Annotated in this window: 45 protein-coding genes (1 of these 45 running past the window's edge); 28 read left to right on the plus strand and 17 right to left on the minus strand. The window is 67.9% G+C overall.

Translation table 11 applies throughout. The annotated features are described in order from the left end of the window. Positions 1–14: 14 nt before the first annotated feature. On the plus strand, positions 15–167 hold the full coding sequence (locus tag AB0F44_RS11140) for a hypothetical protein (RefSeq protein WP_357355336.1): 153 nt from the start codon (positions 15–17) through the stop codon (positions 165–167). Here the strand turns inward: AB0F44_RS11140 and AB0F44_RS11145 are convergent. Then, positions 115–1,464, minus strand: a complete 1,350-nt coding sequence (locus tag AB0F44_RS11145; protein WP_357355338.1) for an FAD-dependent oxidoreductase — start codon at positions 1,462–1,464, stop codon at positions 115–117. The genes AB0F44_RS11140 and AB0F44_RS11145 overlap by 53 nt on opposite strands. A gap of 849 nt (positions 1,465–2,313) precedes the next feature. Continuing rightward, positions 2,314–3,588: a DUF222 domain-containing protein gene (locus tag AB0F44_RS11150; protein WP_357355340.1), complete on the minus strand. Its 1,275-nt coding sequence runs from the start codon at positions 3,586–3,588 to the stop codon at positions 2,314–2,316. 527 nt (positions 3,589–4,115) lie between these two features. Between AB0F44_RS11150 and AB0F44_RS11155 the strand changes: the two genes are divergently transcribed. Next, a complete protein-coding gene (locus AB0F44_RS11155) occupies positions 4,116–6,011 on the plus strand; it encodes a glycosyltransferase family 39 protein (protein WP_357355342.1) in 1,896 nt (631 codons plus the stop codon). Next, positions 6,008–7,207 (plus strand): glycosyltransferase, encoded by a 1,200-nt coding sequence (locus AB0F44_RS11160; RefSeq protein WP_357355344.1) that lies wholly within the window; start codon positions 6,008–6,010, stop codon positions 7,205–7,207. The genes AB0F44_RS11155 and AB0F44_RS11160 overlap by 4 nt, the downstream gene beginning before the upstream one ends. Here the strand turns inward: AB0F44_RS11160 and AB0F44_RS11165 are convergent. Next, positions 7,179–8,033 carry a helix-turn-helix transcriptional regulator gene (locus tag AB0F44_RS11165; protein ID WP_357355346.1) on the minus strand — a complete coding sequence of 285 codons (855 nt, stop codon included), beginning with the start codon at positions 8,031–8,033 and terminating at the stop codon, positions 7,179–7,181. The genes AB0F44_RS11160 and AB0F44_RS11165 overlap by 29 nt on opposite strands. A gap of 102 nt (positions 8,034–8,135) precedes the next feature. Between AB0F44_RS11165 and AB0F44_RS11170 the strand changes: the two genes are divergently transcribed. The 5 genes from AB0F44_RS11170 to AB0F44_RS11190 all read left to right on the plus strand — a co-directional run bounded on the left by AB0F44_RS11170 (position 8,136) and on the right by AB0F44_RS11190 (position 13,682). Continuing rightward, on the plus strand, positions 8,136–9,137 hold the full coding sequence (locus AB0F44_RS11170) for an aldo/keto reductase (protein WP_357355348.1): 1,002 nt from the start codon (positions 8,136–8,138) through the stop codon (positions 9,135–9,137). A gap of 212 nt (positions 9,138–9,349) precedes the next feature. Further along, positions 9,350–10,879, plus strand: a complete 1,530-nt coding sequence (locus tag AB0F44_RS11175; RefSeq protein WP_357355350.1) for a Re/Si-specific NAD(P)(+) transhydrogenase subunit alpha — start codon at positions 9,350–9,352, stop codon at positions 10,877–10,879. A 2-nt stretch (positions 10,880–10,881) separates the two neighbouring features. Next, a complete protein-coding gene (pntB, locus tag AB0F44_RS11180; RefSeq protein WP_357355352.1) occupies positions 10,882–12,294 on the plus strand; it encodes a Re/Si-specific NAD(P)(+) transhydrogenase subunit beta in 1,413 nt (470 codons plus the stop codon). A gap of 95 nt (positions 12,295–12,389) precedes the next feature. Next, positions 12,390–13,025, plus strand: coding sequence for a YitT family protein (locus AB0F44_RS11185; protein WP_357355354.1), 636 nt, complete (start codon positions 12,390–12,392; stop codon positions 13,023–13,025). Positions 13,026–13,067: 42 nt separating this feature from the next. After that, a complete protein-coding gene (locus AB0F44_RS11190; protein ID WP_357355356.1) occupies positions 13,068–13,682 on the plus strand; it encodes a nitroreductase family protein in 615 nt (204 codons plus the stop codon). A gap of 2,163 nt (positions 13,683–15,845) precedes the next feature. Here AB0F44_RS11190 and ppgK read toward each other — a convergent pair. Continuing rightward, a complete protein-coding gene (gene ppgK / locus AB0F44_RS11195; protein ID WP_357355358.1) occupies positions 15,846–16,601 on the minus strand; it encodes a polyphosphate--glucose phosphotransferase in 756 nt (251 codons plus the stop codon). Positions 16,602–16,689: 88 nt separating this feature from the next. Between ppgK and AB0F44_RS11200 the strand changes: the two genes are divergently transcribed. Continuing rightward, positions 16,690–18,111, plus strand: a complete 1,422-nt coding sequence (locus AB0F44_RS11200) for a fatty acid desaturase (RefSeq protein ID WP_357355360.1) — start codon at positions 16,690–16,692, stop codon at positions 18,109–18,111. Positions 18,112–18,135: 24 nt separating this feature from the next. Here AB0F44_RS11200 and AB0F44_RS11205 read toward each other — a convergent pair whose 3' ends face one another. Together AB0F44_RS11205 and AB0F44_RS11210 are read right to left on the minus strand one after the other, a co-directional pair. Further along, on the minus strand, positions 18,136–20,475 hold the full coding sequence (locus AB0F44_RS11205; protein WP_357355362.1) for an MMPL family transporter: 2,340 nt from the start codon (positions 20,473–20,475) through the stop codon (positions 18,136–18,138). A 26-nt stretch (positions 20,476–20,501) separates the two neighbouring features. Then, positions 20,502–21,068 carry a TetR family transcriptional regulator gene (locus tag AB0F44_RS11210; protein WP_357355364.1) on the minus strand — a complete coding sequence of 189 codons (567 nt, stop codon included), beginning with the start codon at positions 21,066–21,068 and terminating at the stop codon, positions 20,502–20,504. A gap of 122 nt (positions 21,069–21,190) precedes the next feature. On the opposite strand from AB0F44_RS11210, the gene AB0F44_RS11215 reads away from it, so the two are divergent. The 6 genes from AB0F44_RS11215 (at position 21,191) to AB0F44_RS11240 (ending at position 31,037) form a co-directional block, all read left to right on the plus strand. Beyond that, positions 21,191–21,763 carry a TetR family transcriptional regulator gene (locus tag AB0F44_RS11215; RefSeq protein WP_350662779.1) on the plus strand — a complete coding sequence of 191 codons (573 nt, stop codon included), beginning with the start codon at positions 21,191–21,193 and terminating at the stop codon, positions 21,761–21,763. A gap of 61 nt (positions 21,764–21,824) precedes the next feature. Then, entirely contained in the window at positions 21,825–23,045 is a 1,221-nt protein-coding gene (locus tag AB0F44_RS11220; RefSeq protein ID WP_357355366.1) for a M15 family metallopeptidase, read from the plus strand. Between the two features lie 50 nt (positions 23,046–23,095). Further along, positions 23,096–25,048 (plus strand): M13-type metalloendopeptidase, encoded by a 1,953-nt coding sequence (locus tag AB0F44_RS11225; protein ID WP_357355368.1) that lies wholly within the window; start codon positions 23,096–23,098, stop codon positions 25,046–25,048. 163 nt (positions 25,049–25,211) lie between these two features. Further along, entirely contained in the window at positions 25,212–26,897 is a 1,686-nt protein-coding gene (locus AB0F44_RS11230; RefSeq protein ID WP_357355369.1) for a M4 family metallopeptidase, read from the plus strand. Positions 26,898–27,298: 401 nt separating this feature from the next. Further along, positions 27,299–28,942: an ABC-F family ATP-binding cassette domain-containing protein gene (locus tag AB0F44_RS11235; RefSeq protein ID WP_357355371.1), complete on the plus strand. Its 1,644-nt coding sequence runs from the start codon at positions 27,299–27,301 to the stop codon at positions 28,940–28,942. A 13-nt stretch (positions 28,943–28,955) separates the two neighbouring features. Next, positions 28,956–31,037, plus strand: coding sequence for a DEAD/DEAH box helicase (locus AB0F44_RS11240; RefSeq protein ID WP_357355373.1), 2,082 nt, complete (start codon positions 28,956–28,958; stop codon positions 31,035–31,037). Between the two features lie 6 nt (positions 31,038–31,043). On the opposite strand, the gene AB0F44_RS11245 is transcribed toward AB0F44_RS11240, so the two are convergent. Both AB0F44_RS11245 and AB0F44_RS11250 read right to left on the minus strand, forming a co-directional pair. Then, positions 31,044–31,736 (minus strand): response regulator transcription factor, encoded by a 693-nt coding sequence (locus AB0F44_RS11245; protein WP_357355375.1) that lies wholly within the window; start codon positions 31,734–31,736, stop codon positions 31,044–31,046. Next, a complete protein-coding gene (locus AB0F44_RS11250) occupies positions 31,733–32,935 on the minus strand; it encodes a histidine kinase (protein WP_357355377.1) in 1,203 nt (400 codons plus the stop codon). The genes AB0F44_RS11245 and AB0F44_RS11250 overlap by 4 nt, the downstream gene beginning before the upstream one ends. A gap of 165 nt (positions 32,936–33,100) precedes the next feature. Between AB0F44_RS11250 and AB0F44_RS11255 the strand changes: the two genes are divergently transcribed. The 3 genes from AB0F44_RS11255 to AB0F44_RS11265 all read left to right on the plus strand — a co-directional run bounded on the left by AB0F44_RS11255 (position 33,101) and on the right by AB0F44_RS11265 (position 35,131). Next, positions 33,101–33,406: a hypothetical protein gene (locus tag AB0F44_RS11255; RefSeq protein ID WP_357355379.1), complete on the plus strand. Its 306-nt coding sequence runs from the start codon at positions 33,101–33,103 to the stop codon at positions 33,404–33,406. After that, complete coding sequence (locus AB0F44_RS11260) at positions 33,393–34,682, plus strand: cytochrome P450 (RefSeq protein WP_357355381.1); 1,290 nt, start codon at positions 33,393–33,395, stop codon at positions 34,680–34,682. The genes AB0F44_RS11255 and AB0F44_RS11260 overlap by 14 nt, the downstream gene beginning before the upstream one ends. A 68-nt stretch (positions 34,683–34,750) precedes the next feature. Beyond that, on the plus strand, positions 34,751–35,131 hold the full coding sequence (locus AB0F44_RS11265) for a hypothetical protein (RefSeq protein ID WP_357355383.1): 381 nt from the start codon (positions 34,751–34,753) through the stop codon (positions 35,129–35,131). Between the two features lie 15 nt (positions 35,132–35,146). Here the strand turns inward: AB0F44_RS11265 and AB0F44_RS11270 are convergent, their stop codons facing one another. Continuing rightward, the gene (locus tag AB0F44_RS11270) at positions 35,147–35,512 is read right to left on the minus strand and encodes a hypothetical protein (RefSeq protein ID WP_357355385.1); all 366 of its coding nucleotides are present in this window, start codon (positions 35,510–35,512) and stop codon (positions 35,147–35,149) included. Positions 35,513–35,892: 380 nt separating this feature from the next. Here AB0F44_RS11270 and AB0F44_RS11275 point away from each other — a divergent pair, with 380 nt between their 5' ends. Next, on the plus strand, positions 35,893–37,239 hold the full coding sequence (locus AB0F44_RS11275; protein WP_357355387.1) for a hypothetical protein: 1,347 nt from the start codon (positions 35,893–35,895) through the stop codon (positions 37,237–37,239). 743 nt (positions 37,240–37,982) lie between these two features. On the opposite strand, the gene AB0F44_RS11280 is transcribed toward AB0F44_RS11275, so the two are convergent. The 8 genes from AB0F44_RS11280 to AB0F44_RS11315 form a co-directional block, all read right to left on the minus strand. Next, positions 37,983–38,684, minus strand: a complete 702-nt coding sequence (locus tag AB0F44_RS11280; protein ID WP_357355389.1) for a hypothetical protein — start codon at positions 38,682–38,684, stop codon at positions 37,983–37,985. A gap of 53 nt (positions 38,685–38,737) precedes the next feature. Next, entirely contained in the window at positions 38,738–39,058 is a 321-nt protein-coding gene (locus AB0F44_RS11285; RefSeq protein WP_357355391.1) for a hypothetical protein, read from the minus strand. Between the two features lie 11 nt (positions 39,059–39,069). Beyond that, on the minus strand, positions 39,070–39,801 hold the full coding sequence (locus AB0F44_RS11290) for a hypothetical protein (RefSeq protein WP_357355393.1): 732 nt from the start codon (positions 39,799–39,801) through the stop codon (positions 39,070–39,072). 141 nt (positions 39,802–39,942) lie between these two features. Then, positions 39,943–40,584 (minus strand): hypothetical protein, encoded by a 642-nt coding sequence (locus AB0F44_RS11295; protein ID WP_357355395.1) that lies wholly within the window; start codon positions 40,582–40,584, stop codon positions 39,943–39,945. 6 nt (positions 40,585–40,590) lie between these two features. Next, positions 40,591–41,157, minus strand: coding sequence for a DUF4333 domain-containing protein (locus tag AB0F44_RS11300; RefSeq protein WP_357355397.1), 567 nt, complete (start codon positions 41,155–41,157; stop codon positions 40,591–40,593). A 4-nt stretch (positions 41,158–41,161) separates the two neighbouring features. Continuing rightward, on the minus strand, positions 41,162–41,986 hold the full coding sequence (locus AB0F44_RS11305) for an endo alpha-1,4 polygalactosaminidase (protein ID WP_357355399.1): 825 nt from the start codon (positions 41,984–41,986) through the stop codon (positions 41,162–41,164). A gap of 62 nt (positions 41,987–42,048) precedes the next feature. After that, positions 42,049–43,656, minus strand: coding sequence for a DHA2 family efflux MFS transporter permease subunit (locus AB0F44_RS11310; protein ID WP_357355401.1), 1,608 nt, complete (start codon positions 43,654–43,656; stop codon positions 42,049–42,051). Between the two features lie 55 nt (positions 43,657–43,711). Next, a complete protein-coding gene (locus AB0F44_RS11315) occupies positions 43,712–44,419 on the minus strand; it encodes a molybdopterin-dependent oxidoreductase (protein ID WP_357355403.1) in 708 nt (235 codons plus the stop codon). Between the two features lie 108 nt (positions 44,420–44,527). On the opposite strand from AB0F44_RS11315, the gene AB0F44_RS11320 reads away from it, so the two are divergent. The 9 genes from AB0F44_RS11320 to AB0F44_RS11360 all read left to right on the plus strand — a co-directional run. After that, positions 44,528–47,227 (plus strand): DEAD/DEAH box helicase, encoded by a 2,700-nt coding sequence (locus tag AB0F44_RS11320; RefSeq protein WP_357355404.1) that lies wholly within the window; start codon positions 44,528–44,530, stop codon positions 47,225–47,227. Next, positions 47,224–47,910, plus strand: coding sequence for a hypothetical protein (locus AB0F44_RS11325; protein ID WP_357355406.1), 687 nt, complete (start codon positions 47,224–47,226; stop codon positions 47,908–47,910). Before AB0F44_RS11320 ends, AB0F44_RS11325 begins: the two co-directional genes overlap by 4 nt. Positions 47,911–47,944: 34 nt before the next feature. Beyond that, complete coding sequence (locus AB0F44_RS11330) at positions 47,945–48,508, plus strand: TetR/AcrR family transcriptional regulator (RefSeq protein ID WP_357355408.1); 564 nt, start codon at positions 47,945–47,947, stop codon at positions 48,506–48,508. A 77-nt stretch (positions 48,509–48,585) separates the two neighbouring features. Continuing rightward, on the plus strand, positions 48,586–50,115 hold the full coding sequence (locus tag AB0F44_RS11335; protein WP_357355410.1) for a carboxyl transferase domain-containing protein: 1,530 nt from the start codon (positions 48,586–48,588) through the stop codon (positions 50,113–50,115). A gap of 35 nt (positions 50,116–50,150) precedes the next feature. Next, a complete protein-coding gene (locus tag AB0F44_RS11340) occupies positions 50,151–52,016 on the plus strand; it encodes a biotin carboxylase N-terminal domain-containing protein (protein WP_357355412.1) in 1,866 nt (621 codons plus the stop codon). A 106-nt stretch (positions 52,017–52,122) separates the two neighbouring features. Further along, positions 52,123–54,561, plus strand: a complete 2,439-nt coding sequence (locus tag AB0F44_RS11345; RefSeq protein WP_357355414.1) for a carboxypeptidase regulatory-like domain-containing protein — start codon at positions 52,123–52,125, stop codon at positions 54,559–54,561. Between the two features lie 71 nt (positions 54,562–54,632). Continuing rightward, positions 54,633–55,571 carry a hydroxymethylglutaryl-CoA lyase gene (locus tag AB0F44_RS11350; RefSeq protein ID WP_357355416.1) on the plus strand — a complete coding sequence of 313 codons (939 nt, stop codon included), beginning with the start codon at positions 54,633–54,635 and terminating at the stop codon, positions 55,569–55,571. A gap of 100 nt (positions 55,572–55,671) precedes the next feature. Then, positions 55,672–56,781 carry a hypothetical protein gene (locus AB0F44_RS11355; protein WP_357355418.1) on the plus strand — a complete coding sequence of 370 codons (1,110 nt, stop codon included), beginning with the start codon at positions 55,672–55,674 and terminating at the stop codon, positions 56,779–56,781. Next, positions 56,781–57,671: the 5' portion of a hypothetical protein gene (locus AB0F44_RS11360; protein WP_357355420.1), read on the plus strand. It continues 237 nt past the right edge of the window; the window shows 891 of its 1,128 coding nt (coding positions 1–891); its start codon is at positions 56,781–56,783; its stop codon lies beyond the right edge, outside the window. Before AB0F44_RS11355 ends, AB0F44_RS11360 begins: the two co-directional genes overlap by 1 nt.

Genomic DNA, 57,671 nt, shown 5'->3' on the forward strand with positions numbered 1-57,671 from the left:
CATAAGGTGGCCACGTGAAGATCCTCGTCGTCGGCACCGGTGGTCGTGAGCACGCGCTCGCTCTGAAGCTCTCCCAGGACCTCGTGGTGGCCGGCCCTCTGTGTACGGCGTGTGTCAGTGGCAGTGGTTGGAGATCTGGATCATCTCGTCGCGCGGGACGACCTTGATCCGCTCGCGGCCCTGGGCCTCGCCGAGCGAGCGCTCGTGGTTGTCGAGCCGCTCCCAGCCCTCGATGGTGGTGAACTCGACGCCCTTGCCGGACAGGTGCTCGAGGACCGCCGCCGGCGAGCCGTGCTCGGCGGGCTTGAGCTTGTCGAGGTCGTGGAGGAGGTTGTCGATGGTCTCCTTGGCGTCGGACTTGGTGTGGCCGATGAGGCCGACCGGTCCGCGCTTGACCCACCCGGTGACGTACGTCCCGCCGAGGTGCTCGCCGTTGAGGTCGAGGACCCGGCCGCCGGCGTTGGGGATGACGCCGTTCTCGCTGTCGAAGGGCACGTCGGGGAGCGCCTCGGAGAGGTAGCCGACGGCGCGGTAGACGGCCTGGACCGGGGTGTCGGTGAACTCGCCGGTGCCGGTGACGGTGCCGTCGCCGTTGTATTCGGTCTTCTCGCTGCGCAGCGCGACCACCTGACCGTCCTCGCCGAGGATCTCGACGGGGTTCTGCATCATGTGGATGACGATCTTGTGAGGCTTGTCGCCGGCGGGCGCCTCCATGTACTTCAGGAGGATGTCGGCCACCAGCTTGGTCGCCTTGTGGCTCTGGATCGCCTTCTCGCCGGCTTCGTCGATCTCGAAGCCCTCCTCCTCGACGACGACGTCGACCGAGGGGGAGTGGGAGAGCTCGCGCAGCTCCATCGGGCTGAACTTGATGTGCGCCGGGCCGCGGCGGGCGTAGACGTGGACCGTCTTGGCCGGGTTCTTCTTCAGACCCTGGTAGACGTTGTCAGAGATCTCGGTGACCAGCTGCTCGTCGGCGGGCTTGGCCAGCATGCGGGCGACGTCGAGCGCGACGTTACCGGCGCCCAGGACGGCGACCTCCTCGGCGTCGAGGGGCCACTCGCGGGAGACGTCGGGGTGGCCGGCGTACCAGCTGACGAAGTCGGCCGCGCCGAAGGACTGCGGCAGGTCGATCCCCGGGATGTCGAGCTCACGGTCGGCCATCGCGCCGGTGGCGAAGATGACGGCGTCGTAGAACCGGTGCAGGTCGTCGAGCTTGAGGTCGGTGCCGAAGTCGACGTTGCCGATGAAGCGGATGCTGTCCTGGTTCAGGACGCGCTTGAGCGCCTTGATGATCTCCTTGATTCGCGGGTGGTCAGGAGCCACGCCGTAGCGAACCAGGCCATAGGGAGCAGGCAGACGCTCGATGACGTCGACGCGCGCACCAGGGTGCTCCTTCGTGAGGATGTCGGCAGCGTAGATGCCGGCCGGGCCGGCACCGACGATCGCAACGCGGATGTCACGCATAAGGGAGTTCAACCTTCCGTGGATGTACTAAGGCAAGCCTAAAGGGGGTCGTGTAACCCTCCGAATCCGTTCCACCAGGTGGTTACGCGGTCGTGCGTGGGTTTCACGCTCAATCCTAGAACGCGTTCTTGTTTTGGGTGTGTCTGGGAACGTGATCTCGGACACGTACGGCGTGTCGGGGCGTGCTTCTTCGGGTGCTGGCTTCGGTGGGTCGAGCCTTGTCGAGTCCTGGGTTGGTCTCGGGAGGGCGCGCTGAAGGAGCCGTGGTTTCGTTTCGGCGTTCGCCGCCGACCCTTGGTTCGATTGTTTCTCGATCAGGCACCGCGTCAAGGACGGCCTTCGGCCGCCGGCTTCGCCGGTCGCCTCCGGCGATCCTTGACCCGGCGCCCGATCGAGAAAGATTTGGCCTGTATCGGGTCGGCGGCGAGGGTGTGGCGCAGCGGATTCAGTTGGGTACGGGCTTGGGATCCGTGGCTGTTCGTGCGCGGGCGGCCCGGTGCCTCGTCGGTGCCTACGGCAGTGGGCGGGACCTTGTGAACCGTTCACAAGCGAGCCGTCGCTTTGGCCGGGTCGAGCTCGGTGGTGGCAGGGTCACGAGTTCCCCACTGATCCGGAGAGTTCCCCATGTGCGCGGAGGTTCCCCATCCTCCGGAGCGTGGGGAACCCCCACGGGAGTGGGGAAGTGTCTCTGTCAGTGGGGAAACGGCGTGTGTGGAGTCGAGAGTTGGCCGGCACGCTCATTTGGGCGCCGGGACGGACGGCTTCAGCGAGAGCTGAGAACGATCGACGATTGGAATCGTCAGGCCTGGCGGGCAGGTCCTGGTGGAGTGGATTTCCTCACCCGGCCGGTTAGGGGCGGCGGGTGAATCGGATGGTGCCGTCGGGTAGTCGCTCATGAACGTACGCCGGGTTGTGCGCCAGACGGTGATGATGCGGGCACAACAACGCCCCGTCCTTCAGGTTGGTCTTCCCGCCGGCAGCCCACGGTTCGAGGTGGTGGGCGTCGCACCATTCGGGCGGCATGTCACAGCCTTCGGCTTGGCAGCACTTCTGCTGGAGCCGGAGTGCTCTGCGTTGAATCGGCTGGAAGAACCGGCTGCCCCGGCCGGCGTCGAGGACCTCGCTGTCGCCGCCGAGGACCCAGGGGATGATGGTGGCGTTGCAGGCCATCCGCCGGGCCTCGGCCGCTGAGATGGTGGCGCCGTTGGTCTCGTCGTAGCCCAGGATGGCGATGCCGAGGTCTTTGCGGAGCTCCTCGAGGCTGATCACCACATTGATGGTGGTCGCGTCGCCACCGTGGCGGGGCAGGGCGGCGGGGTCGATGGTCTCCAGGAGGCGGGCGAAACCCTGACCCATCAACCGCTCCCACGGCGGCAGCGGCGCACCCTTGGCGACGAGCTGTTGTTTGCGGGGCTGGGCGTATGCCTCGACGAGCCGCTTGAACCTCATCCCGATCGAGGTCGGCAGGACGCCGTCGAACCCGATGGTGCCGTCGTGGTTGTCCCACACCCGTAGCGCGGTCTTCTGCTGGGCACGCTCCTCCTGAGCCAGCAGTGCTTTGGCCTCAGCGTCCTCGAACCGGACCGGATCGACCTCGCGCAGGATCCGCTTGCCGACGATCCGCAACTCGCTCGCGGTCATGCGGGTGGCGTAGTCGACCAGCAGCTTCTCGGCCAGGATCAGATCCTCGGCACTGGCGACCGGGTTGGTCTCGATCTTGTCGAGTGCCCGGGCGATCACCCGGGCCTTGTCCTGGGACACGACCCCCTCAGCCAAGCCGGCGGCGACGAGGTCGTACTTCGCGACACTGGTCGCGAGTTTGATCTGCGACCGGGCGATGCCTTTGTCGACGAGTAGTTCGGCACGCATCCATGCGGAGACGTCCTTGGCGCCGGTCTCTTCGGCGATATCGCCGGCAGACGCCAGCACCCTCAACTTCAACGCGGCTTGTTGGGCCTGGAGCTTCTCCAACCGCTCCAACAGGTCCTTCTTCTGGCCGGTGCGCCAGTAGGCCGGGTCGGTGGCCAGCAACTCTTGAATGGCGGTCTCGATGGCAGTCAGGGCAGCGTCGATCGCGTCGCCGGGGTTGGTGCCCCAGTGGTCGATGTCGCGGCCGAGACTCATCGCCATCCTGCCCTTCAGAGGTGTGTCGTGATGGGTCTGATTCTACGCCCTCCGCTACCCTCTGGCCATCTATTTTCCCAGGTCAAACCCAATTTTCGCGGTGAGCGAACGACCTCGCATCTGTGGATGGTAAGTGGCCCGAAGGGCCACCCTTCCGCCTCATCAACGTCACCCGTCCCAAGTAAGATTCCGCTGCGCCACACCCGGGCCGCCGCCCCGATAGCCAGCCAGTCTTTTCTCGATCTGGTCCGGAGTCCAGGACCGCGAAGCGGCCGGCGAAGCCGGCGCCCGAAGGGCGTCCTTGACGCCGGTCCGGATCGAGAAGACCCTCCAAGAAAGGGTCGGCGGCCCACATCAACCACGAAGAATCACAGCCCATAGCCCCCTCACAGCCGCCCAAAACGACCACCACAGCCCCACCCCGAAGCGTGGTCGCCATGACCCAACTCCTCGACCCACCAACGGCAATTTCGCCGACGAAGACAAGAAGCTGGCGCCCAACCCCCGAGCGCGCGACGCTCGCCATCTTGCTGACCCTGACAGCAGCGGCGTACCTCTGGACGCTCTCGGAGTCCGGATACGCCAATCAGTACTACTCCGCCGCCGCACAAGCCGGCGGCGTGAGCTGGAAGGCGTGGTTCTTCGGGGCGCTCGACGCGAGCAGCTCGATCACGGTCGACAAGCCGCCGGCTTCGCTGTGGGTGATGGGCCTGTCCGTACGCCTCTTCGGGCTGTCCTCGTGGAGCATCCTGGTTCCGCAGGCGCTGATGGGGGTCGGGACGGTCGGGCTCGTCTTCGCCATGGTGAAGAAGGTCGCGCCGTGGCAGGCGGGGATCGCGGCGGGGGCGTTGACCGCGCTGACCCCGGCGGCGGCGCTGATGTTCCGGTTCAACAACCCGGACGCGCTGCTGCTCCTGCTGCTGATCGGTGCCGGGTTCTCGACGCTGAAGGCGATCGAGACGGGCAAGGGCAGGTGGATGGTGTTGGCCGGAGCGCTGCTCGGCTTCGGGTTCCTGACCAAGATGCTGCAGGCGTTCCTGATCATCCCGGCGATCGCGGTGGTCTACCTGATCGCGGGCAAGGGCTCGTTCGGCAGGAGGATGACCCACGGCATCGCCTGCTTCGTCGCCATGGTCGTGAGCGCGGGCTGGTACATCGCGATCGTCGAGCTCATCCCGGAGTCGTGGCGTCCCTACATCGACGGCTCGACCAGCAACTCGCTCCTCGAGCTGACGCTCGGCTACAACGGCGTCGGCCGGCTCAACGGTGGCGACTACGGCGGCCTCGGCAACGCCGGCTTCTCCAGCGCGGCCGGGATCCTGCGCCTCTTCCAGGGCGTCTCCGGCGGCATGGTCTCCTGGCTGCTCCCCGCGGCGCTGCTCCTCCTCGTCACCGGGCTCGTCGCGCTGCGCAAGGCGCCACGCACCGACCTGACCCGCGCCGCACTGATGCTCAGTGGCGCCTCGATGCTCGTCACCGGGGTGGTCTTCTCCTTCATGGAGGGCATCTACCACGACTACTACGTGGTCGCGCTGGCTCCGTGGATCGCGATCACGGCTGTCGTCGGCGCTGTGATCACGTGGCGCGACCGCGACAACCTCTTCGCCCGGATCACCCTCGCCGTCGCGATGGCCGGCAGCGCCGTGTGGGGCTGGGTGCTCCTCGGACAGTCGGGCGAGCAGCCGTACGACGCGCTGCGCTGGCCTGTCCTGATCATCGGTCTCGGGGTCGCCGCCGCGTTCGTCTTCGCGGACAGGCTCACCCGCCGCGCCGCGGCGGCGGTCCTCGCGACGGCAGCTGTGACCGTGGGCCTCGGGCCCGCGGCGTACGCGATCCAGACGATCGGCACCGCCCACACCGGCTCGATCGTGACGGCCGGGCCGTACGAGGGCGGCGGCATGGGCGGGATGCGCGGTGGTCGCCCAGGTGGTGCCGCCGGTGGCCCCGGTGCTCCGACTCAGAACGGGACCCCACCGACTGGCCAGCCCCAGCAGATGCCCGGCGGCAATCCCGGCGGGATGCGCGGCGGCGGAATGATGGGCGGCGGCACGGTCGACGAGGAGCTCGCCGAGGCGGTGAGCACCAACGCCGGCCACTACACCTGGGTGGCCGCGACGATCGGCTCCCAGACCGCGGCCGGCCTCCAGCTCGAGACCGGCGAGGCCGTGATGGCGATCGGCGGCTTCAACGGCACCTCGAACAGCATCACGCTCGAGCGGTTCCAGGAGTACGTCGCCAACGGCGAGATCCACTACTTCATCGCCGGCGGCGGGATGGGTGGGATGGGCGGGATGGGCGCCAGAGGAGACAACAGCGACGAGACCTCCAGCGCCTCCGAGATCAGCGCCTGGGTGACGGAGAACTTCACCGAGACCACGATCGGCAGCTCGACGGTCTACGACCTGACCGAGGGGGCCGAATGACCGCGGACACGACACTCTCGAGCGGCCTCCGGGTCGTCGACGAGAAGCGACTGCTGACGACGATCGACCTGGTGATCCCAGTCCACAACGAGGAGAACGGCCTGGAGGAGTCCGTACGCCACCTCGACGGCTACCTGCGCACCCTGCCCTACTCCACGACGATCACGATCGCCGACAACGCCAGCACCGACGGCACCTGGCAGATCGCGGAACGGCTCGCGACCGAGATCACCCGGGTCCGCGCGATCCACCTCGAGGAGAAGGGCCGCGGACGCGCGCTCAAGGCGGCCTGGTCCACCTCGAGGGCCGAGGTGGTCGGCTACATGGATGTCGACCTCTCCACCGACCTGCGGGCGCTGCCACCCCTGCTCGCCCCGCTCCTCTCGGGCCATTCCGACGTCGCGATCGGGTCCCGCCTGGCCCGCGGCAGCCGGATCGAGCGTGGCCCGAAACGCGACTTCCTGTCCAAGGGCTACAACCTGCTGCTGCGCGGGATCCTGTCCGCGGAGTTCACCGACGCCCAGTGCGGCTTCAAGGCGATCCGCCGCGACGTCGCCGAGAAGCTGCTCCCACTGATCGAGGACGACAGCTGGTTCTTCGATACCGAGCTCCTCGTCCTCGCCTCCGAGGCCGGGCTGCGCGTGCACGAGGTGCCGGTGGACTGGGTCGACGACCCCGACTCGCGCGTGGACATCACCAAGACGGTCAAGGAGGACCTCGACGGGATCCGCCGTCTGCTGTTCGGCCTGGTCAGCGGCCGGATCGACCTCAGCGGCGTACGTCCTCCCGGGCCCGTCCGCAGCCCGAGCCTGGCGGCTCAGGTGATCCGGTTCGGCGCCATCGGGGTGTTGAGCACACTGGCGTACCTGCTCCTCTACGTCCTCCTCCGCACCGTCGTCGGAGCGCAGGCGGCGAATCTGATCGCGCTTCTGGTGACCGCGGTCGCCAACACCGCGGCCAACCGCCGGCTGACCTTCGGGATCACCGCGCGGCAGGGCGCGGTGAAGCATCACGTCGCCGGACTGGCCGCCTTCGGAGTCGGGCTGACCCTGACCTCCGGATCGCTCGCGCTCCTCCACCTGGCCGCGCCGACACCCGCGCGAGCGTTCGAGATCGTCGTGCTCGTGGCCGCCAACGCCGCCGCCACGCTGATCCGCTTCATCGCCCTCAGGTGGGTGATGAGTCCGCGCTCGTGAGCCGCTGGGTGCCGATGACGCGGAGCAGCTCGAGCTTCTCCGCGGCATCGGTGCCCTCGGCCGGGAAGTAGGCGAGCAGCTTCACATCGGCCTCCTCGGTGAGCAGGACCTCGCAGCGTACGGCGACCGTGCCGACCTCCGGATGGATGAACGTCTTCAGGTCGGCACGCCGCACGCCGACCTGGTGGCGCTCCCACAGCCCGCGGAACTCCTCGCTCGCCGCGAGGAGGTCGTGCACCAGCGAGGTGATGTCGGAGTCACCTGCCCGCCGGGCGTACGTCGCCCGCAGATCCATCACATGACTTGCCGACATCCGGTCCCAGTCCTCCCGCGGCGCCGGCCGGCGGTCGGGCTCGATGAACCAGCGCCACATCATGTTGCGGTGCCTGCCGGGACCGTCGGGCAGCGGCGGCAGCAGCGCGGTGGCGAGCGGGTTGAGCCAGGCGATCTCGCCGATGTCGGTGTAGATCACGACGGGGATGTCGGTCAGCCGCCGGGCGAGGGCGATCAGGCCCGGACGTACGTAATGGCCCGCCCGTCGCGCAGGCGGCGTCATCCCGGCGAGGTAGAAGAGGTGGTCGCGCTCGTCGAGATCGCACTGCAGCGCCCGCGCGATCGCGGAGAGCACCGACTCCGACGGTGCCGACCCACGCGCTTGCTCCAGCCGCGTGTAGTGGTCGGTCGAGACCCCGGCGAGCGAGGCGACCTCCTCCCGCCGAAGTCCAGGCGTACGCCGCCGCAACCCGTCCGGGAGGCCGACATCGGAGGGCCGGAGCAGCTCCCGGCGACGGCGAAGGAAGTCGGCGAGCTCACGGCGGTCGGTCACGCTCCTCATCCTCCGTCGGCGGTGCCCGGTTATCCAGGGACGGCTCGTCCCTGGATGTGCCGTGCCTCCCGAGGGCCCATCGAGCGCCGCACGCTGGACGTCATGACGACCCACAACATCAAGTTCAGCAGCCGACAGCTCGGCAAGAACGGTCCCACGGTCACCTCCCCCGCCCTGGGCGGGATGAGCCTTTCCGGCGTCTACGGCGCGGTCGACGACGAGGAGGGTGTACGCGTCATCCACGCCTACGTCGACGCCGGCGGCACCCTGATCGACACCGGCGACTTCTACGGCGCAGGCCACAACGAGATGCTGATCGCCCGGGCTCTGCGCGATCGCGACCGCGACGACGTGGTGCTCTCGGTGAAGTTCGGCGCACTGCTCACCCCGGTCGGGATGCCGGCCGGCTTCGACGGCCGCCCCGAGGCGGTCAGGTCCTCCCTGACCTACTCCCTCCAGCGGCTCGGTACCGACCACATCGACATCTACCGCCCCGCCCGGCTCGACCCGCAGGTTCCGATCGAGGAGACCGTGGGCGCGATCCAGGAGCTGGTGGAGGCCGGATACGTACGCCACATCGGGCTGAGCGAGGTCAGCGCCGACACGATCCGCCGCGCCGCCGCGGTGGCCCCGATCAGCGACCTGCAGATCGAGTACTCCCTGCTCAGCCGGGGGATCGAGACCAACGGCATCCTCGACACCTGCCGCGAGCTGGGCATCGGCATCACCGCGTACAGCGTCCTCGGCCGCGGCCTGATCGGAGGCAGCGGCGCCCTCGGCGGCTCGCTCGCCCACATGCCGCGCTTCCAGGGCGACAACCTCGACCACAACCGCGCGCTGCTCATCACCCTGGAGGAGATCGCCGAGGCCAAGGGAATCACCCTGGCGCAGCTCGCGATCGCCTGGGTCGCGGCCCGCGGCGAGCACATCGTCCCCGTCATCGGCTCCCGCCGGGTCAGCCAGGTCGAGTCGATGGCAGGTGCGAACGAGGTCACCCTCGACGACGCCGATCTCGCCCGTATCGACGCCGCCGTGCCCGTAGGTGCAGCCCGCGGCGACCGCTACCCCACCCAGTTCATGGGGCAGCTCGACAGCGAGCTGTGAGGACGTGAGGAAGACCACAGGTATTGGACCGATACAACCGGACAAACCTGGTGTCCACCTGCTGATCTGCCCTACCGTTACCGGCCAGTAACCAGCACGGTGGGGTTCCGGACCCCCGCCGGTCATTAATCGGTCACGCGCTGATCGGCTGACCGGGATCCCACCATGCTGGAGACTGAAGACACTGCGCAGCTAGACCCAAGGAGTCGAGGATGCTCATCGGAGTGACCCGAGAGACGAAGCCCGGGGAGACCCGGGTAGCGGCCACCCCCGCGACCGTCAAACAACTGACCGGTCTGGGCTATGACGTCGTCATCGAGGGTGGAGCCGGAGAGGCGTCCAGCTTCAAGGACGAGGCGTACGCCGAGGCCGGCGCCCGCATCGGCACGGCCGCCGACGCGTGGGGTGCCGATCTGGTCTTCCGGATCAACGCCCCCTCGGTCGGCGAGGTCGAGCTGCTGAAGAGCGGCGCCACCCTGGTCGCCCCGCTGGCGCCGGCGCAGAGCGCCGAGCTGCTCGACGCCCTGGCCGCCCGCAAGGTCGACGCCTTCGCGATGGACGCGGTGCCGCGTATCTCGCGTGCGCAGTCGATGGACATCCTCTCCAGCCAGGCCAACATCGCGGGCTACCGCGCCGTGGTCGAGGCGGCCCACCACTTCGGCCGCTTCTTCACCGGCCAGGTGACCGCGGCGGGCAAGGTGCCGCCGGCGAAGGTGCTCGTGGCCGGTGCCGGCGTGGCCGGTCTGGCCGCCATCGGTGCCGCGAGCTCGCTGGGCGCGATCGTGCGCGCCACCGACCCCCGTCCGGAGGTCGCCGACCAGGTCAAGTCGCTCGGCGGTGAATACCTGAAGGTGGAGGTCGAGGTCGAGAAGTCGACCGACGGCTACGCGAAGGCGACCTCGGAGGCCTACGACCAGCGCGCCGCGGAGATCTACTCCGAGCAGGCCGAGGACGTCGACATCATCGTGACGACCGCGCTGATCCCGGGCCGCCCGGCGCCGAAGCTGATCACGGCGGCCGACGTGGCGAGCATGAAGGCCGGCTCGGTCATCGTCGACATGGCGGCCGCGATGGGCGGAAACGTCGAGGGCACCGTGAAGGACGAGGTCGTCACCACGCCCAACGGCGTCACGATCATCGGCTACACCGACCTCCCCGCGCGTCTTCCCGCGCAGTCCAGCCAGCTCTACGGCACCAACCTGGTGAACCTGATGAAGCTGGTGACACCTGAGAAGGACGGCGTACTCGCCCTCGATCTCGAGGACCAGGTCCAGCGTGGTCTGACCGTCGTGCACGACGGTGGCGTGCTCTGGCCGCCCCCGCCGGTCCAGGTCTCCGCGGCTCCGGCCGTGGCCGCCACCGCCGAGGTCGCCGTGAAGGAGGAGAAGAAGCCGCTCTCCGCGTCCGCCAAGCTCGCCCTGGTCGGCACCGGTGCGCTCGCGCTCTTCCTGCTCAACGCGGTCGCTCCGGCCGAGATCACCCGCCACTTCACCGTGCTGACGCTGTCTATCGTGATCGGCTTCTACGTCATCGGCCACGTGCACCACGCGCTGCACACCCCGCTGATGTCGGTGACCAACGCGATCTCCGGCATCGTCGTCGTGGGCGCCCTGCTGCAGCTCACGGTCGCTGACAACGTGGTGCTCGTGCTCGCGGGCATCGCCACGCTGCTGGCGAGCATCAACATCTTCGGTGGCTTCGCCGTGACCCGCCGCATGCTCTCGATGTTCCGGAAGGCCTGATCATGGATATCTTCTCGATCGCTGGTGCGGCCTACCTCGTCGCCGCCCTCCTCTTCATCCTGTCGCTGGCAGGGCTCTCCAAGCACGAGACCGCCTCGCAGGGCTGGCTCTACGGCGTCGCCGGCATGACGCTGGCGCTGGTCGCGACCGTCATCCAGGTCGTCGACGGCGGCACCAGCACCGCGGTGATCGTCCTCGTCGCCGCTGTCGCGGTCGGTGCGGTCATCGGCCTGTGGCGTGCCAAGGTCGTCGAGATGACCGGCATGCCCGAGCTGATCGCGCTGCTGCACTCCTTCGTGGGTCTGGCCGCCGTCCTGATCGGCTGGAACGGCCACCTCGAGGCTGCCGCCGGCCACAGCCCTGCTGCTGGATCGGGTGGCGCCATCCATTCCGCCGAGGTCTTCATCGGTGTCTTCATCGGTGCGGTCACCTTCACCGGCTCGATCGTCGCGTTCCTCAAGCTCTCCGCGCGGATGAAGTCGGCCCCGCTGATGCTGCCGGGCAAGAACGTCATCAACATCGGCGCCCTGGTCGTCTTCGTGATCCTGACGGTCGTCTACGTCATCAACCCGACGCTCCCGCTGCTGATCGCGGTCACCGTCGTGGCGCTGGCGCTCGGCTGGCACCTGGTCGCCTCCATCGGCGGCGGTGACATGCCGGTCGTGGTCTCGATGCTCAACAGCTACTCCGGGTGGGCCGCGGCCGCCTCGGGCTTCCTGCTGGGCAACGACCTGCTGATCGTCACCGGTGCCCTGGTCGGCTCCTCGGGTGCGTACCTCTCCTACATCATGTGCAAGGCGATGAACCGCTCGTTCATCTCGGTCATCGCCGGCGGGTTCGGCATCGAGGCCGGGCCGTCCGGTGACGTCGACTACGGCGAGCACCGCGAGATCAACGCCGAGGACACCGCCGAGCTTCTCGCCGGCGCCTCCTCCGTCGTGATCACCCCGGGCTACGGCATGGCCGTCGCCCAGGCGCAGTACCCGGTCGCCGAGCTCACCCGCATTCTGCGGGACAAGGGCGTGGACGTACGTTTCGGTATCCACCCGGTCGCCGGCCGTCTCCCGGGCCACATGAACGTGCTGCTGGCCGAGGCCAAGGTGCCCTACGACATCGTCCTGGAGATGGACGAGGTCAACGACGACCTGGCTGAGACCGACGTCGTCCTGGTCATCGGTGCCAACGACACCGTGAACCCGGCCGCCGCCGAGGACCCCAGCAGCCCGATCGCGGGCATGCCCGTCCTTCGGGTCTGGGAGGCCAAGAACGTGGTCGTCTTCAAGCGGTCGATGGCCGCGGGCTATGCCGGTGTGCAGAACCCGCTCTTCTTCCGGGAGAACTCGCAGATGCTCTTCGGCGACGCCAAAGCGAAGGTCGACGAGATCGTCAGCGCCCTCGCTCGGGTGCCTGCCTGACCTGGACAAACACCGACAAACACCACCTGACCAGCGGAAACGTGACGCAAGTCTCGCCCTGGTGAATTCTGCCCGGCTCGGGCACGACACACAGAATGAGTGTCGTGTCCGAGCCGTTTGCAGACTCCCTCGAGTCGATCCGCGTCCCCCATACGTTGTTGGAGGACGCGCTCGGCTACGTGACCAGCATCGTGGTGACTTCGCTGGGGCTCTACCTGATCCAGTCGGTCGGCGCGGTGACCGGCGGCACCGCCGGCCTGAGCCTGCTGGTGAGCTACTGGACCGGGCTGCCGTTCGAGGTGCTGTTCGTCCTGGTCAACCTGCCCTTCTTCGGGCTCGCGCTCTCCAAGAAGGGCATCGGGTTCACCCTCCGGTCGCTGGGCTGCGTCATCGCGGTCTCGGCGATGACCCGGGTCCACGCCGACCTGCTCCCGCTCGACGGCCTCGACACCGTCTACGGCGTCGTGGCCGGAAACCTGCTGGTCGGCCTCGGCCTCCTGGTGATCTTCCGCCACGGCGCCTCGCTGGGCGGGTTCAACGTGCTCGCCCTGCTCCTGCAGGAGCGGCTCAACCTCCGGGCCGGGTACGTCCAGATGGGCCTCGACGTCAGCGTCATCCTGCTCGCGCTCTTCGTCGTCTCGCCCGCGACCGTCCTTCTCTCGGCTCTCGGCGCGGTCGTCCTCAACATCATCCTGGCCTTCAACCACCGGCCCGGCCGCTACCTCGCCTGAGACGTTTGTCGTCCAAGTCGGTAGACATTGCAGAATAGGGGTATGACTGCCGCGAAGCGGGCGCCCCAGGCTGGCGCCGAGGACCTGACCGAGCACCTGCGTGACCGCTGGTCGGTGAGCGTCTTCGACCCGGCCCACGAGCTCGCCGACGCCGAGATCAGGCTGCTCCTCGAGGCGGCCCGGTGGGCGCCGAGCGCGGGCAACAGCCAGCCGTGGTCGTTCCTGGTCCTGCCCCGAGGATCGGCCGGGCATGCAACGTTCGTCAGCCACCTCTCGCGCGGCAACTCCGGCTGGGTGCCGCGGGCATCGGCCGTGTTCGTCGCGATCTCCCAGGTCGGGGTGGACCCGGACGGCAACGGCCCGAAGTGGTCGGACTACTCCCACTACGACCTCGGTCAGGCGGCCGCTCATCTCACCGTCCAGGCCGCCTCCCTCGGCCTCTCCTCCCACCAGTTCGCCGGGTTCGACCACGGTGCCGTGGCAGCGGCCTTCGGCGTACCGGACTGGTGGAAGGTGATGACCGGGATCGCGGTCGGACGCCACGGCGACCCCGCTGAGGTCGATCCTCGCGACGCCGAGCGCGAGGAGCGCGAGCGCGTCCGGCGGCCGCTCGAGGAGATCGCCTTCGCCGACAAATGGGGCACGCCCTGGGCGTGATGCCTCGTGCGTGCGTCCCAGAAGGCCATTAAAAAGGACGTACCCGACGGGGCATCGGTCTAAGGTTCGTGGGTGGAGAACGGTCAGGGAGCAGGTCGGCTCCGGCGCGTGACGGCAGGTCTGTTCGTGCTGGGGATGCTGGGCGCTGGGCTGGTGACGACGGCGCCGGCGGCCGTTGCGGCGCCCAACGACGGTGTCGGTGAGTCCTCTCGCACCCGCTACGTCCTCGATGAGAAGGCCAAGACCGTCAAGGTGAAGGCCGAGGTCACGGTCACCAACCAGCAGCCGAGCACGGCCACGACCTACTACTTCCTGACCGGTCACGCGATCCCGATCCCAGCAGGGGCGACGAAGGTCAAGGCGACCAGCAACGGCGCGAAGATGCCGGTGAGCACCGAGAAGATCAAGGGCACCGGTCTCGCGGTGGTGACGGTGTCCTTCCCGAACCTCTACTACGGCAAGTCGCGCACGATCACCTGGACGTACGAGCTGAAGGGCGCCCCGATCCGGGCGAAGAAGAACCACACCCGGATCGGCGAGGGGTACGCCGTCTTCCCCGTGATCGGCCTCGGTGACGACGGGCAGGTGACCGTCGACGTCGTGCTGCCGAAGTCGATGACGTTCACCGCATCCTCGGGCGACTTCACCAAGCGGACCAAGGGCAAGACGACGACCTGGCACTCCGAGGGCGACTTCGTCGACGCCGGCGTCTCCGCTCGCGACCCGAAGGCCTTCGACGAGAAGAAGATCAAGGTCGGCGACACGAAGCTGTCGCTGCAGAGCTTTCCCAAGGACAAGGAGTGGCTCGACTTCGCCGAGAAGCGGGTCACCGAGGGCATGCCGGTGCTGGAGGAGCTGATCGGCAACGAGTGGCCCGGTGGGCTGGAGACGATTCGTGAGGACGGTTCGGCGGAGGCGGTCGGCTACGCCTGGTTCGACTCCGACGCCGACGAGATCGTCGTCTCCGAGGACCTGGACACGGCGATCCTCTACCACGAGATGACCCACGCCTGGATCAACCCCGACATCGTCGAGGGCCGCTGGCTGAGCGAGGGCCTGACCGAGGTCGTCGCCCAGCACGCGACGAAGAAGGTCGGTGCCAAGGGGCAGAAGTACGACAAGGTGAAGCGTCGCAGCAAGGCCGCGTTCCCCCTCCTGACCTGGGATGCCGAGGGCTGGAGCCAGGAGAAGGATGCGTACGGCTATCCGGCCGCCTACACAGCCGTCTCAGCCATGCTCGCGGATCTCTCCGAAGAGGACCTGACCCATGTGGTCGACGACGTCTACGACGGCCGCACCGGTTACGACGCCGCCGATGACGAGATCACCAGCGGTCCGGTCGACTGGCGCCTCTTCCTCGACATCGTGCAGAGGTACGACACCGACGCCTCCCCGGAGAAGCCGCTGAAGAACTGGGTGCTCACCCGAGACGAGTCCAAGCAGCTCGAGCCCAGGGCCAAGGCCCGCAAGACGTACGCCGAGATCGACCGCGTCAACGGCGAGTGGCTGCCGCCGCTGGGACTCCGCGACGTCATGGCCGAGTGGACCTTCGAGGACGTGGACGGCGTGGTGGGCCTGATCGGTGAGGCGAACGCCGATGCCGCTGCGGTCCAGGAGGCGGCCGAGAAGGCCGATCTGCCGGTGCCGGCCGCGGCGAAGGAGGCCTACGAGGGCGCCAACGAGGACGACCGGTATCGCGAGCTCGCCACGACGCTGCCCCGCACCGCCGAGGTGATCACCGAGGTCGGTGAGGCGACGGCCGACGTCGAGGGGATGCAGAACCCGCTGACCGAGCTCGGCGAGCTGGTGCTGTTCCTCGACGTGGGCGCGGCCAGTGCGCGAGCCGACCTGAACAACGGCTATCTCGAGGACGCCTCGGCCACCGCGGCCGGCGTACGCGCCCGCGCGGACTGGGCGCTGGCCGTCGGGCTCGTCGCGCTGATCGTGCTCGTCGCCGGGGCGTACGCAGCGTTCCGGGTGCTTCGCAGCCCGTGGGCGCGGCGTCGACGCGAGGCTCGCCGGCTGCGGCGGTCGAACCGCAAGGCGTTCCTCGCCCAGGTCAAGCAGACGAAGCGCGCGGGTGCTCCGTGGGATCGACCCGCTCCGCCTCCGCCGCCAGTCGGCTGGCCACCAGGCGGTCCGCCACCAGGCGGTCCGCCGCAGTCAGTCGGTGGCGAGCTCTTCGGCGTAGAGCGCGGCCCCGACGGCCCCCGCGGTGTTGAGCAGTTTCGCCGGGATGATCTCGGTGTCCAGCTCGAGCAGCGGCAGGAATTCCGCCGCCTCCTTCGAGACCCCTCCGCCGACAAGGAATAGGTCGGGCGAGAAGAGCATCTCCAGGTGCTGGTAGTACCTCTGCAGCCGCTTGGCCCAGTGCTTCCAGGAGAGATCCTCGCGCTTGCGGGCGATGTTGGAGGCGCGGGTCTCGGCGTCGTGACCGTCGAGCTCGAGGTGGCCGAGCTCGGAGTTGGGCACGAGCACCCCGTCGTAGAGGAGTGCCGAGCCGATGCCGGTGCCGAGCGTGGTCATGATGACCAGCCCGCGGCGACCCTTCGCGGCGCCGTAGCGGACCTCGGCCAGGCCGGCGGCGTCGGCGTCGTTGACCACGTGGACGTCGCGCCCGGTGGCCGCGGTGAAGATCGCGTCCGCGTCGGCGCCGATCCAGGACTTGTCGATGTTGGCGGCGGAGTGGACCACCCCGTGACGTACGACGCCGGGGACGGTCACGCCGACCTTCCCGTCGTAGTCCGGGAACTGGGAGAGCAGGTCCACGAAGATCTCGGCGATGGCGTCGGGGGTGGAGCGTTCGGGTGTCGGGATGCGTACGCGTTCCTCGGCGAACTCGCCGGTCGCGAGATCGATCGGGGCACCCTTGATGCCCGTGCCGCCGAAGTCGATGCCGAAGGGCAGGCTCGTCGTCATGATCCCATCCTATTTACAACCCCGGACGTGACGTACGACACTTGACAGATACGCCCTGTTTGTCAATCAGGTGTCAAGGGGGACGACGATGGAGATCGCCAACAGCACGGTGCCCGACGGATCGACCGAACAGTGGCGCGACAAGAAGCGCTATCTCTGGTTGCTCGGCCTGGTGGTGCCACTCCTCGGGTTCATCGCGATCGGCGGCTGGCACCTCACCGACGTCGGCGCGTTCCTGTGGACCGGACCGATCATCATCCTGATCGTCGTCCCGGCGATCGACCTGTTCGCGGGGCTCGACCAGTCCAACCCGCCGGACGACATGATCGAGGCGCTGGAGAACGACAGGTACTACCGCTGGATCGTCTACTCCTACCTCCCGCTGCAGTACGCCGTCTTCATCGGCGGCATGGCCATCGCCGCCCACGGCGCCCTCGACGGTCACACCCTGAGCATCATCGACCGGGTCGGGCTGGCGATCTCGGTCGGCTGCATCGGCGGCATCGGCATCAACACCGCCCACGAGCTCGGCCACAAGCGTGAGGACGTCGAGCGCTGGCTCTCCAAGGTCGCGCTCGCGCAGAGCTTCTACGGCCACTTCTACATCGAGCACAACCGCGGCCACCACGTCCGCGTCGCGACCCCCGAGGACCCGGCCTCGGCCAAGGTCGGCGAGTCCTTCTACACCTTCTGGCCGCGCACGGTCTCGGGGTCGCTGAAGAGCGCGTGGAGGTTGGAGAAGAAGAGGTACGCCCGCCGCGACCAGCACCCGTTCCGGATCGGCAACGACGTACTCAACGCCTGGCTGATGTCCGCGGTGCTCTGGGGTGGGCTGATCGTGTGGCTCGGGCCGGTGGTGATCCCGTTCCTGCTGATCCAGGCCGTCGTGGGGTTCTCGCTGCTCGAGGTGATCAACTACATGGAGCACTACGGGATGCTGCGCCAGAAGGTCGGCCGGCGCTACGAGCGCGTCGACCCCAGCCACTCCTGGAACTCCAACAACATCGCCACCAACGTGCTGCTCTACCACCTGCAGCGCCACAGCGACCACCATGCCAACCCCGTACGCCGCTACCAGACCCTGCGCGACTACAAGGAGTCTCCGGTGCTGCCGACCGGCTATGCCGGGATGATCCTGCTCGCGATCCTGCCGCCGGTCTGGCGCCGCGTGATGGACCCCCGAGTGCTGGCGCACTTCGACGGCGACATGTCCCGGGCCAACATCCTGCCGCGCAAGCGGGACAGGATCCTGGCGAAGTATCCGCCGCTCGCCGCTGACCAGGCCGAGGCCGGCGACGACACCGTCGCCCAGGTCATCGCGGCCGAGGTGCTGGCCGCTCGCTGCCCCGGCTGCGGCTACACCTACCGCGTCGAGGAGGGCAACGAGGCCGAGGGCTTCGCGGCCGGGACTGCGTGGGCCGACGTACCCGACGACTGGTGCTGCCCCGACTGCGGCGTACGGGAGAAGGTCGACTTCGTGCCGCTGGCCTCGGACTCGGTCGAGTCCTAGGCCAGCGGCACGAGACGAAGTCCGTCAGCTCTTGACGAGCTCCGGCTCACGCGGCTTCTCGGCGTAGTGGTCGGCGAGGTAGTGCCGCTCCAGGCTCTCGCCCTCGACGTCGACGTTCGGGAGGATCCGGTCGAGCCACTTCGGCAGCCACCAGGCCTTCTCCTTCATGAGGTACATGAGGGTGGGGATCAGGAGCATCCGGACCACGAAGGCGTCGAAGATGACCGCGGCCGAGAGCGCGAAGCCCATCGACTTGATGATCGGGTCGTCCAACAGGATGAAGCCCGAGAAGACGGCGGTCATGATCAGCGCGGCGGCCGTGACGACCCGGGCCGAGTTGCGGAACCCGTCGACGACAGCCTCCTTGTACGAGGCGCCGTGGACGTGCGCCTCGCGGATCCGGGTCACCAGGAAGACCTGGTAGTCCATCGCCAGCCCGAACACCAGCCCGATCAGGAAGATCGGGATGAAGCTGACGATCGGCTGACCCTCGAAGATGCCGAAGGCGCCCTCCTGGAAGATCGCCACGGTCGCACCGAGGGTCGCCAGGACCGAGAGCAGGAAGCCGAGGGTCGCGGTCAGCGGCACCAGGATCGAGCGGAAGACGAGCATCAGCAGGATGAACGCCAGGCCGATCACGATCGCCAGGTAGGGCAGCAGCGCGTCGTTGAGCTTCTCGGAGATGTCGGACATGATCGCCGAGGTCCCGGTGACCGCGAGGTCGGTGCCGGTCTCCTTCTCCACGGCGGCCTCGCCGTCACGCAGCTCGGCGAGCAGGTCCTCGGTCTTCTCGTCGTCCGGGGCGGTCTCCGGCTCGATCAGGATGACCGCGCCGTTGTCGTTCCCCGAAGGCGGGATCACCTTGGCCACGCCGTCGAGGCCCGCGGCCCAGTCGGCGACGTCGGCGTAGGCCTGCTGCTTGGCCGCGGTGTCGCCGGACATGTCACGCGCGTCGACGACGAGCATCATCGGGTCGAGGCGCCCGGGGCCGAAGCCGTCGACGACCAGCTCGACCGCCTGGCGGCGCGAGCTGTCCTCGGGCGCGGTGCTGTCGCTCGGCATGCCGAGGTGGAGGTCCTTGAACGGGATCGCCAGGGCCCCGAGACCGATGACCGCGATCAGCACCCAGAGGATCGGCGCCTTGCCGATGAACCGGGCCCAACGGACACCGTTGTTGAGGATGCGACCGTTGGCCTCACGCTTGGGGTTGTAGCGACGTACGTTGAGGCCGAAGGCCTTCGACTTGAGCAGGCCGAGGATCGCCGGGAGCAGGGTCAGCGCGACCAGGACCGCGACGACGACGGTGACGGCGGCGCCCAGGCCCATGGCGGTCAGGAACGGGATCCCGACGACGCTGAGCGCGGCGAGCGCGATCACGACGGTCAGGCCGGCGAAGACGACCGCCGAGCCGGCGGTGCCGACGGCGACGCCGATGGCCTCCTCGCGATCGTCGGTGTGGTCGAGCTCGCTGCGATAGCGGGACAGGATGAACAGCGCGTAGTCGATCCCGACCGCCAGGCCGATCATCGTGGCGAGCAGCGGCGTGGTCGAGGAGACATCGGTGAACGCGGTCAGCGCGGTGATGCCCAGCGTTCCGATCGCGACGCCGACGCCTGCGGTGATGATCGGGAGGCCGGCAGCCACGAAGGAGCCGAAGGTGATCACCAGGATGAACAGGGCGATGATGATGCCGAACAGCTCGGAGCTCGCACTGCCCATCTCCTGGACCTGCATGCCCTGGCCGCGTACCTCGACCTGGAGGCCGTCCTTGTTGGCATCCTCGATGACGTCGGTGACCTCCTTCTGCATCTCAGGCGTCACCTCGGTCGCGTCGACGTCCTCGAACTCGGTCGAGATCAGCCCGATCCGGCCGTCCTCGGACAGCGTCGGCTGAGCCTGGAGCTGGCCGAGCAGCATCTGCTGCGCCTGCTGGGTCGTCACCGTCTGCCCGCTCTCGGCAGACATCGCCTTGGCGTACCCAGGGGCGGCAGCCTCGGCCTGTTCCGGGGTCCAGATGTAGGAGATCTGGTCCGGTACGTCATCGAGCGCGGCGAGGTTCTGGGCGAGCTCGGCCACGGCCTTCTGGTTCTCAGGCGTCGTGAGCGTTTCGCCCTCGGGAGCGGCGACGACGACCTCGATGGAGGCGGCGTCGAGCACCGAACCGCCCTCGGTGCCCATGATCTCGGGCAGGTCCTCGGCAGCCTCGACCGACTCGAGGCCGGGCATGGTGAAGGTGGTGGTCATGGGCTTGGACATCGTGGTCGCCACGGCGCCGATACCGATGATGGCGATCATCCAGACGGCGACGAAGACCGGCCACCGCCGGTAGGCGGTCTTTCCGAGTCGATAGAGCAGCTTGGCCATTTTCGGGGGTCCCCCTGGTCAGTGGTTCAGAACAGATCGACGAGGTCGTCGAAGATCCGGGTGAAGTGGTCGGCGACGGTGCCGGCCGAAGGATTGGCGAGGTAGGCGTCGAGCGAGGCGTTGAAGACCACGATCACGAGATGCAGGACGACGCCCGCGAGCTCGGGAGTCATCTGGTCGCCCTCACGCTCGGAGATGACCTCCGAGAAGTGAACGGCTATCTGCTCGAAGCGAGTGCGTGCCGCATCGAGTACCTGCCTGTCGGTGGCGAGGATGTGCCGGACGAGGACTAGCTCGTCGTGGTCGATGGGCTCGGCGTCGAGCACCGTACGCACCAGTGCGCCGAGGTCGCGGCCGACATGGCCGGTGGGGCCGCCGCCGAGGAAGGCCTCGAGCAGCTCCGGGTCCGGCTCCTGCTCGGGGCCGAGGACGGCGTCCATCTTGCTAGGGACGTGGTTGAACAACGTACGCCGCGAGACACCGACGCGGTCGGCGAGATGCTCCATGGTCCAGCCGTCGAAGCCGAACTCGTCGGTCATCTCGAGCGCGGCCCGGTGGATGGCCGCCGCGGTCTTGTTGAGCCCCCGCATCATGACGTTGCACTTTCTCTCACAGAGTGCATTCTTGCACTCCGGGGGTATTGGGTGCAAAACAATGTGGCCGGGTTCACCTGCGCCGTCATCCACGCGGAAGAGAGGCCGTAGACTTTGCCTTCATGGCGGCCGGCGTACCTGAAACCACCCGACAGCGGATCCTCGATGCCGCCGTCGAGATGACCACCGAGACCGGGTGGGCGAGCGTGACGATGTCCCGCATCGCCCAGCGGTGCGGGGTCAGCCGGCAGACGGTCTACAACGACATCGGCGCCAAGCCGGCCCTGGCGAAGTCGCTGATCCTGCGTGAGCTGGAGCAGTTCCTCGCGGTCGTGAGCACGGCCTTCGACCAGGAGGACGACTTCATCCGGGCGATCCGCCAGGCGACGTACGGCGTCCTCGACCGTGCCCAGGACAACAAGCTGCTGCATGCGGTCGTCTCGGCGACCCACGGTGCCGACACCGAGCTGCTGCCCTACCTCACCAGCCACAGCGAGGGACTGCTGGGCTACGCGACCGAGCTCATCCACGAGCACGTCGAGAAGTTCGAGCACGGGCTGACCGACGACCAGGCAGACACCGCCATCGAGATGACTGTGCGCGTCGTCCTCAGCCACGTCATGCAGCCCACCAAGTCACCCGACGAGACCGCCGACGACATCGCCTGGCTGATCTCGCGGGTCCTGAACGGCTGAGTTACCAGCGAGTTGGGTGCTGACCAGGCCTCGCCTAACCTTCCTGCGGGGAGGTAGATGGATGCGTAAGGTCTCGTGGAGAGCGGCTGCGGCAATCGGCGCGGTGCTCGTGGTGACCATGGCCGCTTGTGCGGGTGAGCCGTCGAAGCCGGCCTCGCCGAGCGGCAGTGGCAGCGGCAGTCCGAGCGCCAGCGGCGCCGCGAAGGACGAGAGCCCGGTCGCCGACCCGTCGCACGCCGTCGACATCCCCGGCAAGCGCGAGGGCACGCTGCACTCCACCGACCTGCTGATCCTCTCCGAGGACACCCTCTCCTCCAGCGACGTCAAGAAGATCCGCGGTCTCGACGGTGTCTCCGGCGTCGAGCAGATCTCGATGGCCCAGGTCAGCGTCGAGGGACGGCTGGTGAAGGTCGTCGCCGTCGATCCGTCGACCTACCGCAACTTCGCCCCCTTCCAGAGCGCCGACTCCGACGAGGTCTGGCAGCGCGTCGCAGGCGGTGAGGTGGCGATCGACCCCGAGCGACAGGACGAGCTCCCAGCCGACAAGGACGGGTTCGTGAGGCTGGGCTCCAAGAAGGACGCCACCTCGGTCCACGTCGGTGCCTACGCTCCCCAGCCTCCGGGCCTCGCCGCCGCCGTCGTCAACCACAAGTGGGGCGAGGAGATGGGCATGGAGAAGGGCAACGCGCTCATCGTCTCCACCGCCGCCATCGCCCCCAACCGGGTCGTCGAGCCCATCCAGAAGGTCGTCGGCTCCGACGCCTCCGTCCAGCGCCTCGACGTCGTCGCCCGCGCGGGCCTCGACCCCAACGCTCCCCAGAAGGCGTACGTCGTCGGCACCGTCGCCCAGGCCGTCGGCAATTACACCTACCGGGCCAACGGCGACGGCACCATCACCCCCGCCGCGAGCTGGGTGAGCTCCCACATCGTGACCGCCCAGGTGCCGATCCTCGGCTCGGTGACCTGCAACAAGGTGATGATCCCGCAGCTGCGCGCCGCCCTGCAGGAGGTCGTCGACCGCGGCTTGGCCAAGAAGATCAATCCGTCGCAGTACGCCGGCTGCTACTACCCCCGCTTCATCGCCAACACCACCCAGCTCTCCAACCACGCCTTCGGCACCGCCGTCGACCTCAACACCGCCGGCAACCAGCGCGGCACCGTCGGCGAGATGGACCGCACCGTCGTCGCCATCTTCGAGCGCTGGGGCTTCACCTGGGGCGGCAACTGGAAGTGGACCGACCCCATGCACTTCGAGATGAACCGCATCGTCAAACCGGGCTGATCCGGGGTTGTTGCTGACCTGCTTGGGACCTCGCATCTACGCTGGGGGGCGTGACGATCCTCGATGACGCCCGCCCGGGCATGGACGACAGCATTCGGCCGCAGGACGACCTGTTCGGGTTCGTCAACGGCACCTGGCTCCGGGAGGTCGAGATTCCGTCCGACCGGTCCAGCTGGGGGCCGTTCGTGATGCTCGCCGACCAGGCCGAGAAGGACGTACGCGCGATCATCGAGGAGCTTGCGGCCTCCGGCGGCGAGCCGGGCAGCGACGCCCAGAAGATCGGCGACCTCTTCGCGAGCTTCATGGACGTGGACGGGGTGGCGGCGCGCGGCGTACGTCCTCTTGATGGTCTGCGGGCCGCCGTGGACGGGCTCCGCGACGCGGACGACCTGGCGGCGTTCCTGGGCGAGGTCGAGCGGATCGGCGGCCACGGGCTGTTCGGGTCCTACGTCGACAACGACGACAAGCAGTCCGACCGCTACATCTTCAACCTGCTCCAGGGTGGCCTCGGCCTGCCCGACAAGGACTACTACTTCGACGAGAAGTTCGCCGAGGTGCTGGGGAAGTACGCCGACTACCTGACCCGCCTCTACGAGCTCGCCGAGCACCCTGACCCGCGTGCCGCCGCCGAGACGATCATCCGGATCGACACCCGCCTGGCCGAGGGCCACTGGGCGCGCGAGGAGACCCGCGACAAGCAGAAGACCTACAACCTGCTGACCCTCGCCGAGCTGCGCGAGCTGGCCCCCAACTTCAACTGGGATGCGTACGTCCGCAACCTCTCCGGCTCGAAGCTGACCACCGACGCGGTGCTCGGTGAGGTGGTCGTGCGGCAGCCGTCGTTCTTCTCCCACCTCTCGACCGTGCTCGGCGAGGTCGACATCGACGACTGGAAGTCGTGGCTCTACTTCCACGTGCTGCGCTGGGCGGCGCCCTACCTGACCGACGACTTCGTCGAGACCAACTTCGATTTCTACGGGCGCACCCTCAACGGCACTCCTGAGCTGCGCGAACGCTGGAAGCGCGGGGTGGCGATCGTGGAGGGCGCGATCGGTGAGGCGGTCGGCAAGGAGTACGCCGCGCGTCACTTCCCGCCCGAGGCGAAGGCGCAGATGGACGAGCTGGTCCACAACCTCCTCGAGGCCTACCGCAAGTCGATCTCCGAGCTCGACTGGATGGGCGAGGAGACCAAGGAGAAGGCGTACGAGAAGCTCGACAAGTTCACGCCGAAGATCGGCTACCCGTCGAAGTGGCGCGACTACTCGGCGCTGACAATCTCCAAGGACGATCTGATCGGCAACGTCTCGGCGGCCTCGGTCTTCGAGACCGACCGGCAGCTCGGCAAGCTCGGCAGCCCGGTGGACCGCGACGAGTGGTTCATGCTGCCGCAGACGGTCAACGCCTACTACAACCCCGGCACCAACGAGATCTGCTTCCCGGCCGGCATCCTGCAGCGTCCGTTCTTCGACAAGGACGCGCACCCGGCGGAGAACTACGGCGGCATCGGCGCGGTCATCGGTCACGAGGTCGGGCACGGCTTCGACGACCAGGGCGCGCAGTTCGACGGCGACGGCAACATGCAGGACTGGTGGTCGCCGGAGGACAAGGCGGCCTTCGAGGTGAAGACCAAGGCGCTCATCGCGCAGTACTCGGGGCTCTCGCCGCGGGACCTCCCGGGTGAGTTCGTCAACGGTGCGCTGACCGTCGGCGAGAACATCGGCGACCTGGGCGGCCTGACGATCGCGCACACTGCCTACATGCTCGCGACCGACGGTTCCGCCGGCGTCGGCGACCGGCAGCGGCTCTTCCTCAACTGGGCCTACGTGTGGCGTACGGTGCGACGCAAGGAGCAGGCGCAGCAGTACCTCACGATCGACCCGCACAGCCCGCCCGAGTTCCGTGCCAACATCGCCCGGAACCTTGACGAGTTCCACGAGGTTTTCGGCACCGCTCCCGGCGACGGACTGTGGCTCGATCCGGAGGACCGAGTACGCATCTGGTGATATGCCCCCGGGTGCGTTTGGTTAATTCTTGATAACGACGTAAACGAGTTACGCGGGGCGACCGCTTCATAAAGCTGCATTGCAGGAAATTGTTCGGTCGCGCACCCGATTCGGGTGGCAGGATCCGGTCCCAATCCTGGTCCTGATCTCGAGGAGTACCCCCATGCGTAGATTCGTTCGAGCGGCGGGCGCAACCACCGCTGCCGCTGTTGCAGGAACTGCCTTCATCGCCTCCTTCGGAAGCCCAGCCGGCGCCACCCCTGCCGGTTCCGCCTCCGCAATCACCCCGACGAGCATCACGCAGACGGGCCTGGCAGCCCAGCAGGTCATCGACGACGAGTCGATCGCGGACAAGGCGATCAGCGCGCTGACGAGCAAGCCGTCGACTTGGAAGGTCGGCGCCGGCCAGGAGCTCGAGCCCGTGGTGACCCTGAAGGACGCCAGCGGTGCCACCCACGTACGGATGAACCGGACGTACGAGGGCCTCGAGGTCGTCGGCGGCGACCTGGTCGCCCACCAGAGCAAGGCCGGAACGCTGACCTCGGTCTCCCAGGGGCTGACCAAGGTGCTCGACCTCTCGGTGAAGCCGGCAGTCACCGAGACGGCGGCCACCCAGGCGGCGCTGACCCTGGACGCTGTCACCAAGACGATCACCAAGCTCCAGGCCGACAAGAAGTACGCGCCCGAGCTCGTCGTCGACGCGGTCGAGGGCACCCCGACGCTGGCGTGGCGGGTGACCACCAAGGGCAAGCAGGCCGACGGCACCCCCTCTCGCCTCGCGACCTACGTCGACGCGGAGTCCGGCAAGGTGCTGCGCCGGGTCGAGGGCATCCACACCATCGATGGCGAGGGCAACACCCTCTACTCCGGGACCGTCCCGCTGCAGGTGAAGCAGAACGGCTCGACGTACGAGCTGCGTGACGAGACCCGTGGCGGCACCTACACGACCGACATGAACAACGCCCAGGACAGCGTCGTCTGCCAGATCATCGGGCTGGGCTGTGTGGCCGGGACGGTGGTCACCAGCCCGACCACGACCTTCGGCAACGGCTCCAACGACGACCGAGCGACCGCGGCGGCCGACGCGCAGTACGGCACCAACGTCACCTGGGACTACTTCAAGAACGTCCACGCGCGTGACGGCATCTTCGGCGACGGCTCGGGCTCGTACAACCGGGTCCACTACGGCAAGAACTACGTCAACGCCTTCTGGGACGGCGAGAAGATGACGTACGGCGACGGCGACGGTGTCGGCTATGGACCGCTGGTCTCGCTGGACGTCGCGGGCCACGAGATGACGCACGGTGTCACCGAGAACACCTCGGGTCTGGAGTACTCCGGCGAGTCCGGCGGGCTCAACGAGTCGACCTCGGACATCTTCGGCACGGCGGTCGAGTTCTACGCCGACAACGCCGAGGACCAGGGCGACTACCTGATCGGTGAGTCCTTCATCCTCGACGGCGGTGACCCGCTGCGCCGGATGGACAACCCGTCCTTCGACGGCAACTCGGTCAACTGCTGGTCGTCCTCGACCGGTGACCTCGACGTCCACTACTCCAGCGGTGTCGGCAACCACTTCTTCTACCTGCTCTCCGAGGGCTCGGGCACGAAGACGATCGGTGGGGTCGAGCACTCGAGCACGACCTGCGACGGCTCGACGATCACCGGCATCGGGCGCGACAAGGCGGAGAAGATCTGGTTCCGGGCCAACTCGACCTACTTCACCTCGACCACCGACTACGCGGGCGCTCGAGACGCGACCGTGAAGGCGGCCTCGGACCTCTACGGCGCCTCTAGCCCCGAGGTCACGGCCGTCGAGGCGGCGTGGACCGCGGTCTCGGTGAGCTGATCTCGCCACACTGACAACAGAGTCGTGCGACGGCGTCGTTTTCCTATCGGAGGCGGCGCCGTCGACCGCTTTGGGTAACTAAAGTACGAATTCGGGCGTGTGGTTATGCCGGTTCGGCGATTGGACGCATACTGGAGATGCCGGGCCGGTTCTGCGGGTCCCCGTGGGGGAGGACCAACAGCGCCGGCTCGGCGTTTGCCTGTGCGCTCGGTGAATAACGGTTCGCGTGGACGGGTCGTCGCTGTCTACCCTGGAGGCATGTACCCAGGCATCGCCTTCATGCGCCTGCGCCCCGTCGCCTGACGGCGGCGCTGCGAGGCATACTCACGCCGCTGTCCGGCCATGCCGGGTAGCTGCTCTCGCTTTCCCGGCTCCCGTATGCGAGCTGGAAGTTCACTTTCGTGTCTGTACAGACCCACCACACCTCGGCCCATCTGCGCGCCGAGGACATCTCCGTCACCCGTGGCGGTCGCCCCGTTCTGCGCGGCGTCTCCCTGACCGTCTCCGCCGCCAACCGGTCCCGGTTGGCCATCGTCGGTGAGAACGGCCGCGGCAAGACCACGCTGCTCCACGTCCTCTCCGGACTGCTCGATCCCGACTCCGGCCGGGTTCAGCGGCACGGCAGTCTGGGGATCGCGCAGCAAGCCCTCGAGGTTTGTCCTGGGGACACAGTCGGCACCCTCACCTCCGCCGCTCTGGCTGAGTCGCACTCCGCGCTCCGCGCACTCGATGAGGCTGCCGCTGCGTTGTCGGACGATCCGTCGGACTCCGGCGGGAGGTACGCCGCCGCGCTGGAGCGCGCGACCACGCTGGACGCCTGGGACGCCGATCGCCGGGTCCAGATCGCTCTGGAGGCACTCGGTGCGTGCACCGATCACGGACGAGAGCTGGCGACGCTGTCGGTCGGCCAGCGCTACCGGGTGCGGCTGGCGTGTCTGCTCGGGGCGCACCATGACCTCCTCGTGCTCGACGAGCCGACCAATCACCTCGACGCGTCGGGGCTGGCGTTCCTGACCGAGCGGGTCCGGGCTCATGCCGGTGGCGTCGTGCTCGTCTCCCACGACCGCGCGCTGCTGCGCGACGTCGGCGAGGAGTTCCTCGACCTGGATCCGAGCGAGGACGGCCGGCCCCGGACGTACGCCGGCGGTTACCAGGGTTGGCAAGAAGGCCGGCGGCGCGACCGGGAGCGCTGGGAGCAGGACTACGCGGCTCAGCAGGAGGAGCACCGGCGACTGCAGGACTCGGTCTCGGCGGCGAGGGACCGGCTGAGCACCGGCTGGCGCCCGCCGAAGGGCGCTGGGAAGCACCAGCGACAGACCCGGGCGCCCGGCCTGGTGCGCTCCTTCAACCGTGACCTCGCGGCGCTCGACGCGCACCGTATCTCCGTGCCGGAGCCGCCGATGTCGTTGCGGTTTCCGGAGCTGTCCTCAAATGTCGGAAGCACGCTGCTGCGGTGCGAGGACGTACGCGTGCCCGGGCGGCTGTCCGGGCCTGTCTCTTTCGCCCTCGACGGCGGCGAGCGGCTCGTCGTCACCGGTCCGAACGGGGCGGGCAAGTCGACGTTGCTGCAGGTGCTGGGTGGTGTACTTCCGCCGTCCGAGGGGTCGGTGTGGACATCCTCGGGGGCGCGGGTTGCCCTCGTCGGTCAGGAGGAGCCGGAGTGGGCGCCTGGTCTGACGGCGGCGGAGGTCTACTCCCAGCACTGTGGGCAGCTGGTCGCCGCCGGGGTGGTGCCGGAGCGGGCGATCCCCTCGCTCCGGTCGACCGGACTGGTGGACGCCGAGGCGCGGCGTACGCCTGCGTCGCTGCTGTCCCAAGGGCAGCAGCGACGGCTCGAGCTGGCGCTGCGGCTGGCCTCGCTACCGCATCTGCTGATCCTGGACGAGCCCACCAACCATCTCTCGGCCGGGCTGGTCGACGAGCTGACGGTGGCGTTGCGCGCGACGCCGGCCGCGGTGGTGGTGGCTACTCACGACCGTCAGATGCTGAGCGACCTGGCGGACTGGCCCCGGCTGCTGTTGGGCGACTCTGTCGGAGGTGCCTGATAGACCTGTGGTCATGACTGATCCGGCTGGTGACGTACGTTCTCGTGCTGAGGCGCATCTGCGGGCCCTCGTGGGCCGGGATGACGCCACGCTGCGTGAGGACCAGTGGTCGGCGATCTCGGCGCTCGCCGTCGAGCGTCGCCGGGCATTGGTCGTGCAGAAGACCGGTTGGGGGAAGTCGGCGGTCTATTTCGTGGCGACGCTGCTGCTCCGTGAGGCCGGTCTCGGGCCGACCGTGATCGTCTCGCCGCTGCTCGCACTGATGCGCAACCAGATCGCGGCGGCGCAGCGGGCCGGGATCCGGGCGGTGACGATCAACTCGACCAACCCCGAGGACTGGGTCTCGATCGAGGAGGCCATCCACGCTGGCGAGGTGGACGTTCTGCTGGTCTCCCCCGAGCGGCTCAACAACCCGAAGTTCCGCGACGCGGTGCTGCCTCGGCTGGCCGCCGAATGTGGCCTGCTGGTGGTCGACGAGGCCCACTGCATCTCCGACTGGGGCCACGACTTCCGGCCCGACTACCGCCGGATCCGTACGCTGCTGGCCGACCTCCCCGACGGGATCCCGGTGCTCGCGACGACCGCGACCGCCAACTCTCGGGTGACCTCGGATGTCGCCGAGCAGATGGGCGAGGGCGTCCTGGTGCTGCGCGGCTCGCTGGACCGGGAGTCGCTGCGGCTCGGGGTGGTCAATTTGAAGACCCCCGAGCAGCGGCTGGCCTGGCTCTCCGACCACCTCTCCGAGCAGCCCGGGTCGGGCATCGTCTACTGCCTGACCGTCGCCGCGACCGAGGAGATCGCCGACTATCTGCGCTCGCGCGGTCATGACGTGGCCGCCTACTCGGGGCGTACGGAGGCGGCCGAACGGGCCGACCTGGAGGAGTCGCTGGCCGCCGGGAAGGTCAAGGCGCTGGTGGCGACCTCGGCGCTCGGGATGGGCTTCGACGCGACCCTCGGGTTCGTGGTCAACATGGGCGCGCCCTCCTCGCCCGTCTCCTACTACCAGCAGGTCGGCCGGGCCGGGCGTGGCACTTCCGACGCCTCCGTCGTGCTGCTCCCTGGCATCGAGGACCGCGACATCTGGGCCTACTTCGCCTCGTTGGCGTTCCCTCGTGAAGAGCAGGTGCGCCGGACCCTGGGCGTCCTGGCGGCGGGCCGGGCCTTGTCGACACAGGCGTTGGAGACGTACGTCGACCTGTCGCGGTCACGCCTGGAGCAGATGCTCAAGGTGCTCGACGTCGACGGCGCCGCCCGCCGCGTCGGTGGTGGCTGGGAGGCGACCGGTGTCCCGTGGGACTACGACGCGGAGCGGTATGCACGGGTCGCCGAGGCCCGGCGCCGCGAGCAGGACGCGATGCTCGCCTACATCTCGACCGACCAGTGCCGGATGCGCTTCCTGCGCGAGCAGCTCGACGATCCTGGCGCCGTCGACTGCGGCCGGTGCGACAACTGCGGTGGCTTCGCGGTGACCTCGTCGGTCTCCGAGGGTGCGGTCGAGGAGGCTTCGGCCCGGCTGTCGCGCCCCGGGGTGGTCGTGGAGCCGAAGAAGATGTGGCCCACCGGCCTCGACCGGCTCGGCATCTCGCTCAAGGGCAAGATCAAGGACGGTCCGCTCGAGGGGCGCGCGGTCGCGCGACTGACCGACCTCGGCTACGGCCAGGCGCTGCGCGACCTCTTCCGCGAACCCGCGCAGGACGGCCCGGTCCCGGTGCCGCTGGTGAAGGCAGTCGTCGAGGTCCTGGGCGACTGGCGTCCTCAGGTCGGCGGCATCGTCTATGTCGAGTCGGCCACCCGCCCCACCCTGACCCGCGACTTCGCCGAAGGCCTCTCCCGCTATCTCCGCGTCCCAGTCCTCGGCTCGTGGGCCATCGTCGACCCCGACGTCGCTCCCGGCCAGGGCGCCTCCAACTCCGCCCAGCGAGTCGCCGCCATCGGCCGTCGCTTCTCGCTCCACGCCGACATGCCGCCCAGTGCCGACGTACTCCTCATCGACGACCGCATCGCGACCGGCTGGACCGTCACCCTCGCCTCCCGAGCCCTCCTCGACGCGGGCGCCGGCTCGGTGAGTCCGTTGGTGCTGGCGACGACGACGTAGGGCCCCTCAGGTCGCCGGCCGGACGATGCCGTGGTCGTACGCGAAGACGATGGCGGCGGCGCGGTCGCGGAGGTCGAGCTTGGCGAAGATGCGGCCGATGTGGGACTTGACGGTGAGCTCGGAGATGACGAGCCGCTCGGCGATCTCGGAGTTGGTCCAGCCGGAGGCGAGGCCGCGGAGGACCTCGAGCTCGCGGTCGGTGAGCTCGGAGACCTCGACGGCGCTCGACGCCGGGGCGACGGCGGAGCGGTAGGTGGCCAGGACGCGGCCGGTGATGGCGGGGTCGAGCCAGGCGTCGCCGAGTGCGACGGAGCGTACGGCCATGACCAGCTCCTCGGCGGGCGAGTCCTTGAGGATGAAGCCGGCGGCGCCGGCGCGAAGGGCGCCGGAGACGAGCTCGTCCTCGTCGAACGTGGTCAGCACCAGCACCGGCGGCGCCGATGGCAGCGCCCGCACCAGCCCGGTCGCTGTGATCCCGTCGACCTGCCGCATCCGGAGATCCATGACCACGACGTCGGCCGGGTTGGCCTCGAGAGCCGCGACCACCTCCGAGCCGTCGCCGCACTCGGCGACGATCTCCAGCCCGTCGCGCCGCCGAAGGATGCGGCGCAGGCCGCTGCGTACGAGCTCCTGGTCGTCGACCACGACCACCCGGATCGGCAACGCTGTGTTGCTGGCGGCGGGGTTGACCGGCGTCATGCGAGGGCCTTGCGTACGAGACAGTGCGATGGGATCACCAGGTCAACCTTCCACATCGACTCCTCGGCCCCCGCCGACAACCGGCCGCGGAGCTGCTCGGCGCGGGCCGTCATGCCGGCTAGCCCGGATCCCTCGCCGATCCCGCGCCGGGTGCCGACGAGCGGATTCTGCACGGAGAGACGTACGCCGTCGGCGACCGCCAACGAGACCGAGACCGGTGCGCCGGGAGCATGCCGGATGGCGTTGGCGAGCGACTCCTGCAGGATCCGGTAGATGCCCAGCCCGACCCCGGCATCGATGCGGGAGAGGTCGCCGGAGGACGAGAACGTGATCGCCTGGCCCGCGCTGCGGCCCTCCTCCACCAGCCGGACCACGTCCGCGGCGCCGGGGAGCGGCGCGGTGCCGGCACCGGTGGTGGAGAGCGCCCCGATCGTACGCCGGATCTCGGCCATCGCCCGGCGCCCGACGGCCTCCGCCTCGGTGAGCGCGGACACCGCCTCGTCCGGCTCGTCGCCCTCGGCGACGGAGCGCCGCGCCGCGGTGAGGTGCAGCAGGGTGATCGAGAGCGAGTGCCCCACCAGGTCGTGGATCTCGCGGGCGATCCGGATGCGCTCGGCCTCGGTCGCTCGCGCGTGCTCCTGCGACCGCGCCTGCCGCTCGGCCCGCAGCGCCCGCATCTGGGCGAGGATCAGCAGGCCGAGGATCCAGCCGACGAAGAGCAGCAGGAAGTGGACCCCTACGCCGCTGGGTGTGTCGGAGGCGAAGATCCCCATCACCACGGCCGACGCGATCGCGTAGAGAGTTCCGGTCCGGAAGCCTTCACGGACGACCATCTCGAGAGTCAGCGGGACCAGCACCGCCGGCGCGAAGTCGTGCTGCGGCCAGAACGCGGAGGCGGGCTGCGACATCAGCCAGGCCGACCCGGCCAAGGTCGGTACGAGGTCGACGGCCCACATGTGGTTCTTGAGCCACTCGCCGGTGTTCGGGATGAAGAAGATGCTCAGCGACGGGACGACGATGACCAGGCCCGCCATGACCATGTCACCGGCGGCCTCGCGTTGGAGCACCGCGACGGTGACCATCGCGAGGAGCCCGAAGGCCGACAGCAGCGGCGCCCACCAGGGGATGTCGAGACCCTTGCTGCGGCAGCGCCGTTCCAGGAAGTCACGCACATCGCGAGCCGAGTCCTGGACACTCATGCCGCCCAGTCTAGAAACGCTGGAGTCGCGTCGCATCCGACCACGGCAGGCGGTCGCACTCCTACCAGGGTAGGAAGGCAGGTGCCTGCCAGCGGCCGATGTGCCGAGGTGTCTCCGCTCCGTAGCGTCGAAACCATCCCGACGACAACGGAGACGGTGAGGACAATGACGTGGACGCAGACCCATGAGCGCTACCGGCTGCTGAACGAGGCGGAGACGGAGCTGCGATCCGGCTTCGCGCGCCGGCTGCCGTGGTCACCGGCCTATGCCGACGCCTTCGGCACCCCGGAGCGGCTGGCTCAGGCACTCCGGCACCGGTGGCGGATCCGGTTCCAGGCTCAGCTCGACCCGACGCTGTCGCAGGAGGAGTACGAGGCGACCTTCGCAGACCTGCTGGCCGACCTGGCCCCGCTGATGGGCCGGATCGGTACCCACGAGTTCCGCGAGGAGCTGGCCGATGCCTCGGCTTGAACAGTCACTGATCGAGAGGCCGAGGTCGTACGCCCGCTGGGCTCTCTCCCAGGGCATCAACCGAGCGGTGCTGAGCTTCGCGTCGAGGCGCGGCGACCCGCTCGCCGAGCTGATGTGGTCGCGGGACGTACCGGACTACGGCCGCCTGCGAGCCCGCGACCCGATCCACATCAACCCGTTCATGGCCGGCACGGTGTCGTACGCCGCCGCCAACGAGATCCTGCGCAGCAGCGACTTCGGCGTCGGTGACGGCCAGGGCGAGCTGCCCGTGCCGCTGCGGTGGCTGCTCGGCAAGGTGAGTGCGCCCGACGCCCTCGGCCCGGTCGACCCGCCGTCGATGCTCGCCGTCGACCCACCGCTGCACACCCGCTACCGCAAGCACGTCTCAAAGGCGTTCACTGCCCGTCGGATCAGCTCGATGGCCGAGATGGTCACCGCGGTCGCCGGCGACCTGCTCGACGAGATTGACCCGCGCGAGGGGCCGGTCGACATCATCGAGGAGTACGCCGCGAAGCTCCCGATCGCCGTCATCGCCGAGCTGTTGGAGGTGCCTGCCGCGGATCGGGCAGACATCCTGCGCTGGGGCGACCAGGCCGCCGCCATCCTCGATCCGGGGTTGTCGTGGCGCGACTACGCCCAGGTCGAGACCGCGATGCGGTCGCTGCACCATTGGTTCGAGGACCACGTACGCCGCCTCCGCTCCGACCCCGGCGACGACCTCCTCAGCGCGCTTGTGATCGCCGGCGACCTCGACGACATCGAGCTCCACGCCCTCGGCCTTCTGCTTTTGGCGGCCGGCTTCGAGACCACCGTCAACCTGCTCGGCAACGCGGTCGCGGCCCTGGATGCCCACCCGGATCAGCGCTCCCTAGTGCTGGCGGACCCGTCTCTGTTCGACGGCGTCATCGAAGAGACCCTGCGCTGGGACCCGCCCGTCATGGCCACCGTCCGCGAGGCCTACGCCGCGACGAGCGTGGCGGGCGTGGACCTCGCCAAAGGCACCGCCGTCGCCGTCGTCCTCGGCGGCGCCAACCGCGACCCGTCAGTGTTCGAGGACCCCGACACGTACGACATCACCCGCCCCAACGCCGACCAGCACCTCTCCTTCTCCGCCGGCGCCCACTTCTGCCTAGGCGCCAGCCTCGCCCGCCTCGAGACCCGCGTAGGCCTCCGCATGCTGTTCGAGCGCTTCCCCACACTGCACGTCACAGGCCAAGCCGTACGCCGCCCCACCCGCATCCTCCGCGGCTACGCATCCCTGCCCGTCGCCCTGTGAGCCGTGGTGTACTACTCCTACTGAGGCACCCGCCGGGGGTGCGTACGGAAGCCTCGGGAGGGCGGACCATGGGTAACGGCGACGAGCTCACCGTTGACTACGACAATCTGAACAAGGTCCATCGGGACCTCGAGGAGCAGAAGGGTCTGGTTCAGAGCCTCGACCTTGGGCGCGCCCCGGCAGCGAGCGCCTTCGGTGGTTCAGCCAAGGGTGAGTGGCTCGCCAATGCGGTGATCAAGGGTCACGAGAACATCGGCAAGGCGAAGAAGGAGACCGTCGAGGGTCTGGAGAAGTACGCCAGCGCCGTCGACGACGCCATCCACGACATCGCTGCGACCGACGAGGGCGCAGCCATCGTCGCCAAGAAGATGGCTGAGGCCCTAGCCGTGATGAGCAACCCGCTCGTGATCTTCAGCAGGGAAATCGGTGGCAAGATCCCGATGATCTGACGAGATCAGCCTGGCTCAAAGAGCCTTGTATGTCGGCATGATCTCGGCGATCAGCGCCTCGGCGCCCTTGCGGTCGATGTCCGACTTCGTGAACCGCCAGGTGACTGTCACGCTGTGATCGCCTCCGGGGACCACGGTTCCGTAGTGATCCTCCCACTCGTGCCCGGTATCGCCTTGGAAGTGATAGAAGGTCGACCCGTTGATCGTCTCGTTCGGCAGGCGCTTCAGATTCTGAACGTCATCTGCCAGGGCCTTCTCCTCGAGGGCTGCGAGAGCGTCAACAGCCGCTTCGTCGTCTCCCTCGCCCGCATGTACGCCGCCCTGGAGGATTGCTGCGCCGGGCGAGATCCCGATGGCATCCTCCGGCGCACGCATGCTCAACGAAAGATCACCGCTGGACCTGATGTTCCAGTTCGCGGGAACCTGCAGCTGCGCTACCTCTACCGATGCGACCTGCCAATCAGCCGGAACCTCCGGACCGCTTGACCCGGACGGCTCTGTCGTCGCCGATCCCGATACGTCAGTGGTCGGCTCTGTGGTGGGCGTGTCATTTCCGCACCCGGCGATACCAGTCGCGGTGACCAGGGTCAGAGCGGCGATCGCGATCGCCCGAGACGTCCTCATGTGACCGCACTCTAGGGCAACTGATGAACGACGGTGACGACCTGGTCGGATGTGTTGTCTAATGGGATCGCGGGGCGATCGGACCCCTTGTCTCGAACGCTCGGGGAGGAAAGCGCGTGTCAACACGAGGCCCATGGATGGAACGTCTTCGGACCTACGTCTCCGGAGCGGACCCGTCCACGATCGACATGCTGATCGATAGTTGGAGAGAGGCGGAGCGCCAGTTCCGCACGTCTGGATCGGTGCTCGTCCAGAGCGGGAAGGCTGCAGAGGACGGTTTCTCGGCGGCGTCGATGTCAGGTCAAGCCGCTCGTCGCAACATGGAGGCTTCGGGCAACAAGACGACTGACAAGAGCGAAGTGATCAAAGCAGCCGTCGAGGCGATGCAGGACGTACGAGCAAAGATCACCACCGCGATGCGCGAGTACGCCAGGCTCGAGGCAACCCTGCCTGCGACCCATGGTGCCGCGCCAAATGCATCCGATCCGAAGTACGCCCAGTCTGGGACAGGAGTAGACGCAGCTCAGGCGACGGAGAACCAGAAGGCCCTCCAGGCTGATCGTGCCGCCCACGCCGCGCGGGAGGCCGCGATCGCCGATGCGGAGCGGGCCGCTGCGCAGCAGGTGCAGGACGTCGACACTTCGGTTGACGATGCTGAGCCGAAGGTCCGGGCTCTCTATGACGATGGCAGCGGTTCTGATCCGGTTCCTGCCGGCAGTTCGGGTTCTCCCGGGTCGGCGAGTCAGGTAGCGGCCGCAGAGGCCCGCATGGCGAAGTACAACTCCGGCACCCTCTACCCCGACGGCTGGGGCCACGAGCTGATCGCTCAGGAGAAGGCCAACATCGAGGCGCACAAGGCCGAGAACAAGCCCGAGTGGAACGGCACCGAGTGGATCAACGCCGACGGCACCCCGGCGCCCTCGACGTCATACGCGATGGTCGAGACCGCTGACGGCCTCGCGCCGCTCGCTGGCGGCACGGGCGGCATGTCCGCCCTCGCGATCGCCGGTGGCGGAGCCCTGCTCGGCGCCGGCGTGGCCAAGGCGATCGCCAACAAGCTCTCCGCTGGTGCGTCCGCGAAGGCAGCAACTGCCGGCGCTGCGTCGAGGTCAGCCGCTGCCCGGTCCGCAGCCGCCAGGGCTGGCACTGCCGGTGCCCGCGCGGGAGCCGGCGCAGGTGCTGGTGCAGGTGCTCGTGGCGCTGGTGCTCGTGGCACGGGAGCGGGCGCACGCGGCACCGGTGCTGGAGGACGTGGTGCCGGCCGGGGCGGTGCGGGTGGCCGTGGCGGAGCCAGCGCGGCGGGTGGCCGCGGCGCCAAGAAGCGGGACCAGAACGGCAGTCAGAACCAAGAGTGGGAAGCCGACTACACCGACGACTGGACCGAGACCGCAAGCGATGTCCTGGACCCCAACGCATCCCGTGGCTGGGTCCCGAACGCACCGCAGGGCGACGACTCCGGCGACGAGAAGAGCCGTCGCAACTAGCAGGTTTCGCCGTGCTGCACTCGGTGCTGGCTCGATCTCCAAGGGTCGGCCAGCGCCGTGACTTGCGACGGTTGAGTGGCGACGACCGAGCTCACCCCCACCTCAGGTAGGAAGTGCCCGCAAACGTCGTGGCCGGTCCGCCCCGTCGCGGTGGCCGCGACAGCCGCAGGGATAAAGGGCTTCACCGCGATCGGCCAAGGAGCGCGCCTGGACGGGACTGTGGCGTCGTCGCGGCGGCGTGGTCGTTCCAGGGCTCCGGCAAGAATGACCTGATGGTGGTCTGACCCAGCGAGGTACTACGCTGTACTGCCATTTGAGATCAAGGCTGGTCGTCCGCGCTCACGAGCTAACTCGCCACGCGAGAGCCACCCCGACAATAACGAACGCCACGGCAATCGGAACGGGGATTAATAACACCATCCAAGGCCCTCCGGCCGCAATGGTCAGCACAACCAACAATGCCGGGAGAACTAGAAGGCCGGCAACAAGAAGAACCAGAGATCGGCGCCATCGGAGCCCGATGGAGAAGGTACAGAGGACCGATACGAGCACCATGTAAATGCAGAATCCACACATGACCCAAAGCGCACCAGGGTCTTCTAGGGTGGTTAGTGCAATCGCAGCAAAAAGCCCCGAAAATGCAAGGCTAATGATTCCTGCCGGAACCGTGACGATCAACGCAGCGACACGCCCGGACCTAACCCTCGACCCCGCATGACTCGAACTCGCACGCCATTCGCTGCTCACTCAAATGCCTTTGGCCATGACGTTGGACCGAAGGCAGCGACCTCGTTGGCTACGTTCTGAAACGAGTTCTCGGACGAATATGCCGTCGCCGCCAACACGGCGATCCCCCCGACAATCGAAGCGATCGCTGCTCCAAACGCAGCAAGTGCGGAGGGCGGAACTGCGGGAAGACCGACCCCACTGGCGGCCTCGGCAATGCACACCACGAGACCGAGTACCAAGGTGCCAATCGTCACGCCAAGCGTCACCCAGAATGTGATGATACCTGTCGCGATGGGAACCAGTGCGGATCCGATTGGATTAGTTAGACTAGACTGCACCGCCTTCAGTGCCTCTTTTTGGTCACCAATTGAGTCGGCGTAAGCGTCCGCTGCACGACCCTTCCATTCCCTGTCGACATCACTTTGACCCATTGCAACTGACCGAGCAGCAATCGGCGTAGCGAACTCGTTCCATTTGTCCCGTATTTCCAATAGTTGGACTGGATCACCAAGCCAAGACACGAACTCGCCAACCTTCCGCCAGAATTCGCTCACCTTTGCGAGGACGTCGTCCCAGGCTGCCAAGAACTTGTCTGCCACCCAACTCAAGTAGAACGGCAGGCTCGAAAGTGTGCTGTTGACGCGTTGTGTCAGTTCGTCCATTCTTGCTTCGACTTTATCGAGCAGATCGAGTACCTTCTGCTTCTTTTCGTCCATGATGCCCTCTTTGCGGCGGGGTGGCTGGATTTGGCGGCTTGCGAATTTGGGAGTTAATACTCTGGGATCCAGACCTTTCGCGCCTCGGCAGCAACAGCTTCGTCTGTGCTTTGGAAGTCTTTCCGCGCCTTCATCAGCGCCTCGGCAATAATAGCCATTTCCACGGCCCCATTGTTGAGGACTTCGCGCACGTGGTCGACTGCCGAATTGTAGGCACTCGAGATCCCGGTCGTCTTGTCGATAAAGGAAAACACCTCGGGAGGCACATTCAGCCTATTTACCACAGACAATGCATCCAGCAGGGCTGTCTGCGTGTCCCCCCACTCTTCTGCTTCCTTCTCGAGTGCCGCCAAGGCAACTTCAAGGTTGTCCATGCCTTTGTCCTCTAATCAATAAGGCTTGCGGGATCGGATGCCGCGAGTGCCGCTCGTGCGAGTTTTGTCGCGCTCAACGCGGCCGAAATTCCTTCGATCTCAACTCTTCTCGATCCATCGAGAATCGCCTGTGTAATCTCTCGTCCAAGATTCGCAGGATGGGAAGTCCCCAACCACCCCTGATCGATATCGAGCGCGACCAGTTGGCCACCACTTGAGAAGGTTGACCGGACCTTACGGTTAGCACTGAAACCCGAAAACGTTCGGCTAGCGTGCTCCGAAAGCAGGTCGTTGGCTTCTGTTATCCCGTCCAGGGTGTCGTCCAAAATGCCAACAATAATGTCCTGTGCCAACGATGCACTCGCGTCAGAATTGGACAGCTTGTGCTCGATCGCCTCGACAAGTCCGTATAAGTCGGGCGAAGTGCCGGGCCGGGCTCGGGGCGACGGCTCGTCGTCAACCTCGCGACTAACGGAACCATACTGTTCAAGGCGCCGTAACTGTGCGGCGGAAATTGTTTCGAAGATGCTCGAGGACAGTTGGCTTGGAGATAGGACGCGATCCCAGGTAATTCCGATTCGAACGGACTCCACTACACCGCGAGAGCTGACCTTAACGGTGATCTGGCGCGAATCATCGGTGACCTCAACTGGTTCAAGGCGGCGCTGTACCTCAAGCGCTTTTTGCAAGGACACGTCGCTCTCCTCGCGGAGAATGGCAAGGTCCTCAGAAGGGTTAGACACGACGACCTCCCGGATGGTCAGGTTTGCCAGTTGGTACGAGGCGCCTTACTTGCGCCCAACGATCGGCACGATCGATTGGCAGGCAACTCGAAGCGGAGTCGATGGAACCGTTTGGACGGTATTCTTTACCATCGAGTGGTGTCAAGGACATAGCCCCAGGGTTCCGGCAGGAATGGCCTGATGGTGATCGAACCTGCGTCTTTTCATGGGACGAGGGGCGCGGGCGTGTCCGAACCCGGTTGGACGAGTGTCTCCTACGACCATGGCCCCGGCAAGGTCCTTTATAGCAGTCAGTGGGCGAGAGTTCTGCCGATGGCACCCCTGCGGTTCCACCCATGGAACTGGAGCCAGGCGAAGAGAGGATCCTTGATCCGGCTGGTCTCGAAGGAGTAGACGACCGGCTGGAAGCGACCTCGGGCTCGTCGCCGCCGGTTGAGGAGCGGTTGAAACCGCCGAACTGGAAGGTTGCACTCTTCTCGACGCGCTTGCCGGCGTGCACTCCAGTTCGCCGCCGAGCTTGAAGTTGCCGTCCGTGAACCCGGCCTCCCACTCGGTGGACTGGCGGAAGTCGCTGTAGTCGAAAGTGCCGTTGCGCTCGTCGAGGGTGACGGTGAGACGGTAGGTCTCGTCGGCGTGGGTCACCTGGGTCGGGTAGAGGCTGGCCACCTTCGCGATGTCCCACCAGCCGATGATCTGGTTCCCCTGGGCGAAGAAGCTGAAGGGCTGGTCCCGGACGTTGAGCGTCACGATCTGTGGAAGCATTTCCGCGATTGGTGTGGGCATGAGCACTCAGCTCTCGTCGACTTCGACGTTGAAGTTCATCGAGGTTCCTTCGACTTCGGTGACGGTGACCGTGAGGCCGATTTCGTCGGTTCCGGCGCTGAGCGTGCACCTCATCGTCTCGCCCACCTTGCCGGCCAGGTCGCCGGGGCAGTCGATCTTGTCGGGGCGTTGGCCGACCTCCTCCTCCAGGATGCTGGAGACCCGCTCCTCGAGCATGGTCTCGTCGAATGCCGCCTCCGGGGTACTTCCGTCCTTCGTGGTCGAGGCGACCTTGTAGTCGAAGCGGACGTCGAGGCCGTCGACCTTCGTGACGGTCAGCTCGACGGCGTACTCAGCGCTGTCGCTGGTCAGCGTGCACTCCATGGTGGTGTCCAGCTTGCCCTCGAGGTCGCCGGGGCACTCGATCTTGTCTGGCTTCGTTCCGGTCTCCTTCTCGAGCGCGTCGGCGAGCGTCTGCTCGACGTCGGCCCTGTCCAAGGACGACCCAGCGTTGAAGGAGACAGAGCACGCTGCTGTCGCTGCCAAGACTGCCGCGCCCGCGAATGCGCCCGAGATGGCGCGTTTTACTGTCATGCAGTCATGTAATCATGTTCGAAATGCTTTGAGACTGTTTACTTGCAATTGATTCTGTTCGGCACGTCTCATAGACGTACGCGGAGTCGTCCTGTCTTACGAGGTCGCGGTCGCGGAGGATGGTGAGCGGGGCTCGGGCGGGATCGGCGCAGACGTCGGCGAAGGTGAGATCGGCTTCGGCCAGAGAGTCGGGGTATTCGATCTGGAGGACGTGGTCGTCGTAGACGTCGGTGTAGGCGGCGCATTCGGAGTAGACGCCGCACTCCTCGACGACGGCGAAGTCGAAGCCGAGGTCGTCGTGGGCTGGACGGGCGGCTTCGGCGGCGTTCTTCTGCGCGATCGCTAGACCGAGGTCGTGGGCGGTGGAGACGTACGCCTTGGCCAGGGCGAGGGCGCCGTCCTTCGAGATCGCATCGAAGCGGGTCCAGGTGTCGAGGTTGTCGATCTCGACGGCGTCGAAGCCGTCGTCCGCGCAGCCTGCGATGACCGGCTCGATCACCTCGAGGATCGAGGCGCGGGCAGAGGCGGTGGAGGGGTCGAGGATGATCTCGTCGGGCCAGTCGGGGTCGCGTACGGGATCGCCGGAGGCGTCGCGCAGGAGCGCGGTCGGGCGATCGGACCAGTCGGAGCCGGGCTGGGTCTGGAAGCCGTTGACGTAGCAGACGTTGTCGGCGTCCTCGAGGGGGACGGCGGTGGCGTCGCGTACGACCACATCGAGAGGTGTGCCGTCGGGCAGCCGGTCGGCAACAGCTCCGAGCTGATAGTCGAAGGCGCCTTCGGTCGGTGGGAGGGCGGTCGACGGGGAGCCGCAGCCCACGAACGCGAACATGCCCACAAGAGCCGCGAGGGCCGGGCTGCCGATGGCAGCCCGGCCTCGCGTACGTGAGCGGATCAGTGGAGGACCGTGGGAGCGGCGGCTCCGTGCTCGGCCTTGCTCTTGGGCAGGAACCACGCGGGGATGAGCGTGACCAGCACCAGGATCGCGGCGATCACGAACGTGGTCGAGAACGCCTCGGCCATCTCGGCCGGGATGGCCTTGAAGACCTCGGGCAGCTTGGCCGGGTCGAGACCCAGCGAAGCGGCAGCTTCACCGACCTTCTGCTGGTTCGCCGGGTCGGCCATGAACTTCTCCAGACCGCCAGCCGGGACCCCGAGCTTGTCGGCGAGGTCATCCGCGGTAGAGATCGAATCCTTGCTGGCCAAGGCGTTCGTGAGCAGCACCGAGAAGAGCGCGGTGCCGGCCGAGGCGGCGACCTGCTGGACGATGTTCACCAGGGTCGTACCTCGGGCGATGGTGTGCTCGCGCAGCGTCGCCTGGGCGGCAGCGAAGGTCGGCATCATCGTCGCACCCATGCCGAGGCCCATGATGAACAGCGACAGGAGGAGGTACCAGTAGGGCGTGGCCTCGTCGAGGCGCGAGAACATGAACATGCCCACTGCGATCGTGGTGAGACCGCTGAGGACAACCTTGCCCGGGCCGGTGCGGTCCGCGAGCATACCGGCGATCGGCATCGTGACCATCGCGCCCAGACCCTGCGGAGCCAGCAGCAGACCGGCGTGGAGGGCGTCCTCGCCGCGTACCTGCTGGTAGTAGAGCGGGAAGAGCAGCGAGGCACCGAAGAACGCCATCGCGAAGATCGACAGGGTGATCACCGCGACGGTGAGCTCCTTGTTGCCGAAGAGACGGATGTCGATCAGCGGGTGGTCGTTGCGGGATGACAGTGCCCACGGGATGAACGCGGCGATCAGCACCAGGCCCGCGACCATGAACGAGAGCACCTTGGTGTCCAGCAGCGTGCCGGCCTCGGGGATCGAGGAGACGCCGTAGAGGAACAGCGCCAGACCCGGGGACAGCAGCACCATGCCGAGGAAGTCGAAGGACTGCGACGGCTCGACGTGGTCCTTGGGCAGTGCCCGCCAGGCGTACACCAGGGCGACGACGCCGATCGGGATGTTGATCAGGAAGATCCAGTGCCACGAGGCCGAGTCGATCAGCGCGCCACCGATGATGGGGCCGAGGATCGGGCCGAGGAGCATGGGTACGCCCAGGATCGCCATCACGCGACCGACCCGCTCGGGGCCGGCGGCACGGGTCAGGATCGTCATGCCGAGCGGCATCAGCATGCCGCCGCCGAGGCCCTGAAGGACCCGGAAGCCGACCAGCATCGGCAGCGTGGTGGCCAGCGCACACAGCGCCGAGCCGAGCGCGAAGAGCACGATCGCGGTCATGTAGAGGCGTTTGGTGCCGAACCGGTCGGCGGCCCAACCGGTCAGCGGGATCACCGTCGCCAGGGCGAGGGTGTAGCCGGTCATCGTCCAAGCGACCTCGGCAGAGGTGGCGTCGAACTCGCGCTGGAAGGTCTCCAGTGCGACGGAGACAACGGTGATGTCGAGGATCGACATGATCGATCCGAGTACGACGACGCCTGCGACGATGAGCACGCTCTTGTCGAGGTGGTCGTCGGGCGCCTTCTCAGGCTTGGCAGAAATGTCTGTCACGGGTTGACAGCCTACGTGTGGATTGATAGGTCCCCTAGCCATTATTTACTTTTGACTAGTGACCTGACTCACCCGCCGTCCTGCGGCGAGCGGAGGCGAGCATGACGGTCTTGATCACTCGGTAGATCGGACGGATCAGCCAGCCGGGCACCGTGCCGTGGCGCTCCTCCTCCCAGACCCGCGCCCGCGGGTGGGACTGCAGCAGCCGGTCGGCGAGCGCCGGTGAGCCGGCCTGTGGCGCGCCGGTGAGCACGTCGATGCGGCAGACGTGCTTGATGTTGGCGTACCCGTACTGCGCTGGGTTGACCACACGCAGCGGGGCGCCGTGATCGCCGTCGAGCGGCCGGCCATTGAGTCGATCGGCGAGCAGGACGTCGTCGGCCAGGAGATCTTCCAGCTCGGCCACGAAGTGTTCGCCGTCGAGACCGCGCACGAGGACGTGAGTCACGACCGTGCCTGGTGTGAGGGCCGGTGCGACGTACCGCTGATAGACCTCGGCGAAGGCGACGCCCTCCCACTGAAGGCCGGTCACCGACCAGCCGGCGACGCAGTGGAAGTCGGCGTGGAGCTCGCGAGGATCAGTGCGGACGAGCTCGTCCACGGCGATCTCGATCGGCGCCGTGAGCGCGCCGCCGAAGATCACGGTTGGATGTGCGGGCACGGTCGGTGGGGGCTGGTCGACACGTCGCCCGAAGCGCGGGAAGAAGTCGATCTGCCGCTGCCCGGGCGGGAGGGCGGCGCGTGCGTGGGTGGTCTCGGTCATGTCAGCCACCGTCGCAGGGCCCGGGCACGGTGCGCCTCAACCTTTGGGGGCGACCACCTCATCCTCGAGGATGAGAAACCGTCGGTGGTGGCGGCTACGGTCGTGTCCATGTCCTTCGTACCCGTGACCGGCCGCGCGGTCTTCCGCCCGGCGCAGCCGCCGCGGGACTCGGCCGTGGAGTTCGTGGACTCCCGGCGGTCGGTGTCGTTGCCGATGCGGGCCGCGCTGCCAGTCCTGAAGAAGGCGTACGCAGCCACCGACCTGCATCCCTCGGTCGCTCTGGTCGCGTCGGCGGCCCATCTCGGGCTCCGGTTCGTGGCCGCGGGGCAGCTGGAGCCAGACGGTGGCTCCTGGGCTGTGCGTTACACCCCGGAGGACGAGGAGCGGGTGCGGTTGCTGGCCACCTCCCGGGCCTATGACGACCTCGACGACGAGGCCGCGGAGCTCTTGGTGCGCGAGATCGTGGCCGCGGTCGCGGACGCGGTGCCGACCTCCGCGCCGAAGGCATCCGGGTCGAACGCGTTCCGGGAGTCGTTGCAGACCCGGCTGTCGCGCTATCGGACCGATGAGGGGCCGGTGACGGCCTCGTTGCCGTCGTTGGTGCGCCTCTCTTTCCGGGTCGAGGCGCCGGAGGAGGACCTGCTCATCGGGTCGCTGACGTTGGTGCCGCAGGTGCACGACGAGGCCGACCCGCTGCACGTGGCCGATGCCGCTCGGCTGTGGGACGAGGCCGACGACCACGGATTCGGCCCCCGGGCGCGTACGCATGCGCAGGTCGCTCTGCGCGGTGCCGCGGAGGCGTGGCCCGTGCTCGACCGGCTGCTCGACCTACCGGTGCCCTCGTCTCTGACCCTGGCGAGCGACGAGGTCGTCGGCCTGCTCGAGGACGGGGTCGAGTGGCTCAAGGAGCGCTGTGTCGACGTGCTCTGGCCGCGCTCGCTGTCGCGGGACCTGACGACGTCGGTGGCTGTGGACCGGGTGGCGTCCTCGTCGACCGACGCGCGTGAGGATCTGATGCGTGAGTCGCCGCTCGGGGAGAAGGGGCTCTTCGCCTTCCAGTGGCAGCTGGCGCTCGGCGGCGAGCCGCTCGATGCCGCTGAGATGGACACCCTGGCCGCGGCCGCGGGTCCGGTGCTGCGGCTGAGAGGGGCATGGGCGGTCGTCCATCCGTCGGTGCTGCGACGTGCGCGCAAGCGGCTGCTCAAGCGGATCAGCGGCGTGGAGGCGCTGGCTGTCGCCCTGACCGGACAGGTGCCGAAGGAGGTCGCCGAGGCGGCGCCGGGCGAGAAGGTGATCATCGGGGCCTCGATCGCACGCCTTCGCGACGAGGTGATCGCGGCGACCTCGGGGCCTGCTGTCGAGGTGCCTTCCGAGCTGCAGGCCACCATGCGTGGCTATCAGGTCGAGGGGCTGACCTGGCTGGCCGGGATCACCTCGCTCGGGCTCGGTGGCTGTCTGGCCGACGACATGGGGCTCGGGAAGACGCTGATGACGATCGCGCTCCACCTCCATCGCCAGAAGGAGCATTCCGGCCCGACCCTGGTGGTCTGCCCGGCGAGCCTGCTGGGCAACTGGGAGGCCGAGCTCGCCCGGTTCGCGCCCGAGGTGGAGGTGCGGCGCCACCACGGCGCCGAGCGCGACGTCGAGGGCGCGACCGGGGTGGTGCTGACGACGTACGGGACGATGCGGCGCGACACCGAGCTGCTCTCGGCGGTGCCGTGGGGGCTCGTCGTCGCCGACGAGGCGCAGCACGTGAAGAACGCCGCCTCCGCGACCGCGAAGGCGCTTCGCGAGATCCCTTCGCACGCCCGGGTCGCGCTGACCGGGACCCCGGTGGAGAACAACCTGACCGAGCTGTGGGCGCTGCTCGACTGGTGCGTGCCGGGTCTGCTGGGCAGCCGGCTGGCTTTCCGCCGCGCCTGGGCGAGCCAGATCGAGGCCGGCGCGGACGTCGGGAAGGCGAAGGAGTTCGCGTCGCTGGTCGGTCCGTTCATGCTGCGGCGCCGCAAATCGGACCCGGGGGTCGCTCCCGAGCTACCGCCCAAGACCGAGACCGACCACCTGCTGGCGCTGACGCGGGAGCAGACGGTGCTCTACGAGGCCTACGTACGCGACGCGATGGCCCGGATCGAGCGGCTCGACGCCGACGACCCACAGCGGCGCGGGCTGGTGCTCAGCCTGCTCACCGGGCTCAAGCAGATCTGCAACCATCCGGCGCAGTTCCTCAAGCAGGAGGGCGGGCGGATCGCGGGGCGGTCCCAGAAGATCGACCTCCTCGACGAGCTGGTCTCGACCGTGCTCGCTGAGTCGGGGGCGGTCCTGATCTTCACGCAGTACGTCGCGATGGCCCGTCTCCTCGAGGCCCACTGGGCCTCGGCCGGTGTCGCCCACCAGTTCCTGCAGGGCGGCACCCCGGTGGCGGAGCGATCGCGGATGGTCTCGCGCTTCCAGGACGGCGAGGTGCCGGTCTTCCTGCTCTCGCTCAAGGCGGGCGGGGTCGGGCTCAACCTGACCCGCGCCGACCACGTGATCCACGTCGACCGATGGTGGAACCCCGCGGTCGAGGACCAGGCCACCGACCGGGCCCACCGCATCGGCCAGACGCGTACGGTCCAGGTGCACCGGCTCATCACCCAGGGCACCGTCGAGGAGCGCGTCGCGGAGCTGCTGCAGCGCAAACGGGTCCTGGCGGACGCGGTCCTCGGAGGCGGCGAGGCCGCCTTCACCGAGCTGTCCAACGCCGAGCTCCGTGAGCTGGTCAAGCTCGGTCCCCAGAAGCGCCGAAGACGTCGCCGGATCGCTTCATGAGCAACGTGCTGACCTTCGCCCGCGAGCCGCATCGGCGCGGGATGGTACGGGTCGAGTCGTGGTGGGGACGCGCGTTCCTGCGGGCGATCGAGGAGCTGGCGTACGACGCCAACCAGCTCTCTGGCGCTCGGTCGCTCGCCCGTTCGGGGCGGATCGGAGGCCTGGTCATCGAGCCCGGCCGGTTTGCGGCGGCGGTCGATGACGAGCTCGGGTTGTGGACGGTGACCGGCACGGTGCCGGTCCTGGGTGCAGAGTCCGTCGCCGCGTTCTTGGAGGTCCTCGGCGCCGCTTCCGCGCGGGCCGAGGCGCTCTTGGTCGGCGAGCTGCCGCTGGATGTGGCCGAGCACGCCGAGGAAGCCGGGGTCGAGCTGGTTCCCTATGGCGAGGAGCTCGCGGTGACCTGCACGTGCGGGCACTGGCACGCGGTGTGCGGCCACTCGCTCGCGGTGCTGCACCAGCTCTGCTGGATCGTCGATCGCGACGCGTCCGCGCTGCTTCATCTGCGTGGCGCGGAGCGCGACGAGCTGCTGGGGCGCCTGCGGAGAGGGCTGCGTCAGGATCGTCCGGCAGGGCCGGCGGCGGTCGACGTCGCTGCGCCCGGCGAGTCCACTCGCGACCAGGTCGACGACGTCGAGATCGCCCTCGACGCGGTGCTCCGAGCCCGTCACCTGCTCGAGGAGTGAGATGCCTCCGGAGTCGACGCGATAACCTCGTGCGATGACATCGGCCCCGACGAAGACCAGGCGCGAGCAGATCCTGGACACCGCGGCCGAGCTCTTCGCGGCCCGCGGCTTCCACGGAGTCTCCGTCTCCGAGCTCGGCGCGGCCTGCGGCATCTCCGGCCCGGCGCTCTACAAGCACTTCCCGAGCAAGGACGCGATGCTCGCCGAGATGCTCGTCTCGATCTCCCAGGAGCTGCTCCGCGAAGGGCGCGCCCGCGTGAAGGGCGCCTCGGGCACCGCTGAGGCCATCGAGGCGCTGATCGACTGGCACGTCGACTTCGCGCTGCGCGACCGGGCCCTGATCGTCGTCCAGGAGCGCGACTGGGAGTCGCTCCCGCACGAGGCGCGCGAGCAGGTGCGCACCCTGCAGCGGAAGTACGTCGACCTCTGGGCCGACCAGCTCCGCGACCGCAACCCGGGCCTGGCTCTCGACAGCGCCCGCGCCATGGCCCATGCCGTCTTCGGCCTCATCAACTCGACCCCTCACAACCGGGTCCTCCCCGAGGAAGCGACCCGCGCGGTGCTCACCAAGATGGCCCGAGGCGCCCTCGCCGAGTAGCCGCCGAGTCCCCTCCGCGGAGGGTGACTTCGGTGTGGGGCTTGTCACCCGAGGTTAATGAACGTTAACCTCGGTCCATGGCGTCGAATCTGCGCGAGCTGACGCTCGAGCTGCGAGAGCGGCTCGAGCGCGTACGGCAAGGGGGGAGCGAACGCTCCCGGCAACGGCACACCGACCGCGGGAAGCTGCTTCCGCGTGACCGGGTGGACGGACTTCTCGACCCCGGGTCACCGTTCCTGGAGGTGAGTCCGCTGGCGGCGTACGGGATGTACGACGACGGCGACGAGTGGGCGGTGCCATCGGCCGGGGTGGTTGCCGGGATCGGGCTGGTGAGTGGCCGCAAGTGCATGATCGTGGCCAACGACGCGACCGTGAAGGGCGGCACCTACTACCCGCTGACGGTCAAGAAGCACCTGCGAGCGCAGACGATCGCGGCCGAGAACAACCTCCCGTGCATCTACCTCGTCGACTCCGGCGGTGCGTTCCTGCCGAAGCAGGACGAGGTCTTCCCCGACCGTGAGCACTTCGGGCGGATCTTCTTCAATCAGGCCAACATGTCCGCGCGCGGCATCCCGCAGATCGCCTCCGTGATGGGCTCGTGCACCGCCGGTGGCGCCTACGTGCCGGCGATGAGCGACGAGACCGTGATCGTGCGCGACCAGGGCACGATCTTCCTCGGTGGTCCGCCGCTGGTGAAGGCGGCCACGGGCGAGGAGGTCACCGCCGAGGAGCTCGGCGGCGGGCTCGTCCACGCGACCAAGTCGGGCGTCGTCGACCACCTGGCCGACGACGACAAGCACGCGCTCGAGATCGTCCGTGGCATCGTCTCGACTCTCCCCGCCCAGGACGCGAGGCCCGTCGAGGCCTACGACGAGCCGGTCGAGTCTCCCGAGACCCTCACCGACGTGGTGCCCGCCGACACGAAGACCCCTTATGACGTACGCGAGGTGATCCGCCGCATCGTCGACGGGTCCAAGCTGCAGGAGTTCAAGGCGCTCTACGGCGAGACGCTGGTCTGCGGGTTCGCCCACATCGAGGGGCAGCCGGTCGGCATCGTCGCCAACAACGGCATCCTCTTCTCCGAGTCGGCGCTCAAGGGCGCTCACTTCGTGGAGCTGTGCAACCAGCGCGGCATCCCGTTGGTGTTCCTACAGAACATCACCGGGTTCATGGTCGGCAAGGAGTACGAGAACAAGGGCATCGCCCGCGATGGCGCCAAGCTCGTCACCGCCGTCGCCTGCTCGGTGGTCCCGAAGTTCACCGTCGTCATCGGCGGGTCCTACGGGGCCGGCAACTACGGCATGTGCGGGCGTGCGTACGACCCGCGCTTCCTGTGGATGTGGCCCAACGCGCGGATCTCGGTCATGGGCGGCGAGCAGGCCGCCTCTGTGCTCGCGACCGTCGCCGGCAAGCCGGACGACGAGGAGTTCAAGGCGCCGATCCGGGACCAGTACGAGACCCAGGGCTCTCCCTACTACGCCACCGCGCGCCTGTGGGATGACGGCATCATCGACCCCGCCGACACCCGACGGGTGCTCGCGATGGGGCTCGCGGTGGCGGCGAACGCGCCGACCCCCGAACCCCGCTACGGAATCTTCAGGATGTGACTGGAATGTTTGAGCCTGGGATGTTTGAGTCTTGGATGTTCGAGAGTGTTCTGGTCGCTAACCGCGGCGAGATCGCGCGACGCGTCTTCCGCACCTGTCGTGAGCTGGGGATCCGGACAGTCGCGATCTACACCGCGCTCGACGCGGACGCGCCCCACGTACGCGACGCCGACGAGGCCGTCGAGGTCGCGTCCTACCTCGACGCCGACGCGGTGGTCGCGGCCGCCGCCGAGGCGGGTGCCGAGGCCGTCCACCCGGGCTACGGGTTCCTCTCCGAGCGGGCCGAGTTCGCGCGGGCGGTGACGAAGGCCGGGCTGACCTGGGTCGGTCCGACGCCCGAGGTGATCGAGCAGATGGGCCGCAAGGACGCGGCCCGGGAGATCGCGGTCGCGGCCGGTGTACCCGTGGTTCCGCGGGGCGAGGACAGCCCCTATCCGCTGCTGGTCAAGGCCGCGGCGGGTGGTGGCGGCAAGGGCATGCGCATCGTCCGCTCGCCGGAGGAGCTGGACGAGGCCCGCGCGGCTGCGGCCCGCGAGGCGCTGAGCTCGTTCGGCGACGAGACCCTGCTGATCGAGAAGTACGTCGAGCGTGGCCGCCACATCGAGGTGCAGGTCTTCGGTGACACCCACGGCAACGTCATCCACCTCTTCGAGCGAGACTGCTCGGTCCAGCGTCGCCACCAGAAGGTGATCGAGGAGGCGCCCGCCCCGACGCTCACCGACGAACAGCGAAACCTGGTCCTGACCAGCGCCGTCGCGCTCGCCCGCCAGGTCGACTACACCGGCGCCGGGACGGTCGAGTTCCTCCTCGATGAGGCGTCCGGCGAGGCGTACTTCCTGGAGATGAACACCCGCCTCCAGGTCGAGCACCCGGTCACCGAGGAGGCGGTACGCATCGATGGCGCCGCAGCCGATCTCGTCGCGCTCCAGCTCCGGGTCGCTGCCGGTGAGCCGCTCGGCATCGCCCAGGACGACGTACGCATCGACGGCCACGCCATCGAGGTCCGGGTCTATGCGGAGGACGCCTTCGAGGGCTTCCTGCCGCAGGCCGGCCGGACCTCGATCGTGCGCTGGCCCGAGCGCGCTCGTGTGGAGCACGCTCTGGAGAGCGAGCAGGTGGTCAGCACCGCCTACGACCCGATGCTCGCCAAGATCATCGTGCGCGGCGCCGACCGTGAGGAGGCCCGTACGGCGATGGTCAAGGCGCTCGACGCGACCGCCGTCCTCGGACTGACCACCAACACCGGCTTCCTGCGCGTACTGGCCGGCTCCGACGCCTTCCGCGACGCGGAGATCGACACCGCCTGGCTCGACCGCAACGAGGTGCCCACACCCGACCCCGAGGTGCCGCGCGCGCTCGTCGCCTGGGTGAGCGCGATGCTGTCGGCGATCTCGGACACCACGACGCCGTTCCGTGCCGACGGCTGGCGCCTCGCCGGCTCCCCGGCGCCGACCGTCGTCGACCTCGACCGCAGCGTCACCGTCGACCGCCCCTCCGGCCGCGTGGATGACCACCTGGTCAGGCAGATCAGCGCGGCCGACCACGTCCTCGTGGCCATCGCCGACGGCGTACGCCACTGGGCGGCCATCAACGTCCAGCCCGGCCTCGCCGAGATCGTCCACCAAGGACACCGCTTCGACTTCTCCCCACCCGACCGCGTCGCCGGTGCCGCCGCCCACCACAGCGACGGTGCAGTCGAGGCCAAGATGCCCGGCACAGTCATCGACGTACGCGTCCAGGTCGGCGACCAGGTCGAGGAGGGCCAGGTCCTCGGGGTCATGGAGGCGATGAAGATGGAGGTCTCCCTCAAGGCCCCGTTCGCCGGCACGATCACCGTGGTCGGTGCGTCCGCGGGATCGCAGGTTCCCCTCGGCTCCGAGCTGTTCGTTGTGGAGGCTTGACGAACCTGCTGCCCCATCTGATCGAGGGGCAGAAACAGCGCGACGGCCATCGCGACGTCGGCCATAGTGATCCATGCCCCGACGGGCATCGATCAAGGGAGACGAGATGAAATCACTGAGAGCGCTCGCGGGAGCGTTGGCTGTTCTGCTCGCAGTTGGCCTGCTGACACTCTTGGGGGGCGCATCCCCAGCGGCTGCGTTGGAAGGCCAGGGGATCACCGGACGAGTGACCGACGCGGATGCAGGAGCGCCGATCGGCGGGGTCACGGTCTCTCCGTATTGCCTTCAAGGAGAGTCCGAGGGTGAGGGTTACACCTATTGGGGGCCGTGCCTCGACGACCCGGCCGACCCCACGGGCTATGTGATCACGACCACCACATCTGCCGACGGCACATATGAACTCTCGCTGCCGCCTGGCGTCTACCGATTGCTCTACGCGCATCCCGATCAGGCCTTTGTGCGTGAGTACTACGACAACGCCAAGAGTTTGGATTCGGCCACTGATGTCACAGTCGTCGACTCGTCGTCGGCAACGCGAGTCGATGTTGCATTGACCCGAGCGTCCACAATCAGCGGCAGCTTGACGGACGAGTCCGGCGCGCCTGCAGATGGCGTCAACGTGAACTTCTACAAAGCCGGACTTGCCGCGGACGGGTCGCAATCCTGGGATTGGTCGGCCGCGGAAACTACTGATGGCAATGGCGCCTACACAGCACGTGGTCTTGTTCCGGGCGACGTTTACCGCATCGAGTTCTCTGACTACTACCAGCGCTTCCTCGGTGAGTTCTACAACGATGTCGATTCCCTCGACCTCGCCGCGGACGTGGTCGCAGGCGAGTCGGGTCCGGTTGATGCCGTCCTCGCCCGTGATCCGGGAGAAAGCATCCGTGGAACGATCACCGATGATGCGGGTAATCCGGTCGCTGGCGTCGCGGTGAATGCGATTCGAACTGATTACTGGGAGCCGGTGGGTTCCACCACAAGCGGCGAGGACGGCACGTACGTCATCAGCGGCTTGGATCCCGGCGAGCACCGCATCAACTTCACGTTCAACGACCCGTACCTCTGGGCCTATCAGGGCCATCTATCCCGCGATGTGCAGGTGGTCACGGGCGCCGGCGCAGTCGCCGACCTGTCGGCGTACCTGGGCGGCCAGATCGCTGGGACGATCAAGGATGCCAATGGCCAGCCGATCGCGAACGCCATGGTCAATGCAAATTCAATGAGCGGCTCCGGAGGGGGCAGCGCACGCACCGATGAGAACGGCTACTACGCCATAGGCAGGCTCCCGGTGGGCGACTACACGATGTCGTTCTCCGCTGCTGGCTTCCGCGACGAGTGGTACCACGATCACTGGGGGGCCCCGAGCGACGACCTTGACCCCGTCCCTGTGCGAGCGGGCGAGACGACAACCGTTGACGAGGGGCTCGCTGCGGAGGTGAGCGCCACCGGCGTCGTCACGTACTCCGACGGTGGTCCGCTCGCTTCGGAGTACGTGTGGGTGGAGCGTCAGGGCGATTCAGGCTGGGAGAACTACGCCGACTATCGGACCGACGAGCAGGGTCGATACACCACCGGCGTGCTCGGCTTCGGAACCTACCGAATCAAGGTTCGGTCTCCTGACGACGGTGTCCCCACATACTCCGGCGAGTTCACCGTGACTGACGCCGCTCAGGAGATCGTCCGCGACGTGCATCTCGACTGGCAGCCCATTGCCATCGTGAACACCGAGGCTCCCGCCATCCTCGGCACCGGAACTGTCGGCCAGGAGATCCTGGTCTCCACAGGCAACTGGAGCACCTACGACCACTTGGAGATTCAGTGGTTGCGAGATGGCCAGCCGATTGGAGGCGGGTACGGGGAGATCGGCGAGACGTATCGCCTCACGGAGTCTGACGCTGGCCACGAGATCAGCGCGCGGGTGACCGCGATCCGGTGGTACGGCTACCTCGACGGGGTTGCGACGACAGAGCCTCTGGCTGTGACGCAAGGGCAGTTGACGAACTCACAGCCGCCGGCCGTGACCGGGACGACTCAGGTGGGCGAGATGCTCGGCGTCGACCCGGGTGCATGGGGCACGGACGGTGTGACCTTCGCCTATCAGTGGCTGCGCGACGGAACCGCCATCGATGGCGCCACCAACGCCACGTACGAATTGGTTCCCGGTGACTACGGACACGCGATCTCGGCGGAGGTCACCGCGAGCAAGGACACTTGGGCGTCGGGCAAGGCGGTGTCGTCGTCCGTCGACGTACAGCGCGGAGATCTCGTCCTCGCGCCATCGATCACCGGTGACGTACGTATCGGGAAGACGCTCACCGCGTCGGTGAACGCACCGGCAGGTGCCGACGTGAGCTACTCGTGGCAGGTTCGTTCGCCTGCCTCGGGGTCGAGCTCGGACACGTTCAAACAGGTCGGCACGGCTTCGAGCTTCACGCTGGCTGACCGCTACAAGAACTGCGCGCTGCGGTTGGTGGTGACGGTCTCTGCGACCGGCTACAACGACGCGGCCGCGACGGTCGACATCAGCGAGCAGCTGCGCTAACTGGTGTCAGATGGTGTCCGGGGTGCGTTTCGGCCCCGGGCACCGACACTCTCAACGGATAGGAGCCGACCATGACTGATCTCCCCGCAGTCGTACGCCATGACAACCTGCCCAGCAGGATCACGATCTACGAGGTCGGTGCGCGTGACGGCCTCCAGAACGAGAAGACGGCGATCGACACCGGCGTGAAGGCCGAGCTGATCACCCGGCTGCTCGATGCCGGGCTGAGTCCGGTGGAGGCGACGAGCTTCGTGCACCCGAAGTGGGTGCCGCAGCTGGCCGACGCGAAACAGCTCATGGAAGAGCTGGTCGACCGCCTCGGCGACGAAGCCAGAGAGCTCCCGGTGCTTGTCCCCAACGAGAAGGGGCTCGACCGGGCGCTCGAGCTGGGCCTGCGCCACATCGCGATCTTCGGCAGCGCGACGGAGACGTTCGCCAACAAGAACCTCAACCAGACCTTCGACGGCCAGTGGGCGATGTTCGAGCCGACGATGAGCCGCGCGAAGGCCCAAGGAATGACCGTCCGCGGCTATCTGTCGATGTGCTTCGGAGATCCGTGGGAGGGCCAGGTGGAGATCGCAAAGGTGGTCGAGGCGGGCAAGCGGCTCCTGGATCTCGGCGCCGACGAGCTCAGCCTCGGCGACACGATCGGCGTCGCGACGGCCGGCCACGTGAAGGCGCTGATCCAAGCGTTCGGCGACGCGGGCGTCACGACCGACCGGCTCGCACTGCACTTCCACGACACGTACGGCCAAGCGCTGGCCAACACTCTCGCCGGCCTCCAGTCCGGTGTGACGACCTACGACGCCAGCGCCGGTGGCCTGGGTGGCTGCCCCTATGCCAAGTCAGCCACCGGCAACCTGGCGACCGAGGACCTGCTCTGGATGCTCGATGGCCTGGGGATCGAGCACGGCGTCGATCTCGACAAGGTCGCCGACACGAGCAGCTGGCTCGCCGGACACCTCGGCAGGCCGAGCCCCTCGGCCGTCGTACGTGCCTTGCGGTCCTAGCTGGAGACACGCCCTAGACTGCATCCAAGAGTGACGGCCGGGTGACAAAAGACGGACCGCCGCGACAATCTCTACTAACTTGGTGCAGAATAGCGGGATCATGGCGCGCAAAGTCTTCCTCCACGTCGGCGCTCCGAAGACGGGCACGACGTACCTCCAGGACAGGTTGTTCCACAACCGGGTGTCCCTGGAGAAGCATGGCGTCTTCTACCCGGTCGGCGGCCAGCCCGACTTCTTCCGGCCTGCGCTCGACCTGATCGACCGCCCGTGGGGCGGGATGCGGAAGACCGTCCACGGCGAGTGGGACACGCTCGTCAAGCGGGTGCGCCGCGACGAGTCCGAGACGATCCTGATCAGCCACCACCTCTTCGCCGGCGCCAGGCCCGACCGCGTCGAGAAGGCGATGACCGACCTCGGCGAGGGCGGACGCACCGAAGTGCACATCGTCTACACCGCCCGCGACATCGCGCGCGTCCTGGCGGCGGAGTGGCAGGACCAGGTGCAGCGCGAGCGCAAGGTCACCTTCGCGCGCTACCTCGAGCGGATGCAGACCGCGAAGCAGTCGCGCTCGGCCGCCTGGTTCTGGCGTACGCATGGCCTGCCCGACGTGCTCAGCCGGTGGGGTCGCAACCTGCCGCCGGAGCGCGTGCACCTCGTCACCGTGCCGCACGACGGGGCGCCGAGCGAGGTGCTCTGGCGCCGGTTCTGCGAGGTCGTCGGGATCGAGGAGTCCTGGACCCCGATCGACAGCGACCGCCACAACCAGTCGCTCGGCCGTGCGGAGGCGACGCTGCTGCGCCGGCTCAACGCGCGGCTCGAGTCGCAGGAGCTCCCCCGCGAGGACTACCGCCACATGGTGACCGAGGTGATCGCCAAGCGCACCCTCGCCCATCGCGACGGTCGTGAACGGGTCACCATGCCGCCGACCGCCTTCGACTGGGCCGACCAGGTCGCGGACTCGTGGATCGAGTGGGCCGAGCTCGCCAAGGTCGACATCGCCGGCGACCTCGACGACCTCCGCCCGCAGCGACCCGACGCCGACGTCGAGTGGATCGACCCGGACGCGCCGCGCACCAAGGACGTCGCCGACGCGGCGATCGACGCCCTGGTCGCGGTCGTCGTCGAGGCCGCCCGCACCGACCCGCCCCAGCGCCCGGTCGCCTCCCGTGCTGCCAGCCTGATGCGGCGGGTCAAGGGGCGACGCTCCTGATGCCAGCCACGCCGGCACCCACGAGGGGTTGGGGTTGGGCCGCGCACCTGCGCGAGGGCGGTACGACTCCTTGGACATCCTGGTCCGAGCCCGCCACGCCCTTCACGACCGCTCACCTGCCGGGTGCCGAGATGCTCGAGCTGCTGCGGCGGCTCAACGAGACGGGCCCGTCCGACCCTGATCGGGTCGACGCTCTGCTGCGCACGAGCCCGCCCGGCCGCGGCCGCCGCGACCTGCCGCTGCTCGGGGACACCAACACGAGGACGTACGGCCCGCTGCCGGTCGATCCTGCGACGCTGTCTGAGCGTGAGCTGCTGAGGGCGGCGAGCGTGCTGCTCGCCGAGGACCTGCTCGCCACCCCGGAGACCGCGTCCCGGACGCGCCGCCGACCGTGGGCTCGCCGACCCAAGAAATCGGAGCCTGAACAGGAGAAGTTCCCCTATCGCCTGGTCGGCTCGCCATGGCTCACCCTGCCCATCCGCGAGGAGCTCGAGCGGCAGGGAAGGCTGCCCGGCGGCGACGGCTACACCGTCTACGTCCTCGGCGGACCGCTGGACGAGATCGCCGCCGGTGCGTGGAGGTTCCGCACCTTCACCAACCGGGTGAACCCCTGGCACATCTGGATCCGTGACGCCCAGTGGCGCGGTTGGCTCGGCCCCCGTGCCGACCTGCCCAGGATCGCCCGCTGGTGGGCGAGCCGGGTCGGAAAGGACCGTGTCGAGATCGTCACCGACCCCGCCCTGCTGCCCGGCCTGCTCGGCGTGGACAGCCTGCCCGGCCCCTGGTCGATCTCGGCCGAGGGCAACGAGGTCGCGCGCGTGATCGGGCAGGTTCTCAGCGTACGAACTGATCTCGAGACCCAGCGGAAGCTGCTGGTCGACCGGCTGCGA

Source organism: Nocardioides sp. NPDC023903 (genome assembly GCF_040639295.1).
In the GTDB taxonomy this organism is placed as follows: domain Bacteria; phylum Actinomycetota; class Actinomycetes; order Propionibacteriales; family Nocardioidaceae; genus Nocardioides.

Coding starts and splice junctions, on each gene's coding strand:
- AB0F44_RS11185 (WP_357355354.1), top strand. CDS start 12,390: ATGAGTGTCGTGTCCGAGCCGTTTGCAGACTCCCTCGAGTCGATCCGC.
- AB0F44_RS11335 (WP_357355410.1), top strand. CDS start 48,586: ATGGCGTCGAATCTGCGCGAGCTGACGCTCGAGCTGCGAGAGCGGCTC.
- AB0F44_RS11160 (WP_357355344.1), top strand. CDS start 6,008: ATGACCGCGGACACGACACTCTCGAGCGGCCTCCGGGTCGTCGACGAG.
- AB0F44_RS11345 (WP_357355414.1), top strand. CDS start 52,123: ATGAAATCACTGAGAGCGCTCGCGGGAGCGTTGGCTGTTCTGCTCGCA.
- AB0F44_RS11285 (WP_357355391.1), bottom strand. CDS start 39,058: ATGGACAACCTTGAAGTTGCCTTGGCGGCACTCGAGAAGGAAGCAGAA.
- AB0F44_RS11305 (WP_357355399.1), bottom strand. CDS start 41,986: ATGTTCGCGTTCGTGGGCTGCGGCTCCCCGTCGACCGCCCTCCCACCG.
- AB0F44_RS11210 (WP_357355364.1), bottom strand. CDS start 21,068: ATGATGCGGGGGCTCAACAAGACCGCGGCGGCCATCCACCGGGCCGCG.
- ppgK (WP_357355358.1), bottom strand. CDS start 16,601: ATGACGACGAGCCTGCCCTTCGGCATCGACTTCGGCGGCACGGGCATC.
- AB0F44_RS11350 (WP_357355416.1), top strand. CDS start 54,633: ATGACTGATCTCCCCGCAGTCGTACGCCATGACAACCTGCCCAGCAGG.
- AB0F44_RS11215 (WP_350662779.1), top strand. CDS start 21,191: ATGGCGGCCGGCGTACCTGAAACCACCCGACAGCGGATCCTCGATGCC.
- AB0F44_RS11260 (WP_357355381.1), top strand. CDS start 33,393: ATGCCTCGGCTTGAACAGTCACTGATCGAGAGGCCGAGGTCGTACGCC.
- AB0F44_RS11245 (WP_357355375.1), bottom strand. CDS start 31,736: ATGACGCCGGTCAACCCCGCCGCCAGCAACACAGCGTTGCCGATCCGG.
- AB0F44_RS11230 (WP_357355369.1), top strand. CDS start 25,212: ATGCGTAGATTCGTTCGAGCGGCGGGCGCAACCACCGCTGCCGCTGTT.
- AB0F44_RS11325 (WP_357355406.1), top strand. CDS start 47,224: ATGAGCAACGTGCTGACCTTCGCCCGCGAGCCGCATCGGCGCGGGATG.
- pntB (WP_357355352.1), top strand. CDS start 10,882: ATGGATATCTTCTCGATCGCTGGTGCGGCCTACCTCGTCGCCGCCCTC.
- AB0F44_RS11175 (WP_357355350.1), top strand. CDS start 9,350: ATGCTCATCGGAGTGACCCGAGAGACGAAGCCCGGGGAGACCCGGGTA.
- AB0F44_RS11250 (WP_357355377.1), bottom strand. CDS start 32,935: ATGAGTGTCCAGGACTCGGCTCGCGATGTGCGTGACTTCCTGGAACGG.
- AB0F44_RS11220 (WP_357355366.1), top strand. CDS start 21,825: ATGCGTAAGGTCTCGTGGAGAGCGGCTGCGGCAATCGGCGCGGTGCTC.
- AB0F44_RS11280 (WP_357355389.1), bottom strand. CDS start 38,684: ATGGACGAAAAGAAGCAGAAGGTACTCGATCTGCTCGATAAAGTCGAA.
- AB0F44_RS11315 (WP_357355403.1), bottom strand. CDS start 44,419: ATGACCGAGACCACCCACGCACGCGCCGCCCTCCCGCCCGGGCAGCGG.
- AB0F44_RS11340 (WP_357355412.1), top strand. CDS start 50,151: ATGTTCGAGAGTGTTCTGGTCGCTAACCGCGGCGAGATCGCGCGACGC.
- AB0F44_RS11170 (WP_357355348.1), top strand. CDS start 8,136: ATGACGACCCACAACATCAAGTTCAGCAGCCGACAGCTCGGCAAGAAC.
- AB0F44_RS11265 (WP_357355383.1), top strand. CDS start 34,751: ATGGGTAACGGCGACGAGCTCACCGTTGACTACGACAATCTGAACAAG.
- AB0F44_RS11190 (WP_357355356.1), top strand. CDS start 13,068: ATGACTGCCGCGAAGCGGGCGCCCCAGGCTGGCGCCGAGGACCTGACC.
- AB0F44_RS11275 (WP_357355387.1), top strand. CDS start 35,893: ATGGAACGTCTTCGGACCTACGTCTCCGGAGCGGACCCGTCCACGATC.
- AB0F44_RS11295 (WP_357355395.1), bottom strand. CDS start 40,584: ATGCCCACACCAATCGCGGAAATGCTTCCACAGATCGTGACGCTCAAC.
- AB0F44_RS11205 (WP_357355362.1), bottom strand. CDS start 20,475: ATGGCCAAGCTGCTCTATCGACTCGGAAAGACCGCCTACCGGCGGTGG.
- AB0F44_RS11300 (WP_357355397.1), bottom strand. CDS start 41,157: ATGACAGTAAAACGCGCCATCTCGGGCGCATTCGCGGGCGCGGCAGTC.
- AB0F44_RS11150 (WP_357355340.1), bottom strand. CDS start 3,588: ATGAGTCTCGGCCGCGACATCGACCACTGGGGCACCAACCCCGGCGAC.
- AB0F44_RS11355 (WP_357355418.1), top strand. CDS start 55,672: ATGGCGCGCAAAGTCTTCCTCCACGTCGGCGCTCCGAAGACGGGCACG.
- AB0F44_RS11320 (WP_357355404.1), top strand. CDS start 44,528: ATGTCCTTCGTACCCGTGACCGGCCGCGCGGTCTTCCGCCCGGCGCAG.
- AB0F44_RS11255 (WP_357355379.1), top strand. CDS start 33,101: ATGACGTGGACGCAGACCCATGAGCGCTACCGGCTGCTGAACGAGGCG.
- AB0F44_RS11240 (WP_357355373.1), top strand. CDS start 28,956: ATGACTGATCCGGCTGGTGACGTACGTTCTCGTGCTGAGGCGCATCTG.
- AB0F44_RS11200 (WP_357355360.1), top strand. CDS start 16,690: ATGGAGATCGCCAACAGCACGGTGCCCGACGGATCGACCGAACAGTGG.
- AB0F44_RS11330 (WP_357355408.1), top strand. CDS start 47,945: ATGACATCGGCCCCGACGAAGACCAGGCGCGAGCAGATCCTGGACACC.
- AB0F44_RS11145 (WP_357355338.1), bottom strand. CDS start 1,464: ATGCGTGACATCCGCGTTGCGATCGTCGGTGCCGGCCCGGCCGGCATC.